The 57,671-nt window shown below is 40.1% G+C and carries 51 protein-coding genes, 4 tRNA genes, 1 pseudogene and 1 riboswitch (1 of these 57 only partly in view); of the genes and pseudogenes, 12 read left to right on the top strand and 44 right to left on the bottom strand.

Translation table 11 applies throughout. The features are described 5' to 3' along the window. From recJ to FC14_RS06915, 4 genes are all read right to left on the bottom strand, one after another. Positions 1–2,232, bottom strand: partial view of a single-stranded-DNA-specific exonuclease RecJ gene (recJ, locus tag FC14_RS06930; protein WP_082618716.1) — the 5' portion only. Its footprint begins 96 nt before the window's first position; only the first 2,232 of its 2,328 coding nucleotides appear in the window; the start codon lies at positions 2,230–2,232; the stop codon falls past the left edge of the window. A gap of 13 nt (positions 2,233–2,245) precedes the next feature. Next, the gene (locus tag FC14_RS06925) at positions 2,246–3,055 is read right to left on the bottom strand and encodes an SDR family NAD(P)-dependent oxidoreductase (RefSeq protein WP_056977011.1); all 810 of its coding nucleotides are present in this window, start codon (positions 3,053–3,055) and stop codon (positions 2,246–2,248) included. 17 nt (positions 3,056–3,072) lie between these two features. Further along, positions 3,073–4,011, bottom strand: coding sequence for a ribonuclease Z (gene rnz / locus FC14_RS06920; protein ID WP_056977010.1), 939 nt, complete (start codon positions 4,009–4,011; stop codon positions 3,073–3,075). Positions 4,012–4,213: 202 nt separating this feature from the next. Next, positions 4,214–4,654 (bottom strand): hypothetical protein, encoded by a 441-nt coding sequence (locus FC14_RS06915; RefSeq protein ID WP_056977009.1) that lies wholly within the window; start codon positions 4,652–4,654, stop codon positions 4,214–4,216. A 238-nt stretch (positions 4,655–4,892) separates the two neighbouring features. Here FC14_RS06915 and FC14_RS06910 point away from each other — a divergent pair, with 238 nt between their 5' ends. After that, a complete protein-coding gene (locus FC14_RS06910; protein ID WP_056977008.1) occupies positions 4,893–5,828 on the top strand; it encodes a diacylglycerol/lipid kinase family protein in 936 nt (311 codons plus the stop codon). A 64-nt stretch (positions 5,829–5,892) separates the two neighbouring features. Here the strand turns inward: FC14_RS06910 and FC14_RS06905 are convergent, their stop codons facing one another. Continuing rightward, positions 5,893–7,761 (bottom strand): acyltransferase family protein, encoded by a 1,869-nt coding sequence (locus FC14_RS06905; protein ID WP_056977007.1) that lies wholly within the window; start codon positions 7,759–7,761, stop codon positions 5,893–5,895. Between the two features lie 153 nt (positions 7,762–7,914). On the opposite strand from FC14_RS06905, the gene FC14_RS06900 reads away from it, so the two are divergent. Next, on the top strand, positions 7,915–8,208 hold the full coding sequence (locus FC14_RS06900) for a hypothetical protein (RefSeq protein WP_056977006.1): 294 nt from the start codon (positions 7,915–7,917) through the stop codon (positions 8,206–8,208). On the opposite strand, the gene FC14_RS06895 is transcribed toward FC14_RS06900, so the two are convergent. The 19 genes from FC14_RS06895 to FC14_RS06810 form a co-directional block, all read right to left on the bottom strand. Beyond that, positions 8,205–9,083: an alpha/beta hydrolase gene (locus tag FC14_RS06895; RefSeq protein WP_056977005.1), complete on the bottom strand. Its 879-nt coding sequence runs from the start codon at positions 9,081–9,083 to the stop codon at positions 8,205–8,207. The genes FC14_RS06900 and FC14_RS06895 overlap by 4 nt on opposite strands. A gap of 1 nt (position 9,084) precedes the next feature. After that, positions 9,085–10,362 carry a PTS transporter subunit EIIC gene (locus FC14_RS06890; protein ID WP_056977004.1) on the bottom strand — a complete coding sequence of 426 codons (1,278 nt, stop codon included), beginning with the start codon at positions 10,360–10,362 and terminating at the stop codon, positions 9,085–9,087. A gap of 130 nt (positions 10,363–10,492) precedes the next feature. Next, positions 10,493–11,743: a D-alanyl-lipoteichoic acid biosynthesis protein DltD gene (gene dltD / locus FC14_RS06885; RefSeq protein WP_056977003.1), complete on the bottom strand. Its 1,251-nt coding sequence runs from the start codon at positions 11,741–11,743 to the stop codon at positions 10,493–10,495. Further along, a complete protein-coding gene (dltC, locus tag FC14_RS06880; RefSeq protein WP_050611213.1) occupies positions 11,743–11,973 on the bottom strand; it encodes a D-alanine--poly(phosphoribitol) ligase subunit DltC in 231 nt (76 codons plus the stop codon). Before dltC ends, dltD begins: the two co-directional genes overlap by 1 nt. Positions 11,974–12,003: 30 nt before the next feature. Further along, entirely contained in the window at positions 12,004–13,200 is a 1,197-nt protein-coding gene (gene dltB, locus FC14_RS06875; protein ID WP_056977002.1) for a D-alanyl-lipoteichoic acid biosynthesis protein DltB, read from the bottom strand. Further along, entirely contained in the window at positions 13,200–14,711 is a 1,512-nt protein-coding gene (gene dltA, locus FC14_RS06870; RefSeq protein WP_056977001.1) for a D-alanine--poly(phosphoribitol) ligase subunit DltA, read from the bottom strand. The genes dltB and dltA overlap by 1 nt, the downstream gene beginning before the upstream one ends. A 14-nt stretch (positions 14,712–14,725) precedes the next feature. Further along, positions 14,726–14,872, bottom strand: coding sequence for a teichoic acid D-Ala incorporation-associated protein DltX (locus FC14_RS10390; RefSeq protein ID WP_156655767.1), 147 nt, complete (start codon positions 14,870–14,872; stop codon positions 14,726–14,728). A 168-nt stretch (positions 14,873–15,040) separates the two neighbouring features. Next, positions 15,041–16,903, bottom strand: coding sequence for a monovalent cation:proton antiporter family protein (locus FC14_RS06865; protein WP_056977000.1), 1,863 nt, complete (start codon positions 16,901–16,903; stop codon positions 15,041–15,043). A 150-nt stretch (positions 16,904–17,053) separates the two neighbouring features. Continuing rightward, a complete protein-coding gene (rny, locus tag FC14_RS06860) occupies positions 17,054–18,619 on the bottom strand; it encodes a ribonuclease Y (protein WP_056976999.1) in 1,566 nt (521 codons plus the stop codon). Between the two features lie 174 nt (positions 18,620–18,793). After that, on the bottom strand, positions 18,794–19,876 hold the full coding sequence (recA, locus tag FC14_RS06855; protein WP_056976998.1) for a recombinase RecA: 1,083 nt from the start codon (positions 19,874–19,876) through the stop codon (positions 18,794–18,796). 73 nt (positions 19,877–19,949) lie between these two features. After that, positions 19,950–21,200 (bottom strand): competence/damage-inducible protein A, encoded by a 1,251-nt coding sequence (locus tag FC14_RS06850; protein ID WP_056976997.1) that lies wholly within the window; start codon positions 21,198–21,200, stop codon positions 19,950–19,952. A 134-nt stretch (positions 21,201–21,334) separates the two neighbouring features. Next, complete coding sequence (pgsA, locus tag FC14_RS06845; RefSeq protein ID WP_056976996.1) at positions 21,335–21,928, bottom strand: CDP-diacylglycerol--glycerol-3-phosphate 3-phosphatidyltransferase; 594 nt, start codon at positions 21,926–21,928, stop codon at positions 21,335–21,337. Positions 21,929–21,943: 15 nt separating this feature from the next. Then, a complete protein-coding gene (locus FC14_RS06840) occupies positions 21,944–22,867 on the bottom strand; it encodes a helix-turn-helix domain-containing protein (RefSeq protein ID WP_056976995.1) in 924 nt (307 codons plus the stop codon). A 111-nt stretch (positions 22,868–22,978) separates the two neighbouring features. Then, positions 22,979–23,704 carry an elongation factor P 5-aminopentanone reductase gene (gene ymfI / locus FC14_RS06835; protein ID WP_056976994.1) on the bottom strand — a complete coding sequence of 242 codons (726 nt, stop codon included), beginning with the start codon at positions 23,702–23,704 and terminating at the stop codon, positions 22,979–22,981. A gap of 7 nt (positions 23,705–23,711) precedes the next feature. After that, positions 23,712–25,007 (bottom strand): EF-P 5-aminopentanol modification-associated protein YfmH, encoded by a 1,296-nt coding sequence (gene yfmH / locus FC14_RS06830; protein WP_056976993.1) that lies wholly within the window; start codon positions 25,005–25,007, stop codon positions 23,712–23,714. Further along, positions 25,007–26,269, bottom strand: a complete 1,263-nt coding sequence (yfmF, locus tag FC14_RS06825) for an EF-P 5-aminopentanol modification-associated protein YfmF (protein ID WP_056976992.1) — start codon at positions 26,267–26,269, stop codon at positions 25,007–25,009. The genes yfmH and yfmF overlap by 1 nt, the downstream gene beginning before the upstream one ends. 13 nt (positions 26,270–26,282) lie before the next feature. Then, positions 26,283–28,586 (bottom strand): DNA translocase FtsK, encoded by a 2,304-nt coding sequence (locus tag FC14_RS06820; protein WP_056976991.1) that lies wholly within the window; start codon positions 28,584–28,586, stop codon positions 26,283–26,285. Between the two features lie 118 nt (positions 28,587–28,704). Further along, on the bottom strand, positions 28,705–29,217 hold the full coding sequence (locus FC14_RS06815; RefSeq protein WP_050611226.1) for a tRNA (cytidine(34)-2'-O)-methyltransferase: 513 nt from the start codon (positions 29,215–29,217) through the stop codon (positions 28,705–28,707). A 188-nt stretch (positions 29,218–29,405) separates the two neighbouring features. Then, entirely contained in the window at positions 29,406–29,915 is a 510-nt protein-coding gene (locus tag FC14_RS06810; RefSeq protein ID WP_056976990.1) for an aminoacyl-tRNA deacylase, read from the bottom strand. A gap of 190 nt (positions 29,916–30,105) precedes the next feature. Here FC14_RS06810 and FC14_RS06805 point away from each other — a divergent pair, with 190 nt between their 5' ends. Next, on the top strand, positions 30,106–31,086 hold the full coding sequence (locus tag FC14_RS06805; RefSeq protein ID WP_056976989.1) for a GMP reductase: 981 nt from the start codon (positions 30,106–30,108) through the stop codon (positions 31,084–31,086). Positions 31,087–31,298: 212 nt separating this feature from the next. After that, positions 31,299–32,570: a cation:dicarboxylate symporter family transporter gene (locus FC14_RS06800; RefSeq protein ID WP_056976988.1), complete on the top strand. Its 1,272-nt coding sequence runs from the start codon at positions 31,299–31,301 to the stop codon at positions 32,568–32,570. Positions 32,571–32,623: 53 nt separating this feature from the next. On the opposite strand, the gene FC14_RS06795 is transcribed toward FC14_RS06800, so the two are convergent. Next, positions 32,624–32,974 carry a PTS glucitol/sorbitol transporter subunit IIA gene (locus FC14_RS06795; protein ID WP_056976987.1) on the bottom strand — a complete coding sequence of 117 codons (351 nt, stop codon included), beginning with the start codon at positions 32,972–32,974 and terminating at the stop codon, positions 32,624–32,626. A 154-nt stretch (positions 32,975–33,128) separates the two neighbouring features. Between FC14_RS06795 and FC14_RS06790 the strand changes: the two genes are divergently transcribed. The 4 genes from FC14_RS06790 (at position 33,129) to FC14_RS06775 (ending at position 35,771) form a co-directional block, all read left to right on the top strand. After that, a complete protein-coding gene (locus FC14_RS06790) occupies positions 33,129–34,142 on the top strand; it encodes a lactonase family protein (RefSeq protein WP_056976986.1) in 1,014 nt (337 codons plus the stop codon). 95 nt (positions 34,143–34,237) lie between these two features. After that, positions 34,238–34,282, top strand: a riboswitch (PreQ1 riboswitch). A 6-nt stretch (positions 34,283–34,288) separates the two neighbouring features. Then, positions 34,289–34,771 (top strand): QueT transporter family protein, encoded by a 483-nt coding sequence (locus FC14_RS06785; RefSeq protein ID WP_056976985.1) that lies wholly within the window; start codon positions 34,289–34,291, stop codon positions 34,769–34,771. A 12-nt stretch (positions 34,772–34,783) separates the two neighbouring features. Further along, positions 34,784–35,014, top strand: coding sequence for a DUF2829 domain-containing protein (locus FC14_RS06780; RefSeq protein WP_050611233.1), 231 nt, complete (start codon positions 34,784–34,786; stop codon positions 35,012–35,014). Further along, positions 35,010–35,771: a 3-oxoacyl-ACP reductase gene (locus FC14_RS06775; RefSeq protein WP_056977080.1), complete on the top strand. Its 762-nt coding sequence runs from the start codon at positions 35,010–35,012 to the stop codon at positions 35,769–35,771. The genes FC14_RS06780 and FC14_RS06775 overlap by 5 nt, the downstream gene beginning before the upstream one ends. Positions 35,772–35,839: 68 nt before the next feature. On the opposite strand, the gene mgtE is transcribed toward FC14_RS06775, so the two are convergent. The 4 genes from mgtE to yjbM are packed head-to-tail and all read right to left on the bottom strand — an operon-like array spanning position 35,840 to position 39,576. Beyond that, positions 35,840–37,204 (bottom strand): magnesium transporter, encoded by a 1,365-nt coding sequence (gene mgtE / locus FC14_RS06770; RefSeq protein ID WP_056976984.1) that lies wholly within the window; start codon positions 37,202–37,204, stop codon positions 35,840–35,842. 15 nt (positions 37,205–37,219) lie between these two features. Continuing rightward, the gene (locus tag FC14_RS06765) at positions 37,220–38,113 is read right to left on the bottom strand and encodes an RluA family pseudouridine synthase (RefSeq protein WP_056976983.1); all 894 of its coding nucleotides are present in this window, start codon (positions 38,111–38,113) and stop codon (positions 37,220–37,222) included. Next, on the bottom strand, positions 38,103–38,921 hold the full coding sequence (locus FC14_RS06760) for an NAD kinase (RefSeq protein WP_056976982.1): 819 nt from the start codon (positions 38,919–38,921) through the stop codon (positions 38,103–38,105). Before FC14_RS06760 ends, FC14_RS06765 begins: the two co-directional genes overlap by 11 nt. Before the next feature lie 13 nt (positions 38,922–38,934). Beyond that, positions 38,935–39,576: a GTP diphosphokinase gene (gene yjbM / locus FC14_RS06755; RefSeq protein WP_056976981.1), complete on the bottom strand. Its 642-nt coding sequence runs from the start codon at positions 39,574–39,576 to the stop codon at positions 38,935–38,937. Between the two features lie 164 nt (positions 39,577–39,740). Between yjbM and FC14_RS06750 the strand changes: the two genes are divergently transcribed. Further along, a complete protein-coding gene (locus FC14_RS06750; protein ID WP_235804522.1) occupies positions 39,741–40,379 on the top strand; it encodes a DsbA family protein in 639 nt (212 codons plus the stop codon). A gap of 49 nt (positions 40,380–40,428) precedes the next feature. Here FC14_RS06750 and pepF read toward each other — a convergent pair whose 3' ends face one another. The 4 genes from pepF to spxA all read right to left on the bottom strand — a co-directional run bounded on the left by pepF (position 40,429) and on the right by spxA (position 44,647). After that, positions 40,429–42,237, bottom strand: a complete 1,809-nt coding sequence (pepF, locus tag FC14_RS06745; RefSeq protein WP_056976979.1) for an oligoendopeptidase F — start codon at positions 42,235–42,237, stop codon at positions 40,429–40,431. Positions 42,238–42,280: 43 nt separating this feature from the next. After that, positions 42,281–43,198 (bottom strand): competence protein CoiA, encoded by a 918-nt coding sequence (locus FC14_RS06740; RefSeq protein WP_056976978.1) that lies wholly within the window; start codon positions 43,196–43,198, stop codon positions 42,281–42,283. A gap of 172 nt (positions 43,199–43,370) precedes the next feature. After that, positions 43,371–44,129 (bottom strand): adaptor protein MecA, encoded by a 759-nt coding sequence (locus FC14_RS06735; protein ID WP_056976977.1) that lies wholly within the window; start codon positions 44,127–44,129, stop codon positions 43,371–43,373. A 116-nt stretch (positions 44,130–44,245) separates the two neighbouring features. After that, complete coding sequence (spxA, locus tag FC14_RS06730; protein WP_056976976.1) at positions 44,246–44,647, bottom strand: transcriptional regulator SpxA; 402 nt, start codon at positions 44,645–44,647, stop codon at positions 44,246–44,248. A gap of 348 nt (positions 44,648–44,995) precedes the next feature. Between spxA and FC14_RS06725 the strand changes: the two are divergent. After that, positions 44,996–45,548: pseudogene (locus FC14_RS06725) on the top strand (M15 family metallopeptidase). A 145-nt stretch (positions 45,549–45,693) separates the two neighbouring features. Here FC14_RS06725 and cls read toward each other — a convergent pair. The 3 genes from cls to nrdD form a co-directional block, all read right to left on the bottom strand. Continuing rightward, entirely contained in the window at positions 45,694–47,238 is a 1,545-nt protein-coding gene (cls, locus tag FC14_RS06720) for a cardiolipin synthase (RefSeq protein WP_056977079.1), read from the bottom strand. 66 nt (positions 47,239–47,304) lie between these two features. Then, positions 47,305–47,907 carry an anaerobic ribonucleoside-triphosphate reductase activating protein gene (gene nrdG, locus FC14_RS06715; RefSeq protein ID WP_056977078.1) on the bottom strand — a complete coding sequence of 201 codons (603 nt, stop codon included), beginning with the start codon at positions 47,905–47,907 and terminating at the stop codon, positions 47,305–47,307. A gap of 14 nt (positions 47,908–47,921) precedes the next feature. Beyond that, the gene (gene nrdD, locus FC14_RS06710) at positions 47,922–50,081 is read right to left on the bottom strand and encodes an anaerobic ribonucleoside-triphosphate reductase (RefSeq protein WP_420890263.1); all 2,160 of its coding nucleotides are present in this window, start codon (positions 50,079–50,081) and stop codon (positions 47,922–47,924) included. Between the two features lie 213 nt (positions 50,082–50,294). Here nrdD and FC14_RS06705 point away from each other — a divergent pair, with 213 nt between their 5' ends. Further along, on the top strand, positions 50,295–50,858 hold the full coding sequence (locus tag FC14_RS06705) for a TIGR01440 family protein (protein ID WP_050612527.1): 564 nt from the start codon (positions 50,295–50,297) through the stop codon (positions 50,856–50,858). A gap of 71 nt (positions 50,859–50,929) precedes the next feature. Here FC14_RS06705 and FC14_RS06700 read toward each other — a convergent pair whose 3' ends face one another. The 4 genes from FC14_RS06700 to FC14_RS06685 form a co-directional block, all read right to left on the bottom strand. Continuing rightward, complete coding sequence (locus tag FC14_RS06700; RefSeq protein WP_056976975.1) at positions 50,930–52,231, bottom strand: ammonium transporter; 1,302 nt, start codon at positions 52,229–52,231, stop codon at positions 50,930–50,932. 210 nt (positions 52,232–52,441) lie between these two features. Continuing rightward, entirely contained in the window at positions 52,442–54,091 is a 1,650-nt protein-coding gene (locus FC14_RS06695; protein WP_056976974.1) for a phosphoenolpyruvate carboxykinase (ATP), read from the bottom strand. Positions 54,092–54,265: 174 nt separating this feature from the next. Continuing rightward, entirely contained in the window at positions 54,266–54,868 is a 603-nt protein-coding gene (locus FC14_RS06690; protein WP_056976973.1) for a nitroreductase family protein, read from the bottom strand. A gap of 164 nt (positions 54,869–55,032) precedes the next feature. Beyond that, entirely contained in the window at positions 55,033–56,058 is a 1,026-nt protein-coding gene (locus FC14_RS06685; protein WP_056976972.1) for a YeiH family protein, read from the bottom strand. 108 nt (positions 56,059–56,166) lie between these two features. Here FC14_RS06685 and FC14_RS06680 point away from each other — a divergent pair, with 108 nt between their 5' ends. Continuing rightward, positions 56,167–57,039, top strand: coding sequence for a LysR family transcriptional regulator (locus FC14_RS06680; RefSeq protein ID WP_056976971.1), 873 nt, complete (start codon positions 56,167–56,169; stop codon positions 57,037–57,039). 287 nt (positions 57,040–57,326) lie between these two features. Here the strand turns inward: FC14_RS06680 and FC14_RS06675 are convergent. The 4 genes from FC14_RS06675 to FC14_RS06660 form a co-directional block, all read right to left on the bottom strand. Then, positions 57,327–57,410: transfer RNA gene (locus FC14_RS06675), tRNA-Leu, on the bottom strand. A gap of 5 nt (positions 57,411–57,415) precedes the next feature. Next, positions 57,416–57,486, bottom strand: a tRNA-Cys gene (locus tag FC14_RS06670). A 19-nt stretch (positions 57,487–57,505) separates the two neighbouring features. Continuing rightward, positions 57,506–57,577: transfer RNA gene (locus tag FC14_RS06665), tRNA-Gln, on the bottom strand. A 16-nt stretch (positions 57,578–57,593) separates the two neighbouring features. Beyond that, a tRNA-Gln gene (locus FC14_RS06660) sits at positions 57,594–57,666 on the bottom strand. Positions 57,667–57,671 lie beyond the last annotated feature (5 nt).

Here is a 57,671-nt window from a genome sequence, read left to right as displayed (position 1 = left end):
GTAACACTCAGCATTTTCTAACGCTTGTGCTTTAACATTCGGCACGTAATTCATCAATCCATTTTCTATTTTAACAAATCCTAATTCAAAAAACACCTGTAAGATGAAAATCAACAGCTCCCTGCGAATTTTTAGGTAGTTGGCTAACTCATCTAACCGTTGATAAATTGCTACGTTTTTATGACTAGCACTAAAGCGGTAAACAAGGGCAAACTGCTCTCGCGTTGGTAGTCCTAGTAGATAAGCATTATCTTGTTGATAAAATAGCAAGTAAAGCTTAGCAAACTCTAGTCTAGGCAACAAGGCTTCTAACTGGGTTAACGACTGCGGACAATCTACTAAATATAGCTCCTGGGCTTGGTAGGCATCATCAATTTCAGCAGCCAGTAGCGCGTTAGCCCCACTAGGTAAGAGTGGCGTCACCTTTTCTTTTAACTTAGCATCAAAGAAGATGTAACTAGCAACCTTAGTAAATAAAGACTTGCGTAGCTTGTTAGTTCTTTGATCAATAATTACCCCCTGACTCTTGTCTTGGTCAAGTTCTAAATCCTTAATCATGATTTGAAGTGAGACTTGGTTGCGCCACTTATTTTCGCTTAGCGTACCAACGAAGCGCAAAGCCTCACTATGCGCCACGATTGTAGTTACAGCTTGGTTACCCAAACTAAAAGCCACCCCGCTAATGCTTGGGCCTGCTCCACTCCCGCTTAATTCTAAGCGCAAATGATTATTTTCCTTACCAATCGCCTTAGCTGCAAGCGAATCATAACCTGTAATTAAAAAGAGTGGTTCCTCATTTTCAGTTCCAAACGGAGCCAGGGATTGCAACTGTTGGTAAAATGTCGGGGTAATTTGTTCCAACTTTAGTTCAGCATCAATATGCAAGGGCTGCTTGGTTTGGGCCGTCAATCCTTGAGTCTTAGCCTCAGCATTTAACTGAACTTGCAATTTAGGTAAACTAGCTTCAGCTATCGTTAGACCACAGGCCATCTCATGCCCACCAAATTTATCTAACAAATCACGTTGGTGGTCTAAAGCCGCAAATAAATCGAAGCCAGCCACTGAACGGCCAGAACCTTTAGCCAGTCCAGCTTCATTAACACTTAAGACTAAACTTGGTTTACCCGTCTCTTCTACCAACCGACTCGCAACGATTCCCAACACACCTTCGTGCCACCCGCGCTCATAAACTAGGTTTATGGCATTAGTGTCGTTAGCTGCTACCTTAGCCAGTGCTTGCGCGGTAATCTGTTCCACTAGCTCTTGGCGTTGCTGGTTATAAGCTTGGCAACTAGCTGCCAGTTGGTTAGCGGCAGTTAGCTCTTCAGTTGTCAGAAGTTCCACTCCTAATTTAGCCTGCGCAATCCGTCCTAATGAATTCAAACGGGGCGCCAACTGAAAAGCTATTGTTTGTTCGGTTAGCTCTTCTGGATTTAATTGTGCCAACTCATAAAGCGACTTTAAACCTAGACGTGGATTAGTTCTTAAAACTTCTAAGCCATACCTAACTAATAAGCGATTTTCCTTAACCAAAGGAACTAAATCAGCCACTGTTCCTAGCGCAACCAAGTCAAGCATATCACTAGGAACCTCGTCTAACAGAGCAGTTGCAACCTTAAAAGCTACTCCCACTCCAGCTAACCCACCAAACGGGTAATTACCTTTAGGGTGCCTTGGGTGGACAAGCGCATAGGCTGCAGGTAAAGTTGGTGGCAATTCATGGTGATCAGTTACTACCACATCAACGCCCTGGCTATTGGCATAATCAATCGCCTCATGACCAGCGACCCCATTATCAACGGTCACAATGAGCTGGGCCCCCGCTTCTATTAAACGCTGATAGGCAGCTTTATTAGGACCGTATCCATCCTTAAATCTATCAGGCACATAGTAACTTACATCTGCACCTAATTGTTCTAAAGTAGAGTACATTACAGCCGTAGCGGTTATTCCATCAACATCGTAATCTCCATAAACGACTATCTTTTCTCCAGCAAACGCCGCCGTTTGGATTCGTTCGACTGCCTTATCAATATCATAAAGCAAAAACGCATCATTTAGCTCAGAATCACTAGGATGGATAAAATTTTCAATCGCGGTAGCCGTTTGATAGCCGCGACGATATAAAATCTGAACTAAAGTTGCATCTAGTTTTGTTTCAGCGGCCAACTTAGCTATCACATTTTTATCAAGCTCTGCTTCTATTTGCCATTCATATTTGGAAGTTAACAACCTATCACCCAACCTATTTCTTATTAAAAATTCCACCAGCTAAATAGTCACCTAAAGTAGGAAAGGCATTATATAGGTGACTAGCTATTTCCATACTATACGGTAGATTCACTTCACGCTTATTGGTACCGATTGTCCTAATAACCTTCTTAGCCACCATTTCCGGTTGCAATACAATTTTATCTATACTCTTAAGATAGTTACCGGTTTTATCGGCTTTCTCAAAAAATGCCGTTGCAATTGGCCCCGGGTTAACTGTCGTTACCATAATTCCCAGTGGTTTTAACTCCAGGCGAAGCGCATTGGAAAAACCTAAGACGGCAAATTTAGTAGCTGAATAAATAGTTGATTTAGGAGTTGCTATCTTGCCAGCCATGGATGCGATGTTAATAATCGCCCCCCGGTGTCTCTTAGCCATCCTAAGCGCAGTATATTTACTCAAATAAATTAAACCTAAAACATTAATCCGAAACATTGATTCAATCGTCTGTTCATCAATTTGCAGTAAGTTTTCCATTAAACCAAAGCCAGCATTGTTAATCAAAACATCAATCGGACCAACATTGGTCTCAACCTCTGCTAAAACTCTCTCAATTTGATTTGGGTCTGAAACATCTAAGGTATATGCAAATGCCAATCTCCCCGAAATCTGCCGACAATTAGCTACCACCTCTTGCAACTTATCTAGTCTCCGGGCACAGGCCACCACAATTGCGCCCTTGCTAGCTGCTTGATAGGCTAACTGTTCACCTAAGCCCCCGGAAGCCCCAGTAATTACTACTACCCTATTGCGGAGATTTTTTAACTCTTTATATCCAGCCATAATTCCACCTTCTTTACTTAACTTTTGGGAAACGGTACCTCAATCACATCGAAATCCTTGACAACTCTACTGTTAGCAAAGACGCTCTTTGCTTCTTGTTCTAATTGCTTAACAAGTGGGCCAACATACCGGGCAGAAATATGGGTTAATAGCAACTGTTTTACCCCTGCATTTTTGGCCACCTTGGCTGCCTGCAAAGAGGTTGAATGATAATAACTGCGGGCTAACTTTCCTTCACCCTTGCCAAAAGTACTCTCATGTACTAATACGTCTGCATCCTGGGCTAACTCACTGATACTTGCCGTTTGTCTGGTATCACCTAAAATGGTCACAATGCGGCCTTTTTTATCAGGACCAAGGTAATCTTTCCCATCCACGATTCGTCCATCATCAAGGGTGACAACCTGGCCAGCCTTCAACTGACCGTAAAGTGGGCCAGCCGGAATATTTGCTGCTTGTAACTTAGCAACCAGTAATTCACCCGGGTAATCCTTTTCTACAATCCGGTAACCCACGCTAGTAATCCGATGTTCCAGGTACTTAAAGGAAACGACAAACCTATCGTCTTCGTATAATACCCCTTCTTTGTCAAGTTCAACAAAGTTGATTTTATAAGATAATTTAGATTGTGAGATTTTCAAAGCACAATTAACAAATTCCTTAATGCCACGCGGACCATAGATTGTCAATGGCCCCATTTGGTCTCCACCTTGAAAAGACCGACTACTCAAAAAGCCTGGCAACCCAAAAACATGATCTCCATGTAAGTGGGTTATGAAAATCTTATCAATCTTCCGAGGCCGGATGTTAGTCCGTAAGATTTGGTGCTGGGTTCCTTCACCACAGTCAAATAACCAAATTGAGTTCCGTTCTTCTAATAATTTTAGCGCAATGCCTGTAACATTACGAAATTTAGCAGGCGATCCTGCCCCTGTTCCTAAAAATTCAAGTTCCATTGTCTAATTCCTATTCTAATTTACGCAAAGTAAATAATTCTTTATACGCTCAAGAGCGCAAACTATATCAATTTTATTCTAACATTTTTTCTCAATTAAGATAAAGGGCTTTTTACTTTTCCAAGTAAAAAGTCGTAGTTATAAAGAAAGTTGTCCTTCTTTATAACTACGACTTAACAATAATCGTGCTAGTAAGCTTTAATTAGTTTACAGCCACCTTGCTTTGGTCAAGCGCTATAGCTGCTTTTTGTGAAACTAACCCCAATTGTTCACTAGTGGCCTTTAAGCTAAGTTGCTCTTTCTTATTCAACTGACTGATTTGATCTTGATAGCTTGTTACTTCTTGGTTCAAATCAGTTACTTCAGCTTGTAATTCAGCAAGCTTTGACTTAGCATCAGCCTTTGACTTAGCATCTACTTCATTAGTTGCCTTAGCTGTCATCGCCTTTAAAGCTTCAGTCTTATTAGTTAATTCTTTCACTTTAGCTTGTAAACGTTTTTGTAAAATAGCCACATTTTCACTATTATTATTGGTTGTAGTTGTTTGCAAAAAGTCAGCAGCTACAGCCTTCTTGCCTAGAGTACCGAATGTTATTAATCCAAATCCTAAAAAACAACAGATAATAGTCTTTGTTATTTTCATAATTATGTACGATGTCCTTTTCTTAATTTGTATCTATTTCACATTAGCGATTAGAATCGTCAAGAATCATTTTAACTCTTATCCTTAATAAAGTAAATCCTTTTTTCGACAATCCTTCAATTAATTTAAACAAAAATAGCTAAACTTTAGACTTTATTTTTTCCTAATTTTTATGGTATTTTTTAATAATAGGTATTTTAATTGAAATTAACTTGAGTATTTAGAAAGAAGTGATGACATGTCGCCGCACTATCACTTTATCATTAACCCTGTTGCGGGAAGTGAACATGCTAAAATAGTTTGGCCAAAACTTAGACAGATTTTACAGACACGTAATATTTCTTACAGCTTTGATGAAAGTCGTTATCCCGGCCACACCGAAAAACTTTGTCGCCAATACGCCCTTAACCATCCCCAAGCTGTAATTGTTCTTTTAGGTGGAGACGGAACTTTACATGAAGCTGTCAACGGATTACATAAAGAAACCAAGGTTAGTGCAACCTTAGCCTATATTCCCTGTGGCTCTGGTAACGACTTTGCTAGGGGACTTTCCATTCCAGCCGACCCAGTTAAAGCTTTGGATAGAATCTTGGCGGCTAAAGCTCCGCGCCTGGTCGATATCGGCCATTACACAGAAAAATTCCGCAATGAATCAGCCTTTTTTACCAATAACATTGGCATTGGCTTTGACGCCCAAATTGTATACTTGACCAACCATTCTCCCCTTAAGAAATGGTTAAACAAATACCACCTCGGCTTTCTTTCCTATGCCGCCCTCTTTTTTAAGGCCTTAAAAAAGCAGCCCACCTTCAAATTAGAGGTAACCAGCCCTAAAGGTCACCAAGTTTTTGAACAAGCCTTTTTATGTACCACCACTAACCATCCTTATTTTGGTGGCGGGGTTAATTTAATGCCCACGGCCAAAATAAATGACGGTAAATTAGACTTGGTTGTTATCGAAAAAAAGCGAACTTGGCCTTTTTTAAGATTATTTTTATTAATGATTTTACCCGGCCATTTTCACATCTTTTCACGCCGAGTCCACCACCTCCAGGCTCCCAAGCTTAAGTTAGCCGTCTCTTCAGCCGAGCACGGTCAAGCCGATGGGGAAGAGATGGGGACTAAGCCATTTGAAATTAGCTTTTCCATCAACCAGCAAGCTTTCTTATACTAATGTAAATAACGACCGCCTGAAAACACATCTAGCGATATGCTTTCAAGCGGTCGTTATTAATTTATTACTTTAAAATCTTTCGCGCCACATAGTTAGCGTAATATGGCTGCCCCTTAACATTAGGGTGAACCTGATCATTATAGAACCATTCAGAGTGATTACGACTGTAATTATACCAATCTATGATTGTTAAGTTATGGTATTTTTTAGTAGCCTTAGTCAAAGCATTGTTTACCGTATTTTGCCAACTCTTAGTTGGAACGTAGACGTTAACCCAGTAAACCTGCCGGTCACCTAAAATAGCCATAATCTCTGCTAACTGGTTATCGTTAAAAGAACCATTTGTCCCTTCCACTAATAGGACTACGTTGGCTAACTTACCATTAGCGGCTAATGATTTCAAAACAGGAATTGTATCGTAGACTTGCCGCCCCACCTTACCATCCACATACATTTGGGGGAAGATTTCCGTTAGCTTAGCCGAAGTATCGGCCAAAACAGAATCACCAACCGCAGTAATTTGTAACGTTTGCGCTTTAGCCAACTGTTGCTTGGTTAAGCCCGTGGTCAGCTGGAAGTCCTTAGGAGACTGAGAAGTAGCAGCCTCATTAATATTTTTAGAGTCTTTAGTAGCTTTTTTAGTAGTTCCTATCTGCTTATTTTTTTGGGCTGCCTGCTTAGTGTTTTTAGCAATGGTTTCTTGGAGTTGTTTACTCTGCTCAGAGCCAGGATCTCTAGCCGGTAAAAACATTCCCACCACTGCCGTCACGATTACGATAACTGGCACTACCAACAGCCATTTTTCTTGAGACTGTTTGCGAAGCAAACCTTTTAAATCAACCCCCAAGCGCCGGTAATTATAACGCTGTAGCGGCCTTTCTATATAGCGATAAGATAAAGCACTAATCACTACAATCAACAAAATTTCAATCAGCGCATGGATAAGGGGATGGTTACCGACTGCAATCTTACTTTCGTAAAAAATCATTACCGGATATTGGTAGAGGTAAATTCCGTAAGAACGTTTTCCCAACCAAGTAAAGACCTTATTAGTAAACAAGCGGTTCATATCCGCCCCTGGATGAGCTACGGTTGCAATAAAAATCATCGCAACTAAAGAAAATAAAAACATTCCGCCCCTATAAATCGTAGCGCTTTGTGAATCCATCTTGAAAAAACAAGTTAAAATAATTGCTAAACTAATCAAGCCTACCACGTCAACCATCAAACTTAAGCGGCGATCAAGCTGCCGTTTTAAGGCGGTGCTTGGCCAGATAAAGGCTAAACTAGCCCCTAATAAAATAGAAAAAGTCCGGGTATCGGTTCCGTAGTAAAGCCGTGATGGGTCAATTCCATCATGGTAGATAAACGCCATAGCCAAGGCAGATACCCCAGCTAAAACAAATAGGATATCAAAAATCTTAACCCTCTTTTTAATAAAGGTTAAGGCTAGAATAATTAATAGCGGCCACAAAAAGTAAAACTGACCTTCAATCGATAAGGACCACAGGTGCGTAAATGGTGATTCGCCCCCAAACTTGTCAAAGTATGACTCGTGGTGAGCAATTTGAAACCAATTATAAACATAAAGAAAGTTACTAATCACTATCCCCTTAAGGTTAGTCAATAAATTTCGTTGAAAAACCGTGATGTAAGCCGCAGTCGTTAGCACCATCGTTACTAAAGCAGGATATAAGCGCCTTATTCTGCGGAGATAAAACGCCTTAACATCAATTTTGCCGTATTCATCCCACTCTTGTAAAAGTAGGTCAGTTATTAGGTAACCTGACACTACAAAAAAGATAGGCACCCCTAAGAAGCCACCTGGCATCGTAGCTGGCAAGATATGATAACAAATGACTCCGATTACCGCTAAAGTTCTAATTCCATCGAAACCTGTGATGTAACGGCTGTGCTTTAACCTTCTATTCATACTTTACGTGTTTGTGTAAAACACCTTCCCCCCTCTTATCAGGAATGACTCCCATTCATTATACTCATAAACTTCAACTTGGTTCAATAGCCTAACTAGAGTTAGGGCCACTTTTATTCTATAATTATTTCCAAAGGAAAGGAGCTGTTGCATTTGTTAGTCAAAGATTTTTTAACTGCCACTAAAGGCATCGATTACTCACGGGAATTGTTTTGGCAAGCTCCGACCAAGCAACTGATTCCGTTGGCAGAAATTATTGTTAACTCTGATAGCGTCTTACTTATAGCAGATGCCACCCTCCAGCTTCCTGCCTTAACACTACTGTCGGTTCATAATGACTTAGTCCAAATCTCCCAATCTCTACCTATACTTTTAAGAACCGCGACTAAGCCCAAGCTGCATTTTTACGGTTACCATCTCCAAAATAACCAACTAATCATTCGCTAATTACGGTTGTCGCTTTGATTAGGGCCAGGGTTAAGTTTTCCTTTTCCATCTAAAGTGTGTTTATCCAAGATATACTCTGTAATCAAGCTAACAATCTGCTTATTTTGTGGCAAACTAGAATGTTGCGCATCCACTCCAGTTACAGTTATCTCCGTAAAAGACTTGACTTGGTTTTGGTAAACATATTTACCAGCCTCCACACTATCTAGTGGAACCAAGCCATCAGATTCATAATTCTGAGTTCCGGCGACTGAATAAACAATTAAATTACTAGGTAGATTCACTTTATTTTTGATAAAACTAGCTAACATTTGTGTTTTGTTGGCCGTTGATTTTTCAGCGAAGTTAAACGGTGACCCAATCGTCATCAACTTTTTTATTTGAGCATCATCTTCATTAAAATACTTTTCTAAAAAGGCCGTGTAAACTAAGCCACCATTAGAATGACCGATTCCCTTAAAATTATTGAAATCATACCTGTTAGTCAAAGCCGTAAACGCCTTATTAAACATCTTAGCTTGTTTTAAAATGTTGTCATAGCCATCATGGTTATTTTCAAAGCCGACCACAATGAACGGCTCGTTATCTTTAGGGTTAATCTTACCTTGATAGGTAATTTTACCGCTATTCCAAACCTTGACCTTAAGTAGACTGTGCTTCTTAAAACTTTGCTTATTTATCAGTGAAACTAAACTATCAAAGCGATTTTCAGTAGCCGAACTGCCTGGAATCATGATAATCGGCGACAATTTTGAATTATGCCACTTGGTCAAATTAGCGACATTATCCTTAGTCCAAAAATAGGCAGGCCAGGCTAAGGCTAGAATTAATAAAAGTGAAAATAGTAAACTGGCAATATTCTTACGTCTCCGCACGTTAAATCCCCCCAGTCAATTTACAACTAACGGCATCTGCTACTTTTACAAACGGGATGTAAAGTAACACATCTATCCCCAAAAGTACTATTCCTAAAACTAGACTACTGATGCTGGCATTAGTCCCAATATAAGCCACCAGCACCCCAGGAGTCCCCACAGGAACAGGGTAGGTTAAAACTGTAATCAGCTGCCATTTGATGGCTAAACTAGCAATCAGCATGTTAAAACAAGGAGCTAGCACAAAAGGAAGCAGGTACAGGGGATTAAATAGCAGGGGCAGGCCAATCATTAACGGGCTATTAACGTTAAAGAAGACTGGCAAAAATGACCAGCGACTTACCCGCAAAGCCCGGTGACTATTGCTAACAAGACTAATTGCAATTAGGAGTGCTAAGGTGGCCCCAACTCCTCCAAACATTCCAAAGGACTGATATAAGGTTGTCACCGTGTATTTATAGGGAACATTGACTGCTGAACCATGACTTAAAGCATAGTTTAAATTATCCAAATACTTCTGATCACCATAAACAGTCCCGATGGTATTATAGGGCCCACTTAAACCTAACCAGTTTAAAAGGTTACTAATGATTCCTAACCCAACTACCGTCCCCACCCGGTCTTGATTATCAGCAAACGCTTCCATACCTGCAAAAAAATTGGTAACTGCATCTTGGCCGCTAAAAAAGGCCACCGCCAAATTAAATAATAGGCATAATAATAAGGCCAGCGTAATTACTGGTAAGGCTGCAAATGCACGAGCCAAGACGTCATCAGTCCGCTCAACTTGTCTAGCAGTTTTTTTACCTAATAAGTTAAATAAGTTGCCAACTAAACAACCTACTAGTAAGCCCAATAATAATCCCGGCGTCCCCAAGAGTGCCCAGTTAAAATTCAAGCGCCCAGTTCCATCAAGGGGCCTTATTACCAAAATCAAAAAGCAAACCAGGCCGGTCAACCCTGCCATTGCTCCATCCTTATGCAGGTATTTGGCCTGATAATTAGCAACTTGGTAGGCCGCTAACAAGGCACTAATTCCTAGCGTAAAAAAACTTAAATTCGTAAAAAAATAATAAATTTTCTCAAACGCCGGCACCTTATCACTCAACTGAAAAATACTATTCAAAAAACCTGTTTGGGAAAACACACTCTGCGCTAAAATTTGCATAAAACTTCCCAAAAGAACGAATGGAAAAATCATTACTAACGTACGACGGACAGCTTTTATTGTTGGTTGTTCCTTTTTTTGCGCCATCCAAGCTACCAATTTTGTTACCATAGCTACACCCTACTACATCAAATACAAGCTACTGAATAAATTATGTCCTAACTCGTAACAACATAGTCTTTCCTTTCTCAATTTAATTGCTAAAAAAGCCAACCAAGAAACCTTGGCTAGCTTCATTAATTTAATAATCCCCTTGCAGGTTTTGCCATTTTTGGCTATAGAAATAATCATTAATCCGATAACTTGGTGCAGGTTGCTTTTTAGTCAAGAAGGGCTTAACAGCTTGATCTAATTTCAACCAACCACGCCACCCCAAGTGAATCGTATCTTGCATAAAGTATTTTTCGCCCCCATCTTTAGATAAGTCAACAATATTGTTAAAACCTTGACTTTGAAGTTGGTACTTAATTTTATTATCAAATTGGGCTAACATCTTTAAAGATAAGCCCGTATACTGAGACCATTGTCTATTGACAGGGGGAATGACAAACAATACGTCCGTTTTATCTAAGGCAAACTGATTTAAAACTAATTCAAAATCACTATACTCAGGGGAGGCTAAGTAGTTAAACTTAGCTTGTCTACCCTTTAGCTGCCGATAATTATCCTTGAGCCGCTTATTCCAAAATCTATCACTGATGCGGAAAGGATTGTTGCCTGTCTTCTTTTCACCAATTTCCATCGCCAGTTTATCTAAGTGTTCAACAGAATACTCAGCCGGTAATTGTTTAGCAGCCTTGGCTAGTTTTTGGGTCCGCAAATTCATATGCAAACTGGAGAACAATTCGTCTTCCCTACTTAACTCATTATACTTTAGCTTAACATATGTCAGCTGACCTTTACTCAAAGCTTGCCCTTGAGCAATTGTATCCACGGCATGTGCGATTCTTTCATCCGAGTGAACAGATGGCATCATCAATAAGCGTTTAGCTGCGTGCCTATTCATCACAGTTGGCTTAGCTGTTTTCAACCAGGTAACTGCTTGCAAGTTTGAATAGTAATAAGAAAAGGCATTCTTATCAATTCCCTGTTTTGTAAACCATTGGGGGGAAATGATAAAGACAACTTTTTTATGGCTAATTTCTGAGTTAATTCCTTGCATTGCAAAAAAATGAGATAGGGACTGAGAACCTGCCGCTCCTAACAAGAATGGCCGGTAAGGGCGCTTATATTTAGCCGCTAGAACTGCGGGATGGAAGGGATCCATCCGTGACAATTCAGATGAGCCCATAAAGGCAACGTAATTCTCAGACAAAGCCGCCTGTTTAATTGCGTTCCCCTTGAAAATATTAGCACTTTGAGAAATTGCTGCTCCAGGCAAGACTTCTTGATTCACTTTTAACTTATAGGGAGTTACCAAGAAAAGCAATAACGCTACGATAGCAATTACTGCTGGTCCTAAGATTAGCCATAGTCTCTTTTTCAAACTCATTATTTCATAGCTTCTACTTTCGCAATAATTTTGTTAGGAGTGTCCCATTCACTACGTTCAAATTCAGAAACTGGCACTTGAATACCACATTGATTATCCAATTCGAGTAACATTTGAACTGTCCCCATTGAATCCAACAAGCCGTTGTCAAACAAATTAATGTCTAAATCTTGTTTTACTTCTTCGCTACCTGTTAAATCTACCAAAATATCTAAAACTGTATCTTTCATCTTAAATTACTTCCTTTGTTCAAAAATTAATTATTTAAAAAATAGTTTATCTAGAAAACCTGAGAAAATCAAAAAACTAAAACAAACAACGTTAAAGGTTACAAATATTCCGATATACTTAGTTAGCCAATTACTTGGAATATGTGCTTGGTGCTTCTTTTTAAACCGTAACCACATATCACAGATGATAATGGCGCTAGCATGAAATAACCCGTAAACGATATAATACCAAGTTAACCCATGCCAAAAACCCATTATTAAAAATAGGGTTAGGTAACCTAAATTGGTCAACGCAATCTTGCTTTTAACTAACTTCTTTTTCATCAAGAAAAAGACTAAGCGCATGTAGATATAATCCCTAAACCAAAATGACAAGGTCATGTGCCACCTATTCCAAAATTCTTTGATATTTTTGGAAATAAACGGCCGGTTAAAGTTCATCGGAGTTTCAATCCCCATTAGGTAGCTAGTCGCAACCGCAAAGAAGCTGTAACCCGCAAAATCAAAGAATAAATCCATTGAGTATACGTAGGTATAAGCGATTAGGTATTTAGAAAAGCCCCCGTGAATTAAAGCCAAGTGTGCTACTCGAGGTTCCAACACACTCCCAAAATAGTAGGCTAGTAAAAACTTATAGAGAAAGCCTAAAAACAAATACCACACTGCCTTTTCAAGCAACTGCAGGTACTTACTTTGGCTTGGAATTTGGCGATAATCTTTGATGAAGCGCCGGTAACGATCGATTGGACCGGAAGAAATAGTTGGGAAGAACAAAATAAAGTGTAACACTTCTAATAACTTTAATTCCTTAATTATTCCATCCCTAGTTTCCATAATCATTCCAACTACCTTAAAGGTTAGGTAACTGATTCCTAAAAAGCCCAAAAGCGAATTTCTCCCCGCCATTATCGCAGGCGTTACTTTAACAATTACCAAGGGGAGAATTGCCAAGCAAACAGTCAAAACAAAGACCCACGTCTGATTGTGTTTGCGGCGGTACTTTAGGTAGGCAAAAATTAATCCGACTTCAAAGAGTACATAAATTATCAGTGCCACTCCCTGCTGCCATTTATCGGCATCAAAGATTAAAAATAAGAATATTAGCGAAATTGCCGTTTCATATAGGCGCCACCTTTTGCCCAACAGCAGACCGACTACAATGGGAGCAAGCCCCAAGAGTAAGTAAACAAAATAAACTGGATTAGCATATGGTTGTAAGTTTGGCATTAGTTATTGACCTCTTGCATCAATGATTTGCGGTCAATCTTCCCATTCATGGTTAACGGTAATGAATCTACATACTTAAACCTTTGCGGAATCATGTAATTCAAAGTTGTCTCTGCTAATTCCTTTTTAATCGCTTGGGTTAGGGCTAATTCAGTTGGGTAGTCATTTTTTTCGGCAACCACGTAGGCAATTAATTGATTTACCTTATGGTCTTTATCATATTTAGGCACCGTGGTAGCTTGATTAATTAGAGATACCTTGTCTAAATGATGGTCAACTTCTTCTAACTCAATTCTAAAACCATGCATTTTAACCTGGAAGTCTAACCGCCCTTTATAAAAGAGAAGCCCTTGATCGTCGAACTGTCCTAAATCCCCCGTCCGATAGGCTGCTTTTCCTTGGTATTCAACAAAGGCATGAGCTGTCTTTTCTGGATTATTAAGATACCCCTTAGAAATCCCTGGCCCAAGCAATAAGATTTCTCCTGGTTGACCAACTTCAACAGGCTGCAAATCGTTATCCACTAACACGATTTCGCTTTCTCTTTTAACATAACCGATAGGTAGGCGCCCATAGTTATCTAAAATTTCCCGGGAAATTTCAACCGCACTAATTGCCACCGTTGCTTCCGTTGGACCATAAGTATTATAAATCTTAGCCGCAGGGAAGCGTTGCTTCAACATTGCCGCTGTCTTGTGGGTCAACTCTTCTCCACAAAATAGGAATGTCTTCAGTGCAGGTAAATGTTCTTGGTCAAAGGTTGGTTGCATTAAGCAAATATCCATGAAGGAGGGAGTTGAAACCCAGGCGTCCAATGATAATTTGGGCAAGGCCGCAAATAATTCCTTAAAATTATCGGTTATTTGGCGAGGTAAGACTGCTAACTTACCACCCATGCTTAAGCTTGGATAGATACTCATTACCGATAAGTCGAAGGAATATGGAGCCTGCGCAAGAAAAGTTGCTCCTGACTCCAAGCCAAAATCCAATTGCATCCACTTCACAAAACTTGCCAAGTTATCATGACTTATTTGAACCCCTTTAGGTAAACCAGTCGTCCCCGAAGTGAAGATAATGTAGAAATTTTCTGCCCCACTTACGTAATGGTCCTTAGCAATCGGCGCTACCATCTGCTCTAAGATTCCTGCTAGTTCGGTTGGTTCAATTACAGGAATCTCCACTGTCAATTCAACTTCTTCCGCCTTCACACAAGCAACAGGTTGGGCAATTTGATTGATGATTTCTAGTCGTTCCTTAGGTGAATGTGAATCTACCGGAATATAAGCATGGCCCGCCTTAACACATCCCAAGAAAGTAGCTAACGTGGCAAATTCTTGCCCACCATAAACCATAATGGGACCAGCGCTCAAGTTCATTGTTAGTAACTTATGCGCCACTGCATCAGAGGCTTGTTTTAATTGTTGGTAAGTATATTCTTGCCCTAAGTAATCGTAAGCTAAGCGTGTAGGTTCATTTTGAGCCCACAAATCTATTTGCTCAATTAAATTCATAATCTGACTCCTCTTTAAAATTCATTATAAATAAAGTGTGGTTGATTAATTCCACTGTAACTGTACAAATAAATTAAGCCTAACAAAATAACAAAATAAAAAATAGTACGCATAATAAAGTTAAAGACTGAATTATGCCATAGTTTTTTTAATTCTTGCATTAAAATGCTCCTTTGCATTAAAGCTTCATTTACTCTTTTTAGGATAAAACTATTACAAAGGCATTACAATAAACAAACTTTAAACTCTTTTTAACGAATATTTACGTTCTGCGGTAACTAATAAAAAAGCTCCCCGTAAAAAATGTTTACGGGGAACTTCTCAAAACCTTATTCGTTTAGTTTTTCTAAGGTAGCTCTAACCTGACTCACTAATTCCCGGCTACCAGAAAAGACAATGTGATCTCCCAATTGAATGCGCGTAGAACCATGAGGCGCGATTGATTTATGATTGCGGAAAATCCGACTGATAGTGATTTCTTCGATAAATGGTAACTTATAAAGTTCTAATCCATCAAATTTAGCATTATTAACCGTTAATTCATACAGACGGGCATCCCCGCTAGTCAAAATCTGCATAATGGATGGAGATTCTATCATTGATCTCATCATACCAACCCTGGTATCAAAGCTACTGTAGTATTCTATCCCTTGTTTTTCACATTCAGCTTCCTGCTGGGAGTTAATTACTGGATCTGGATTGTCTAGGCGTGCAATTACTCGCTCTACCCCATATTCCTTAGCCGCCAAAGCAAGTTGGTAGTTAATGTCAAAATTAACGTGACCTAAGACTAAAATATCCGTATCAAAAGCGCCACTTGCAATCGCGGTTGCTTTGTCCATCCTAGTCAATAAGTGCACATTAGCCTCAGAATCGTAAGTAGTATAATTCTTCTGACTATCTGTATATAAATCTACCTCATACCAACTTTGGGTTAACTGTTGGGCTGCAGAAATCGTCACTAAGTTAGCCCCAATAAAGTGCACCTTGGTCTTTTTCTTATCTGTTGGCTCAGGACGATAAAGTTTGTTGAATAGTAAGGGACTAATGATGCATGTTAGTAAGCCAGCCAGTAAGAACGCGCCTGATTGTTGCGCAGTTACTACCTTCAATTCCTCAGCTACGGTTAAAGTTGCTAACACCAAGGTGATGGTTGTGCTAGCTAAAAACGAGCCCGCCAGTGCATTTTTAGAACTAAAGTATTTTCTTAAAGCTAGGTAAGCTGGTAGTTTGGCCAACACATAAGCTAAAAAGAAGAGCGGAATCAGTACTAAGGTAGTTGGCGAGGTTAGTAGGGCCGGAATGTCTAATTTCACTCCCGTCATAATAAAGAAGAAGGGAATTAAAAAACCATACCCGATTGAATCTAACCTTTGTTCCGTATCCTCAGCAGGTTGTAACAACTTAAAAACAATTCCTGCCACAAAGGCCCCGAGGATATTTTCAGCTCCCACCTTTTCGGCCATCCACACTAACATAATAATCACAAAAATCGCCAACCTAATGTCTAACTGGGTGGTCGATTTATTAATGGTGTCAAAAAAGGTAAAGAATGACCGAAATTTCCTAAATAAGAAGGCCGCCACAATGAAGAGAATTGAAATCAACCAAATACTAGCGCCATCCCCCGCTACCAAGGACGAATAAAGGGTTAGCAATAGCATAGGCACGACTTCTCCCAAAACGGCAAACAATAAGATTGCTTGGCCAAAGGGGCGACTAAGTAATTCATTTTCTTTCAATAACGAAATAACAATTCCTAAAGAAACCGTCATGAATAAGATTGTAGCTAACCCAATATCACTAAATAAACCGGTAACATGGAATACCAAGGCCAAAATTACGGCTGTAACCGTAGCCAATATATATGCACCCACTGCTGCCTTTAGCGGTGAAACCGTTGGTTCTTGGTTAGCCTTTTTCTTAGCCAGTGGTGTTTGCGGACCAGCACTTTTCTTAAATAAGCTAAAATCTATTTCCATCCCACTAAGAAACATCAATAATAATACCCCAAAGGTCGAGGCATATGACAGTAATGGTCCCGTATGGACGATATCAAGTGCACTTTTACCTAAAATAATCCCGACGATAATTTCTGCCACCGAGGTAGGTAAAATGCCAATTTTAAATCGTGACAAAATCATTGGCGTTGCAAAGGCCGCCAAGGTCACTAATACCAAGGAAAAATCCATAATTAAAAGTCCTTTCTCTCGTTTCAAATTAAGTCCATTTTATACTAGCTTGAGTTAGTGGGCAAATATTTCAGCCTATTTCCCGGGAAATAACTTTAGCTATAAATCAAAAAGCCGTAATTTTGCCAAAGCGCAAAATTACAGCTCTTTTTATTTCGCATATTCAATCGCCCTTGTTTCGCGAATAACAGTCACTTTAATGTGGCCTGGATATTCAAGCTCATTTTCAATCTTTTCCTTGATTTCCCGAGCTAACAATGTAGCCTGTAAATCACTGATTTCATTAGGTTTAACAATTACGCGGACTTCACGCCCTGCTTGAATAGCATAACTCTTTTGGACTCCGTTAAATTCATTAGAAATATTTTCCAATTTTTCTAAACGGTGAATATAATTTTCCAAAGATTCACTCCGTGCACCAGGACGTGCAGCTGAAATTGCATCTGCAGCTGCTACTAGCACAGCAATTACTGACTCTGGTTCAACATCTCCGTGATGCGAAGCAATCGTATTAATTACTGTCTTACTTTCCTGGTACTTCTTGGTTAATTCAACCCCAATTTCCACGTGTGAGCCATCAACTTCATGATCCACCGCTTTACCAATATCGTGTAATAATCCCGCTCTTTTCGCCATTGTAACATCTTCGCCTAGTTCGGCTGCTAACACACCAGCAATCTTAGCCACTTCAACAGAGTGGTCTAAAACATTTTGCCCATAACTAGTCCTATAATTCAAGCGCCCAACAGTCTTAATCAAATCAGGGTGCATTGAATGCAAGCCTAAGTCAAAAATAGCTGTTTCACCCTTCTCCCGAATCTTGGCATCCATTTCTTTAGTGGATTTCTCTACCATCTCTTCGATACGGGCAGGATGAATACGTCCGTCTTGAATTAATTTCTCCAAGGTCATCTTAGCTATTTCACGTCTGACAGGGTCAAACCCACTTAAAACAACTGCTTCCGGTGTATCATCAATGATTAGGTCAATTCCCGTTAAGGTTTCTAAAGTCCGAATATTTCGACCTTCACGCCCGATAATCCGGCCCTTCATTTCCTCATTAGGTAAGTTAACCACAGAAACCGTCGTTTCAGAAACCATATCTGCGGCCGAACGTTGAATTGCCTGGGAAATTAAATCCTTAGCAATTCTATCAGCCTTAGCTTGTGCTTCTGCTTCACTGTCCTTAACCATTACTGCTAGGTCATGACTAAGCTTTTCACGTGTATCCTTAATTATAAGTTCCTTTGCCTGGTCTTGGGTCAGTTCAGCCACTTCTTCGAGTTTAGTTTGCTGTTGCTCTACTAACAAATCTACTTTATTGCGCTTGGCAACTATTTTTTGTTGTTCAACATCTAATTGCTTTTCTCGTTTACTAATTACATTTTCACGTTTCTCAAGGCCATTATCCTTACGATCCAATAATTCTTCTCTTTGTAATAAACGATTTTCTTGTCTTTGAATCTCTGAACGACGTTCTTTTAATTCACTCTCTACTTCACTGCGATACCGGTGACTTTCTTCTTTAGCCTCCAATATCACTTCCTTCTTTTCAGCATCCGCCTCTTTACGTGCTTGTGCTAAAATTCCAGCTGCGGTTTGAGTAGCTTGATCAAGTTTTTCCTCATAGTGCCGCTTTCGATACCAAATTCCGCCAGCAAAACCAAGTAACAACGTTATAATAGCGACGGCGGGGATTACAATAATAGAACTCAAAATTTGCACCTCCGACGTCAATTAATGTTTACAACTAATTATATTTGTTTGATTATACACACAAGAATATTTTAATGTTTTTAACGGGCCAATGTCAACATAAATAAGTTCATACCTTGTTTTTGTCGCAAAAAAATATAGTAGAAACAGCTAGGTTCCTACTATATCCTTCATTTATTTCTTATCTTTGGCCGTCTTTTCCTTAGCATCCGGCTTGTCTTGCTTATCGCCAAGTTTCAATTCTAATTGTGCCTTTTCATCGGCATCAGCAATCCCATATGCCTTTCTAACTTTGAGATAAATCTCATTCATCATTTCTGCATGTTCTAAGAGGTACTTCTTAGCATTTTCACGACCTTGACCAATTCGTTCCTCGCCATAAGAGAACCAAGACCCACTCTTATTGATGATGTCTTTTTCGACGGCCATGTCAATTAATTCACCAGTCTTGGAGATGCCTTCCCCATACATAATGTCAACTTCGGCAATTCTGAATGGAGGCGCAACCTTATTTTTGACAACCTTTATCTTAACCCGGTTCCCAATAATTTCAGAACCATCCTTAATTTGTTCAGCCCGTCTTACCTCTAGACGAATAGTGGAATAAAATTTTAAAGCCCTTCCCCCTGGAGTTGTTTCAGGGTTACCAAACATAATCCCCACTTTCTCACGAATTTGGTTAATAAACAAGGCGATGGTCTTAGTTTTATTGATAGTCCCGGATAGCTTGCGCAATGCTTGCGACATTAATCGTGCTTGCAGCCCTACGTGGGAATCACCCATTTCACCCTCAATTTCGGCCCGAGGTACCAAGGCAGCTACTGAGTCAACTACCACAATGTCAATTGCACCGGAAGAAACCAAGGCATCGGCAATTTCTAGCCCTTGTTCCCCCGTATCTGGTTGTGATAACAAGAGTTGATCAATATCTACCCCTAGAGCAGTTGCATAAGCTGGGTCAAGTGCGTTTTCAGCATCAATATAAGCGGCAGTCCCACCATTTTTTTGAACTTCAGCCACCGCGTGCAAGGCTACCGTTGTTTTACCAGAACTTTCAGGCCCATAAATTTCAACAATTCTTCCTCGAGGATAACCACCGACTCCTAAGGCTTCATCCAAGGCTAAAGAACCACTAGATACAGTTGAAATTTGCGTATCAGCTTTTTCACCCATTCGCATAATTGAACCCTTACCGAAATTCTTCTCTATTTTCTTTAAAGCTACATCTAACGCAGCTTTTCTTTCATCAGCTACCACAAAGATACCTCCTTAGCTCAATCTTTTCTTTAATCATACATTAGTTTGGTAACAAATTGCAAGTATAAAAGAACTAATTTTCGCTTAGCAATTCTTTTCTGACTAAATCTAAGGCAGTCAGCACAGCTCTTGCTTGTACATACTTTCTCTGCCTTGGGAAATGGAATTTTTGGGCATAACCGTCTTTATTTCGGTAAGCAATTCCAATCCAAACGGTCCCCACTGGTTGCCCCTCTAAGCTATCAGGACCAGCTACCCCAGTCAAACTAACCCCCACATCGGCTCCTAGCTTTTGTTTAGCTTGCTCAGCCATTAAAATCGCAGTCTGTTCACTAACGCTCCCATGCTTATCAATGACCTCCGCTGGAATAGCTAATAATTTTTCCTTAGCATAGTTTGCATAGGTGACAAAGCCTCCCATAAAGGCTTGCGAAGCACCGGGAATACTTGTTAGCGCCGCTTGAAGTTGACCACCTGTTAGACTTTCTGCCGCTGTTATGGTTAGGTGTTTTTCCCTTAACTTAGTCATTACAACTTGAGCTAAGCTATTATCGTCGCCATAGCCATATAAATATTGACCACAGCGCTTAGCAATTTTACTTTCTAGCCCATCAAGTAAGGCCTGCGCTTCTTGTTCGTTTTTAGCACTGGCCGTTAACCGCAAGGTAACCTCATTATCCTTAGCATAGGGTGCTATCGTTGGGTTAGTTTGATTTTCAATTAAATCATCCAACTGGCTAGCTAATTGTGACTCCCCAATACCAAAGAAGCGCAACACCCTTGAACTTAAAATTTGGTCTTGCCGGTAAGCTTGTTTTAGCAAGGGTAAGGCAACCTTAAACAGCATTGGTCTTAACTCACTTGGCGGTCCCGGTAGCAACATAAAATCAGGTCCCTGCTCAGCTTGATAAAAGTCACCCACGGCTAGCCCCGTCTCATTTGCAAGTGGCTTTGAACCTTCGATATAAAGGGCCTGCAAGCGATTGTTAGCCGTCATCTTGCGCTGACTAATTTCAAAGTGACGTTTAATCTTAAGCATGGCCGCTTCATCTTCAACTAACTGCTTACCTAAATAAGCTGCAACAACTTGCTTAGTCAAATCGTCTTTAGTTGGTCCCAAGCCCCCAGTAAGGATCACCAGGTCACTTCGTTTAGCCGCCAAATCAATCGCAGCTCTCATCCTGACTTCATTATCACCGACTACCGTTTGGTAATAAACATCTATCCCCAAGTCAGCTAAAACCTGACCGACTAACCTTGTATTAGTATCGACAATTTGGCCTAATAATATTTCTGTTCCTACTGCAATTATTTCTGCATGCATTTTATCACTTCACTTACTATTAATTAACATTACTATAACACATAAGTCTATTTTCTTCTCTATATTTAATATACGCAAAAAAGAGCTAATTAATTTAAAAAAGTCGAGAAAAATTAATTTCTCGACCATAATTATTACTTGCCACTCTTAAATGAATCGGCAAAGACAAACCGGGCATTGTAAAAATAATCACACCCTGAGTAAACCGTAAAGAATAAGCAGATATATAAAAGTACCTGTCCGATTGGGAAGCCAATATTTGCAAACAAGACGTTATTTAAGAATAAAAAGATGATTGCAAACATTTGGGTAAAGGTTTTAATCTTTCCTGGCATCGCAGCCGCCATTACCTGCCCATCGTTTTCTACCACAATTAAGCGCAAACCAGTAACTGCTAATTCCCGGCAAACAATGATAGCTGCCACCCATGAAGGAACTTTACCCATTTCTACCAAAATAATAAATGCTGTCATTACTAACATTTTATCGGCCAAAGGATCGGCAAATTTACCAAAATTAGAGACAAGGTGGTGTCTTCTAGCAATTTGTCCATCTGCAAAGTCTGTAATTGACGCCACCGCAAAAATGATTGCCCCCAATAATTGGGTAACCGGGATTGGCGTTCCCAAAGCGTTAACCTGCCCCCAATTTAGCGGTAACAATAGCACCAACATAAAAATTGGAATCAAGATAATACGCATAATCGTTAACTTATTTGGTAAGTTCATTTTTTTCTCCCCTTACTAGTCCTTGACGTTAATTACAATTGTCCGAACGGTAGTGGTTGCATCTTCCTTTAGGAAATTGAACTTCTGTCCGTTAATCGTGATAGTGGTTGCTTTGGAATTACCTAAATTAAATGTTATTGACTCAGTTCCAGTTGGCAAAGTCACAGTGTGCGAAGCACCTGAAGACAGGGTTCCTTGCCATTGTTGGCTTCCATTAGCACTAACCGCCATCCAAGCAGTTGCATCTGCTCCAAGTTTAATGGTTGTCTTAGCCTTTGAACCTGTTAACTCATAAGTAAAGGTTGACGCATCAACTTGAGTGCTAGTGATTTTTTGCTTAGAGCTAGTTTTTTTGCTAGTCTTTTTAGTTGACTTAGCCTTCTTAGTAGCAACCTCAGTCTTCTTTTCGCTATTTACACTCTTTTCACTACTTGCCTTTTTGGTACTGCTTGCTTTTTTAGTAGTTGAACTAACATCTGAAGAAACAGACACCTTAGAACTGCTACTATCAATCTGTGCATCAGCCTTTTTATTATTAAGGGTAACAAAGTAAATTGACCCGACAATAGCAACTACAACGACCACAATAATAATTGTTGGCAAATAAGTATAGAGTGTTTCAAATTTGCTTGGGGCTTTATTACTTTCCGTTAATTTACGCTTTTTAGTCCTTGAATCCACAACTTCTTCAGGAGTTGCTTCTTTATCTTTACCAGTTTGCTCAGCCAGTTGTAACAATAATTCCTTAGAATCCAAATCAACTGCCTCAGCGTACTGCTTAACAAACGCACGGACATAAAACTCCCCTGGAAGAGCAGCAAAATTATCCTCTTCAATGGCAATCAAATACCGTTTTTGAATTTTTGTATTTTGTTGTAAGTCATCTAAGGTTAAGCCCTTATCTGAACGAGCATCTTTTAAAGTTTGTCCAATACTCATTTAACCACGCCTCATTGCTTTCTATTAAAAATATAAAATAAGTTCCACAAGCTAGTATAGCATAGCTTGAATTATTTTTTTAGCAACTACCAAAGAATTTTAAACTTTTCCTTACTTTAGCCAGCCACCACTAACATAAATAGTTTGTCCTGTAAGATAACCTGCCTTTTGAGCCAATAACGCTGACACCCAATAGCTGATTTCTGTTGGGGCAGCAAAACGACCAGTAGGAATTTCTGCACTGACACTGTCCTTATCAGCTTTTGAAAAGACTTGGTTCATTTGCGTATCAACCGCTCCGGGGGCTACTACATTGACTGTAATTCCCAAAGACGCAACCTCTTTGCTATACGCTAAGGCAAAAGCAGAAAGCGCCCCTTTAACCGTACTGTACGCAACTTCCATCGCGCTTCCTGCTCCTCCATAAACAGAACCGATAAAAACAATCCGCCCCTGCCCACTACGAGCAAGTTTTTCTTCAAGTTTTTGCAATAACAGTAGCGGGGTTTGAACTTGCATCTGCCATAAAGTCGCCAGTTGTTCGGCCTTCAAGTCATGAAACAAGCCATAATAGGTTGTCCCCTGGGTAAAAATTACTGCATCCAAAGAAAAAATATTAGTGGTAATTTGTTCCAAGTGGTGACTATCACATAAATCATAATGGATACTCAAAAAATCCTGCTTGGGATATTCGGCCTGTAATCTTCCTTGGAGGTTCATCAACTTAGTTTCATTTTGATAATAATGGAGGTACAAGGACCAACCCTTCTTAGCCAAATCATAAGCGATATTTTGGCCAATACCGCCAGAAGCCCCTAAAATCAACGCCCACTTCACTTAATAATCATCCTTTCGGTAAAATTTGGAAAACACTAATTGCCTCCGGTTTTATGAATGACTTAGCCACCGCAATTATATCCTCTAAAGTCAGTTCCTCAATCACTGGCACAAGTTCAAAAACGGTTGCCCCTTCAAAGAGGTTCGCTGAATAACGATTAGCAATTGCTTCCAGCGAATTCATCGCTTGAATGTAACGCCCGATAAATTCCCGTTGAGCTAATTCAAATTCAGCTTGGCGGTTACTTAAAGAACCGACTGCATTCTCGGCAATTTCGATAATGGCATTGCTTAAAGCTTGGGGTTGGTCACTATCGCCACTAATCACCGCAAAATGAAAGCCGCGTTCAAATGTAAATTCATAGCCAAAGCTATCATCCAGGATTCCCTCTTGATATAGTTTTAAATACTCTGGCGCTGACTCACTGTACAAAAGGTATAACAATAATTCTACAGCTAGCTTGTACTTAAGCCCAGCTTTAGTGGTGCTAACTTCGTCCAAACCTTTTATTCCGACCATCGTTTTAGGTCGATTTACATTTAATTCCAACATCCTATACGGAATAATGTCACTTCCACTTGAATCAACTTCTAGTTTAGGGCGCTTAATTTCTTGGGGGGCGGGGAATTGTTTTTGAGCCTGGTTAGCCTCGATTGTCGCTAAGATTTCATAGATATCAAAATTTCCCACTAAGAATAAGGACATATTTTGGGGCTGATAAAAAGTTTGATAACAAGTATATAAATCCTCAGTTGTTATTTGACCAATCGATTCAACGCTCCCAGCAATATCTATGCTTAAGGCTGTGTTAGGATACAGATTCCCTATCATCCCAAAATATAAACGCCAACTAGGGTCATCATCGTACATCTTAATTTCTTCAGCAATGATGCCTTTTTCCTTGGCCACCGTTTGCTCTGAAAAATATGGCTGTTGCACAAAATCTAGTAAAATTTCGACGCATTTTTTAACATTATTTGTTGCCGAAAACAAATAACTTGTCTTAGTAAAGCTGGTAAAGGCATTAGCCTCCGCTCCATATTTACCAAATAATTCAAAGGCATCGTAGTCTTCTTTTTCAAATAATTTATGCTCTAAAAAATGTGCAATTCCATCGGGAACCTTGACAAACTCAGTACCTTTTGCTGGAACAAAGGTATTATCAAGTGAACCATAATTAGCCGTCATCACCCCATATGTTTTGTGGAAGTCATTTTTAGGCAAAAGATTTACTTGTAATCCATTTTGTAAAGTTACCCGGTATAAGGTTTCCCCAAATTGTTGGTATTCTATCTTTTCCATTAATTAATCTGCCCCTTTAAAAAATAACTAACCTCAAGCTTAGCCAAGGCTGCTACCGCTTGAACATCTGCCACACTCACGGCCATAATTGCCGCTTTCCACTCACTAGCTGTTACCTTACTTTGGCTAAGCTGATCCATTGTAGCTTGAATCAAGGCCGTTGCTTGGGAATCTTGTCTAATTTCATAGTCAGTTATCAATTCCTGCTTAATATTAGCTAGTAGCTGAGCTTCAACATCCCCGGCCACTAACACAGCTAACTGTTGTTCAATTAGATCCAGCACTTGCTGTTTTTTGTCCGCCTGAATCCCGGTTTGAACAAATAACACCTGCCTTAAGCTATCAAAACTACTATTAGCATAATAAGCCAAGCTAGCCTTTTCTCTTACATTTGTAAATAATTTTGATAAGGCCGAACCACCAAATAATGCGTTAAATACCAAGGCCGCATAATGATACTTGCCCCGATATTCCACCGGAAAATGGTACGCTAAGTCTAACTTGGATTGATTCAAATCCTGTTGTTCTTCGTAAGCCACTAGTTTATTCCTAGCTGTCTGCTTGTAGGTCAGTTGATACTTCCCTACCGTTCGGGGAGTAAACTTTAACTGTGCTATTGCAGCTAGCACCTCATCGCTAGCAAAATCACCAGATAAGGTAATAATGACTTCATCATGAGCTAACATTTCTTGGTAGTAAGCATAACACTCTGCCGCCGTTAAAGCCGCCAAATTCTCCTTATCACCATAAGGCGGAACCTGGTGGACCGGATCTTCAAAGTAAGCCTGCTGCAATTTTTGAAGTGCATAAGCTTGCTTATCGTCTTTTATTGACTCTAGGTAGGCAATTAGATTTTTCTGTTGCAAAGTAAACATCGTCTGGTCAAAAGCTTGGTTAGTTACCAACGGGTTGAAGATTAATTCTTGCAAAAAATTAATCGCTTCAGTTAGCAACTGTTGCTTTTCTTTAAGATAATGATCATTAACCACCCGCATTTCAAAATTCACTAGGTGTAGGTTGCCCCGGCGGTTAACACTAGTTCCAAATGTCGCCCCGTAAAGAAAGGCTAATTGATCAGAAATTGCCTTTTGGTTAGGATACTTTTGACTACTTACCTCTAACATATTGGCAATCAAGGTCCGTAAAGCCACCGTCTTTTTAGAAACAGCAGCTGTTGCAAATGTTAGGTTAATTCTACTAGTTTTAAACTGTTTGCTAGCAATAAAATCTAGGGTTACCCCCGGTACTATTTGTACTTGCAAAGCTCTTTTCCCCCTAATTATCTTCTTGTTTTGGTAAAAATACTTTCCGCGGCTTACTTCCTTCTTGTGGGCCAATCATTCCCGCAGCCGCTAACTGATCAACAATTCTAGCTGCGCGATTATAACCAATCTTGAAGCGCCGTTGCAATAATGAAATACTACATTTTTGTTCTTGGCTAATAAATTCTAGCACCTGTTGAAAGAGCTCATCTTGTTCGTCCTTACCATTTACTCCTTCAGCCAGCTCATCATCGCTAACTTCTAGACTAGTATCATAACTAACTTCTTGCTGTTGTTTGACAAATTCGACTACTCGTTCAACATCTTGATCCGAAATATAAGCCCCTTGAACTCGAGTTGGTTTATTGCTCCCCATTGGAGCAAATAACATGTCCCCACGACCAAGTAACTTTTCTGCACCATACTGGTCGATAATCGTCCGCGAATCCGTCCCCGATGAAACTGCAAAGGCCATTCTTGACGGCACGTTTGCCTTAATTAAGCCGGTAATAACGTCTACCGAAGGCCGTTGGGTTGCTAAAATCATATGGATTCCTGCTGCCCGCGCCATCTGAGCTAGTCGGACAATCGCATCTTCAACCTCATTTGAGGCTGTCATCATCAAATCGGATAACTCATCAACAATAATTACAATGTAAGGCATCGGTTGACTATCACTTTCAACTCCATCGGCCTTTTGCCGTTGAATCATCTCATTGTAACCAGTGATATTTCTTTGGCCAGTATCGGCAAAGCATTCATAACGTCTTTCCATTTCACTAACCAATTTTTGTAAAGCTCCGGCTGCTTTTTTAGGGTTAGTCACCACCGGAATCAAGAGGTGGGCAATATCGTTATATACTCCCAACTCTACTTTCTTAGGGTCTACCAATACTAACCTAACTTGGTCAGGAGTACAGTTCATTAATAAACTGGTAATAATGCCGTTGATAGCCACTGACTTCCCACTCCCAGTTGAACCAGCAATCAGCAAATGGGGCATCTTGGCTAAATCGGCTGTAACTAGATTGCCAGAAATGTCCCGCCCCAACGGAACTTCCAATGGCTTTTTGGGGTTCCGCTTTTGAGCAGAAATGATACTCTTAAAGGAAACCGTTGCTACGTTTTGATTAGGGACTTCAATTCCCACGAGCGATTTTCCTGGAATCGGTGCTTCAATCCGTAAATCTTTAGCAGCTAAGGCTAAGGCTAAGTCATCACTTAAGTTAACAATCTTAGATACCTTGACCCCAATGGCTGGGTGTAACTCATACTTGGTAACGGCTGGTCCTAGGATGGCATTTACCACCTTAGCATCCACCCCAAAGCTGGCCAAGGTTTCTTCTAAGATTTTCTTATTCTTTTGCATGGCTTTACGTTCACTGGACTGGTCAGTTGCACCAACTTCACTCAATAGTGAATAATCAGGTAATTTGTAGTTAGGATTGATTCGATTTTCCACCGTAAATTCACTTGGACTCTCTTCTTTAACGCTTGGCGTAGGGGCTTCATCCCAAACTGACACCTCTTCGACTTCATCTGTCACTACCGGCTTAGGCTTAGTTGCCACCGGCTTTTCTAATTCTGCTGCAACTATCTTTGATTCTTTTAATTGTTCTTGGTCAGGTTGCTTTGCTTTTAAAGTAGGCAGGGTTGCTTTTTCCAAGCTAGGCTTAGCTTTAAGCACCAGTTCCTTGCCAAAATTTCCTACTATTCCTAACCCTTGTAAAATTAGGTAACCCAACTTACCTACCGTAGCCACAACCTGTGTAAATGAAACTTTAAAAAGTAGGCACAAGCCCCAAACCCCTACTAAGCCACTGAGAATATAGGTCCCCAACTGGGCAATTAAAAAGTAGGTTAAACTATATAAACTTGCCCCTAAAATTCCACCACCAACGGAACTTCCTAAACTAGCGTCAATAATGTCTGCTTGTAAGTATTGCCAAGTAACACTAATAAAATGGGCATGGATATCAAGTTTTCCAAAAAAATAGGCAGTTAGAGCCAATAAAGCGGCCCCATACACCAAGCTAGCGCCTAACCACAAATTATACTTTAACTTAGGCTGTTTATTAAAAATAACGAGGTAAGCCCCCAAAATTATCAACAAACCCAAGCCCAATTGATAGCTATCCCCAACAAAAATCCGGATAAAATTGCCCATCAAAGTGCCAACGTACCCCAAATTAAACAGACCGATAATTCCTAAAAAGATAAAACATAAACCACTGACTTGAAGTGATAGTTCTATTTTTAGCTTTGTTTTCTTGCTCTTTTTACGCCTAGGGTGTGGCTTTCTACGTGCTTTAGCCATTACTAACGCTCCTTTCTTCTTAAAAAATTATACCATACCTTATTAAAAGTGAGTTTTGCTAATAAAAAGGCGAGCGCAACCTCTGAAAGATTCTTCTTAGGTCAGCTCGCCTTTAAGTCTATTTTAACTTATCGTTTTCGTAAGTGTGTGTGCGCTCCAACTTAGGAAAGCCCTGCTGTCTTAAAACTTCATAGATAACGATTGCTGCGGTATTAGACAAATTTAGGGCCCGAATGTTAGCGTCATTTTGTGGGATTCTGATACACTTCTCGGGATTTTGCCGCATAAAAGGTTCTGGCAAGCCTGTGGTCTCCTTACCAAACAAGAAGTAATGATCAGCTTCGGTATCTTGATAATCTACATCCGTATAATCTTTATTGGCAAACTTAGATACAATGTACAACTTACTTAAATCTGGAATAGTTTCCAAAAAAGCAGGTAAGTTTTTATGGTAGGTTACTTCCACCTTATCCCAGTAATCTAGTCCTGCGCGCTTAAGGTGTTTATCATCCGTTGAAAAACCCAAGGGCTCAATTAAATGCAGGTGCGTGTTGGTGCCGGCACACGTCCGCGCAATATTACCAGTATTAGCCGGCATTAGTGGTTCAAATAATGCAATGTGATTAGTCATTAATCCTAATTCCTTCCTAAAAGCATAAAAAAAAGCGTAACCATTCGGTGTGGGCACGGCGAACAGCTACGTTAATGAAGTACAATTACTTAGCAACTAACGGTTTCCCGATAATTACTAACAACCGATTTCTTGAAAATATCTTAACACTATCTTTTACATTTGGCAAGGTTTTTTCAAAAAATTACTTACTCTGCAACCCGAATATATTCACCTGCAACTAACTTTACTAGGTCAGTTTGCTTTAAGAGGACGGACCGTCCAATCTTACCGGCGGAAACAGCAATCTTTTCAAAAACTTTAATCCGTTCGTCAAAATAAATTGGAAAGCCTTTTCTAATCTTAATTCCGATGGGGGTATTTTCCCCGTGAACATAGCCTGTAATATTGATAAGATTTTTATTATCCGCTAAATGTACCTGCTTTTTATTTAACTGCTGGGCAACCAACTTTAAATCTAGTTCATATTCCAATGGCAAACAGACTACCAGGTAATCTTTAGGATCTTTATTAGCCTGTAAAACTATCGTCTTTAGAATACTTTTAGGGTCCACCCCCATTGTGGCGGCCTCTGCGAGGGCATCTTTTCCTTTATTAATCCAGTCAAAATGTGTTTCAACATACTCGATGTGATGTTGGTCTAAAATGCGCTCATCGTTGGTTTTCTTTAACTTAGCTTTCTTTGCCATCTTCTTCATCTCACTTACTTTAAGTTCTTTACCAATTGTAAGTTTTTATTATTCTAACGTCAAATAACGAACATTATCTGAGATAGTAAGTTTTATCACTTGACTTAGCTCTATCATTTCAGTATTATTACATTGTTTGTGAGAATTCATCACTTCCAATAACGAACATTTAGTTCATAACAGAAAGGCGCGATCTTTTATGCCACCAGTATTTGATTACGAAGATATTCAATTAATCCCTAATAAATGTATTGTTAAGAGTCGGTCCGAAGTAGACACTAGAGTCAAATTTGGCCCTATGACCTTTAACATCCCGGTAGTTCCCGCTAACATGCAGACTATCATTGATGAAAAATTAGCGATTTGGTTAGCCCAAAATGGTTACTTCTATATTATGCACCGTTTTGATGAAGACGACCGCCTTGACTTTGTGAAACGGATGCATAGCCTTGGCCTATTTGCTTCTATTTCCGTCGGAGTTAAACCAAAAGAATATCAACTAATTGATGACTTAGCTGCCCAAAACCTAGTGCCTGAGTATATCACAATTGATATTGCACACGGTCATGCCCAAACTGTCATCGACATGCTTAAATATATCAAGCAGAAACTTTCTGGCGTCTTTCTAATCGCCGGTAATGTTGGTACTCCTGAAGGGGTGCGTGAACTCGAAAACGCTGGTGCCGATGCAACTAAAGTCGGAATTGGACCTGGTAAGGCATGCATTACCAAGATTAAAACCGGCTTTGGGACTGGTGGTTGGCAACTTGCAGCCGTCCGCCTCTGCGCTAAAGCTGCAAGTAAACCGATTATCGCTGACGGTGGTATCAGAACTAACGGTGACATTGCCAAGTCAGTTAGGTTTGGAGCTTCCATGTGCATGATTGGCTCTTTATTTGCCGGCCACGATGAAACTCCTGGAGAAATTATCGAAGAAGATGGCAAGAAATATAAGGTCTACTTTGGATCTGCTTCCCAATACCAAAAGGGAGAATATAAAAACGTTGAAGGTAAAAAGCTCTTACTTCCTTATAAAGGTCACATTGTCGATACCCTCCGTGAAATGCATGAAGATTTACAATCATCCATTTCCTACGCTGGTGGCAAAACCCTAGCCGCCCTCCGTAAAGTTGATTACGTCATTGTTAAAAACTCAATTTTTAATGGCGACCGTTACTAAAAACTAATCTCAGCCCCCATTTGCTATCATAGCTGAATGGGGGCTTGTTATTATTAGCGAACTTCAAACTTCCATCCTTCTTAAATACGCCTTAAACCCTAACTTTTTTTCTAAAATTTAACTATTAACCTTTAAAAAAGCAACATTTAGTGAAATGTGCTTTATTTTGTGGTAAATTATAAGTTGGTATTTATTAATTGGAGGGAAAGAGAATGAAACGCATTAAATCTTGGCGTCTTTCATTAGGATGGCAAATCCTATTAGGGCTTGTTATTGGGATTATTTTAGGCGCCTGCTTTTATGAAAACATTAAATTTATTACCTTCGCCACTAATTTAGGTGATGCATTTATCAACCTAATTTCGATGGTGGTGCTCCCCATCGTGATGTCTAGCTTAATTGTTGGAATTGCTAACATGGGTGACTTACGCAAACTAGGACGAATTGGGGTTAAAACCCTAATTTATTTTGAAATCCTCTCAACCATTGCTTTTATTATTGGGATGGTAATTTCTAACTTAGCTCACTTGGGGTCTATGGTCGATTTAAATCAACTAACTAAAACAGATATTTCAACCTATTTAAAAACTGCTAAGACCACCCACGCTAACCTTGGGTCCGTCTTGATGTCAATTATTCCCACTAATATTTTTGCTTCCCTGGGCAATAACGACATGCTTCCCGTAGTTTTCTTCTCATCAATTTTTGGATTAGGCCTTGCTTCCATTGGCGAAAAAGGTCAGGTCGTCATTGATTTTCTAAACGCAGTTTCAGCAACAATGTTTAAAATTACTGGTTGGGTTATGCACGTTGCTCCTTTTGGGGTAGCCGGCTTGATTGGGGCAACTGTAGCGAAATTAGGCTTAGCTTCCCTTAAGCCACTAAGCCTCTTCATCTTAATGGCCTATGCAACCATGATTTTCTTCATTTTAGTTATTTTAGGAATTACTTCCCGCTTGTTTGGCTTTAAAATTACCGAGCAATTATTAGTGGTTAAAGACGAATTAATCCTGGCCTTTACCACTGCTAGTTCTGAGGTTACTTTACCTAGACTAATGGATAAGTCAGTTAAACTTGGAGTCGATCAGTCAATCGGGGCCTTCGTTATCCCGACTGGTTACACCTTTAACCTAGATGGTTCGGCAATCTACCAAGGGTTAGCCGTGATTTTCGTTGCCCAAGCCTATCATATCAACCTTAGCTTAAGTCAACAATTAACCTTGTTATTTGTGCTAATGTTGACTTCTAAGGGGATGGCCGGAACACCAGGGGCATCTTTTGTCGTCCTTTTAGCTACGGTCGGAACAGTCGGTATCCCTACTTCAGGAATCGCCTTAATTGCTGGAATTGACCGACTTGTAGACATGGGCCGGACTGTCGTTAACGTTATCGGTAATATGACTGCTACCTTGGTAATCGGTAAATCAGAAAATGAATTTAACCAAGAAACTCATGACCGCTACGTCGCTAGTTTTAAAAAATAACCATTGGTATTAAAAAAGCTTGAAATCAATGATTTCAAGCTTTTTTCTTGCTCTTAGCCAAAAGTAATTTCCATTCCCAATTCCAAATCAGGTAATTCTTGGGGTTCTAGGTAAACCGCGTTATGTTGGGGACTGTCAGGAACAGCCTTGAATTGTAAGACCGTATGGCCAATTTCCAATAGATTACTTGCTACCATATCACCTAAATAAGTAATCTTATAGGCTTTAGAACCGATTACCACTTGCTTACCTACCGCCAAATCGTAGTCCTTTGGGCCCTCAAATTCTTGAATGACCGAGACCGCCCGTAATTCCTTACTAGCGCTGGCGTCAAATAAAATCAACATCTGATCTTTTTCATCGACGGCTTTAGGACCAATGTAGGTTATCTTACTCTTAATCATCTTATCCACCTCAACTTTTTATTTCCCTTCTATTTTACAATAAAATTCATCTTCCTTACACCTTTAAGACTTGTACCAACAAATATTAAAAACCGCTGTCATTTATGCTATACTATTAGTGTTGACAATTCAATTCGAAAGGTGTGTTATTTCTATGCAAGAACCTGTTTTATTCGGAACTTATACCAAAAAAAGTAGTCACGGTATCTACCGGGCTTTCCTAGATACTGAAACCAAGACACTATCCAAACCCGAACTTTTTTTAGAGGTTCAAAACCCTACCTACCTCACCTTAAGTCCCCAAAAGACCTTACTTACCATTTCAAGCCAGGAAACTTTGGGTGGAATCTCTAGCTACAATGCTACTAACCAAGCCTTGTATAATGAAGTCTTATTTGACGGCCCTAACCCATGTTACGTTTCCCTAGACGAAGACCGCCAATTAGTGTACAGCGCCAACTACCATAAGGGGGAAATTCTTAGTTACCAACTAGCTGCCGACCAAACGCTAACCTTAGCGGACAGGGTTGTCAAAACCGGCAGTGGTCCCTTACCCGAACAGACTGCCGCCCACATGCATTACAGTGATTTAACTCCTGATAAACGCTTAGTTGCCATTGATCTAGGGGCAGACACTGTTTATACCTTCGACGTTGATTCTACTGGAAAATTAACGGAAGTGGCTGCCCTTAAAGTCCCTGCCGGCTTTGGACCACGCCACCTAGTCTTCGCCCCTAATAAACAATATGCCTACTTAGTTGGTGAACTTAGCAGCCAGGTAGCTACTCTTCGTTACCATGATGATGGCCACTTTGACTATCTAGGTGCACTTAAGACCATCCCCGCGGACTGGACAGAACATAACGGCGCTGCCGCTATCCGGTGCTCACAAGACGGTAAGTTTGTTTACGTTTCTAACCGGGGTCACAACTCCCTGGCAGTTTTCACAGTTCAAGCAGACCACAGCCTAACCCTAAGTCAGTTAATTTCAACTGCCGGTGAATTTCCGCGGGATTTTGCCCTCGACCCTAGTGAACACTTTGTCGTAGTCGCTAACCAAAACACCGATAATGCTAGCCTATACGAACGTGATACTACCACTGGGCAACTAACCTTACTTCAAGCAGATATCGCTTTACCAGAAGGCGTCTGTGTTTGCTTCGAATAAAAGTAACTTCCAAAAAGTCCTAGCTTCAAAAGTTAGGGCTTTTTTCTACTTGCTTAGAGAATATTTATTTGCTATGATAATAGCCGTTATTTACTAACACAGTGGTTCGCAATTATCCCACTAAAAAAAACTAAGGAGCGTTTTTCATGAAAAAACTTACATTATCTGATTTAGTAAAAGCCGGTGTAGTGGCGGCTATTTACGTAGCCCTCACCTTGGTTAACCCTTTAAGCTACGGGGCTGTACAATTTAGAATTTCCGAATTTCTAAATAACCTTGCCCCCTTCAACAAGCGTTATGTTTGGGCCTTAACCATCGGCTGTATCATCGCCAACCTCAACTCACCATTGGGCGTTTATGACGTTATCTTCGGTTCACTTGGAACATTAGTTATGACTGGGCTTAGCTACTTCTTAGCTAAAAAAGTCAAGTCAGTTCCTGCTAAATTAGCTATTACCGTCATCATCTCTACCCTCATGAGTTGGAGTGTGGCTTTAGAACTTTACCTGTTAACCGATGCTCCCTTCTGGTTTACTTATCTCACCGTTGCTTTAGGTGAATTTGGAGCTTGTTTACTAGGAGCAGTTATCGTTTGGATTTTAAATACTAGAATTGATTTAAGTAAGTAAACGGAGGCTTTTATGACATTTGAAGAAGTTTTACCCCAACTAAAGGCGGGTAAAAAAGCCGTTAGGACCAAAGGCTGGTCCGGCTTTGAAGAATATATTTTTGTAGTTAGCGCTGATACTTATCAAGGCCAAGCAGTTAATCCTTATCTTATGATTAAGACTAAGGAAGAACCTAGTCTCTCCCAGTACATGCCTACTTCGTGTGACGTCTTGGCTGATGATTGGGAGCTAGTCAATGATTAACTCTTATCCCGACCTGACTAAAAAGGTGGTAATCATTACTGGAGTGGCCTCTGGCATCGGTTATGCCCAGGCCAAAGCCTTTCTTACTAACGGCTGCCAAGTTTTCGGGCTGGATAAACAGACCACTGCCAAGATTACTGAGTTAACGGCAACTTTTGGCAATAATTTTTCTTTTAGTCAAGTTGACGTCAAAGAAGAAGACCAGCTAGAAAAGTTCGTTAAGTTAGCCCAAGCTAAGTGCTCACGGATTGATATCTTGTTAAATACCGCCGGAATTTTAGATGGCTACTGCCCTAGCTTAGAAACCCCGCTAGCTTTTTTTGATGAAGTGATTGCAACCAACCTCCGGTCTGTCTTCATCTTAACTAACCTAGTCTTACCCCAAATGTTAAGCCAAAAACACGGGGTAATTATTAATATGGCTTCAATTGCTGGTTTAGTAGCTGGCGGTGGTGGGGCAGCTTATACCACCGTTAAACACGGGATTATTGGCTACACTAAACAATTAACCTATGACTATGCTTCAGTCGGGATTCGCGCAAACTGCATCGCTCCCGGAGCAATTAACACCCCGATGAATGCCGCTGACTTCGCAGGTGATGGGGCTATGGCTAAAGAAGTTGCCGCCTCAACCCCTGCCAAGCGTTGGGCTAACCCTGAAGAAGTCGCCAACCTTAGCCTCTTTTTAGCTAGCCAGTCTGCCGACTATATTCACGGCAGCGTACTTCCAATCGATGGTGGTTGGTTAGTGAAATAACCACAATAACGCCCGCAAACTCACATTTACTCGTAAGTTTGCGGGCATTATTTTTGCCTATTTTTAGTTTAAACCATCCATTTCAAAAATACCTGGACTAAGCCAAAGTATAATATCACGGACGAAACGTCACTGACGGTGGCAATCAAAGCCCCAGGAACCACGGAAGAATCAATCCCAATCCGATCCAAGCCCCACGGAACTAGACAGCCCAACAAATTAGCAGTAGCAATCGACAACATCAAGGCTAGGCCTAGCACTAAGCCTAAAAGGTAGTTATGTTGCCACCAACCAGCAATTAGAGCAAAAACTAAACCGGAAGCTAGCCCCACTAGGAGTCCTGCCCAAACCTCGGCCAAAATTAGCTTTCCAAAGCTTTCTGACTCGTCTTCCTTATTGGTTAACCTTCTAGCGGCCACAGCTAAACTCTGGGTCCCAGCATTACCAGCTGCCCCCATAATCATGGCGATGAAAATAATCAAGGTACTGTCATCTTGAATCAGAGCTTGATAATGTTCAATCACGACAGCCGTAGCCAAGCCTAAAATCAAAAGCCCCAAAGACCAAGGCAACCTACTCCAAGCCGCCCTAAAGGGATTAGCCGGTGTATTTTCAACATCGACTCCCGCAAAGCCAGAGTAATCTTCTGCCGATTCCTCATCAATGACATCAATGATATCATCGACGTTAATAATCCCAATCAAGGTGTCGTCAAAATCGGTTACGGGCAAGGCTAAGAAATTATAATCCCGAATAGTTTGGGCAACTTCAGCTTGGTCTTCATTAACCCTAACGGACATAACGGGAGTATTCATGAGGTCACTGATTAAAACGTCGTCATCATTAGTCAACAAATCACGTAAGGTCAAGACCCCTTGGAGTTTATTTTCGTCTTCAATCACATAAATATAGTAGATGGTTTCAGCATCTAAAGCTTCTTTTTTTACAACCTGCAAAGCCGAACGGACCGTTTGGTTGGCGGTGATAGCTACGTATTCAGTAGACATAATGGCCCCAGCCGTCTTATCTTCATAATGTAACATCTCGCGAATCTCATTAGCAGCTTCTTGAGGCACATGATGTAGGTATTCATTTAAATCCTGTGGGTCCGCATAAGCTAAAATATCTACGGCGTTATCCGTATACATTTCATAAATAACTTCCCCTGCATACTTCAAGGGCATCTCTTTGAAATAACCAACCACATCTTGGGGCTCTTCTTCAATCGCATTAAACATGTCCCCAACTTCTTCAGGGGTTAAATAGCGATACAGCCTCGCACGTTGAGTCTTATCTAGGTCTACAAAAATTTGTGCTTGCTCATAAACGTGTAAATCTAAATAAGCCTCCCGAAAGGCTGTCGCTTTTTGCTTGGTTAATAGTGCCTTAATCTCTGTTTCTCTATCATGTGTTGTCATATTTGTTTCAACCATGATGTTATCCCTCTTTTATCTGTTTTTTTCAATATAACCTTGCATATCTGCCGGCAATTCGCTAACAAATCGTAGCTGTTTTTCCAAGAAAGGGTGATAAAAACTTAACTGCTGACAATGCAAGGCTTGGCGCTGAAGCGGCAGCTCTATATTCCCACCATACAATTCATCACCAACCAATGGGTGCCCCAAATACTGACTATGCACCCTAATCTGGTGTGTTCTACCAGTATGTAACTTAACCTGGCACAAGGTGGCTTTTCCTAAGCGGTGTATAACTTCAAAGTCCGTTAACGCCGCCTTACCATCGGCGGCTACTCCCCGTTTCATTGTACTGGTTGCCAAGCGTGCAATTGGCTGGTTAACCTCTAACTTAGTCCAAGTAACTGATCCTGTCAAAAGCGCCCAGTAACGTTTATCAATTTCATGCTGACGTAGCTGTTGGTCTAATAAAGCATGTGCTAAGCGGTGCTTGGCAAATAAGACCAAACCAGATGTATCCCGATCTAACCTAGTAGCCACGTGGGGAATAATCCCTTGATATCCTCGCAAGTCATAATAACCAGCAACTCGATTGACCAATGAATCTACCGGATGCAACCGCGAAGGAATAGTCGCCACCCGGGCAGGTTTATCTATTACCAAAAAATCTCGATCCTCATAGATAATCTTTAAGGGGACATAGGATTTAGCTAGACTTTGCTTGCGATTTTTTTCGACCGGTAACCGTAGCCAAACTTGATCGTTCGGGTAAAGTTTATCCACAATTCGGCCGGATTTGCCATTAACTTCCACTTGCCCATTATCATTACGGATGGTTGCTAGCAAGCGACGCGATAATCCTTTTTGTTTTAAAAACGTCTTTAGCTTTATCGGGGCTTGTTCTTGGTAAGTCCACTTAATCTCCATACTCGTCACCTATAAATGCCTCTTGGACTCGGTGCCAAAAATGAGTGTGGCGGTACTTCGCAAACTTAATTCGTTCCTTGGCAATCTTATACCTTATTTGGCGGATATTATGATCATGGTAGCTGTTAGAATCGACGGTCAACAATAAATCCTGCTTATTTTCTCGACTAGCCATTGGTTTTAAAGTAATCCAATCATTCGACGCAATAATCATCGGCGAGCTTAAGGTACGAAAGACCTTATTATTGATGGAACTAATTTCTGCAATTTGCATTACTTCCATATCAGGATGAACTACCGCTCCCCCGACAGATTTATTATACCCCGTCGACCCAGTCGGTGTAGAAATACATAGACCGTCTCCTCGGAACCGTTCAAATAATTCGCCCCCAATATAGACGTCGGTGACCATCGTCGAACTAGCACGCTTTAAGGTTGATTCATTTAAGGCTAAAAAACGTTGCGGTCTATCTTGATTATTATAGTGAACCAACACGTCCAATAACGGGTAAGATACCGATTGCCGATTATCGGACTGTAAACTGATAACTAAGTCATCAATTTCATCATCGCGCCAATCAGTATAAAAACCTAAATGCCCCGTATGGACCCCTACAAACCGGATTGTTTCCAATTGCTGGCGATAATGATAAAAGGCAGATAGCAAGGTCCCATCTCCACCAATAGTTACCACTACTTCTGGAGTAACCTCATCAATTATAAAATGCCGTTCTTGAAATTTTCTAGTTAACTTTTGTTTCACAGCTTGGGTTTTCCGCCCCATATTGGCAAAAATTGCGACTCTCATTTTTCAACCCCTATTATTTATCGTCTTCTACTTTTGGTTTTTGTTTCGTCTGAAATAAAACTTGGGCCTCTTTAATTTCTTCTCTAATATCAGACATTTCCTTGTCTAACATGAAGGCAGCTTCTGCAGAACGTCGCAAGCGCTCTGCTAGCTCTGGCGGAAATGCCCCTTGATATTTGTAATTTAGGTAATGTTCAATCGTTGCCCAAAAATTCATCGCTAAAGTTCTAATTTGGATTTCCGCTTTAACAACCCTTTGTCCGTCCAATCTCTGAATAGGATAGGAGATTACAATATGGTACGAACGGTAGCCACTTGCCTTTTGATTAGCGATATAATCTCTTTCCTCGAGCACTTGCATATCATAACGCTGTTTCAAAAGCTCTACTACTAGGTAAATATCTTCAACAAATTGGCACATCACCCTGACACCAGCAATATCTTCCATATCCTCTTCCAAGCGGTCAAGGCGAATATTGCGCCGTTGCATTTTTTCAACGATACTAGCAATGGGCTTAACTCGTCCAGTTACAAATTCAATCGGTGAATGTTGTCCTCGTTGTCGATATTGATTTCGTAATTGACGTAGCTTTAATTTCAATTCAGCGACGGTCTGTTCATATGGTTCTAAAAATTGTTGCCAATCTTCAATCATAGGACATCCCACCTTTCTGTACCTATCTAGTTTAACACAATTCCTAGCATAATTGATTACTTAGCTTTTTAAGGGCAAAAAAATTGCAAAAATCATTTATTTTGTTAAAGTATAAGTAGAATTAAACTAACGGTATTAGTTTGGAGGTATTGATTGTGTTAGAAATGTATCTGTTTATTAACCCGCTTGGGGCAGTGTGCTACCAAGCAGAACAAGATATTTTAACCCTGGTGGCACGATCAGATAAACAAATTAACTTTAGGTTCATCCCACTCCTAACCCTCAAAACGGTTACTAGTGTTATGAAGACTCACCACATTCCCCTAGGCGATTTAGAACAAAGAAATAAGCTTGCCAAGGAATTGTATCAAGCTGCGCTCGACTGTAAAGCTGCGCTGTTCCAGGGCAAGAAGAAAGGCCGAGCTTTTTTACTGTACATCCAACAAGCCTTCTTAAATTCACCAACTAGCTATAACGAAGCCTTAGCCCTTAGTGCTGCTAAGGCCTGTAAACTAGATGTCGATATGTTTCTCGAGGACCGTCAATCAGAGTTTACGGAACACCAATTTCAACAAGACCAACAGCTAGCTGCTAAAATGAACGTCACAGATCACCCTACCTTGGTTTTATATAACTTGGAAGGCTTTGATTGTGGGGTAGCAGTCACAGGCTGCGATTCCTTTGATGTCCTTGAAAGTATTATCCATGGCAACATCCCCCGGGAGTTAATCTTAGAACATCAAACTCGCCAAAGACTGCACCCTCTTAAGAATCAAAAAAAATCTAACCTACCTCCTTGTTAACTAAATAGCGAGCCCTTACTTTACTAGTAAGAGCTCGCTATTTATTATGCTATTTGAGTAATAAACCCTCTAATTGATTCAACCGCTTTTCAAATACTTTAAACGCCTCTTGCAGGTAGGCACTTTCTTCCATATTTACCCCAGCTTGTTTCATAACTTCAAGTGGGTAGTTAGAACTACCCGCTTGAAGATAGTCTAGGTAAGCAGTTAACTTAGCTGGGTCTTTGCTTAAAATATTTTGGGAAAGGGTTGTTGCCGCCGCAAATCCCGTCGCATATTGATAAACATAGAAATTATAGTAAAAATGAGGAATCCGGGCCCATTCATAGGCAATTTGCTGGTCATTAACCACGGCCGAACCATAATAATGTTGGTTTAATTTACCATAATAATCGGCTAACTTTTCGGCTGTTAATGCCTGGCCACTAGCCTCTTGTTCATGTAGCCATAACTCAAATTGGGCAAACTGAGCTTGTCTAAACACGGTTCCCTTAAACCCATCTAAATAATGATTTAAAACGTAAGCCTGTACTTGCGGATCTTTTTGCGTCTCCAACAAATATTGGGTTAGCAAGTTCTCGTTAGTAGTTGAGGCAATTTCTGCTAAAAAGATGGGATAATCTCCGTACTGATAAGGTTGGTTATGCGTTGTAAGGTAAGTGTGCATACTGTGACCCATTTCATGTACAAGTGTAAATAAATTATCTAAATTATCTTGCCAGTTTAATAAAATATACGGTGCAGTATCATATACCCCGGAAGAGTAAGCTCCACTTCGCTTACCCTCATTTTCAACCACATCAATCCACCGACTAGCATAGGCTTCTTTCACGTGTTCTAAATAGTCGTCACCAAGTACCGCTAGCGCCTTTAAACTTTCTTGCTTAGCTTCCTCGTAGGTATAAGCTAAGTTGGCTTTACCTGTAAGGGGAGTATACAAATCATACATATGCAATTCGGTTAGGCCTAAGACCTTTTTTCTCAATTCAACATATCGGTGTAACAATGGTAGGTGTTGTTCAACCTGTTCCAGTAAAGTGGTGTATACTTTAACCGGAATGGAATTACTTGCCAAGGCCCGTTCTTGGGCTGAATTATAACCACGTAATTTAGCTTCAAAATTATGCATCCGCACGTGGGTAGCTAATGTAGTGGCCAGGGTGTGTCTAAATTGATGATAGACTAGGTAAAGCTTTTCAAAGGCCTCTTTTCTTACTTCCCGGTTTACGGATTCTAATAATTTTCCATAAAGTCCCTGTGATAGTTGAACTTTATTCCCCGCTTCATCACTAACTTGCGCAAACTTAAAGTCGGCATTGTTTAGTACCCCAAAAATATTTTCGGGCGCTCCTAAAATATCACTAGCTCCCGCTAACAAGGCTTCTTCCTTGTCACTTAAAATATGGGCTTTTTTAGCTAATAGCACCTCCAATAAATGTTGATACTGCTGTAACTTAGGCTCAGCCTGTAAGTAAGTTGCAACCGTTTCTTCGGATAAGGCCAGCAATTCTGGTTCAAACCAAGCTATCTTAGCGGAGACTTCCGCCACTAACTTTTGAACCCGTGTGAATAACGCTTGATATTCAGCGTTTTTAGTATCTTGATCATTTTTCATGCTAGCATAGACATAGATTTTCTCCAAGGCACGGTCTAAGTCTAACCACGCTTCTAAAGCTGTCAATAACGTTTGGGCACTTTGTCCTACTTGGCCTTGATAGGTTAAGAAAGTTATTACTTGTTGCTCTAACTCCGTAACAGCGGCATCAAATTCACCACTATTTGCAAAAATCAACTCTAAATCCCAAGTTAATTCTACGGGAACTTCTTTTCTTTGGGGTAATTTTTTTACCTCAGTCATCCAATCACTTCCTTAGTAATAATTAGCTTCATTTTAGCAAAAGCTAGGTTAATTGCAAGCCGCCGCTAGCAAGGTGGGGGTTTATTCTAACGAAAGGAAGCAAATATAAACTATCTTTTAACACTGCTTGGGTATCCTGGTAATCTAATAGCTGAAAGCTCCTAAGTACCAATAAGAGCTTACGATAAAGGGGCGGGTGGTAGCTATCTATAAAAATTTGTTTAGGCAAATCAGCTAGTGTTAACCCCTTGGTATAACAGTAAGCCCGCAGACTCGCTAGGGATTTACTGCCATAATATATTTGTTGTTGAAACTTGTATTCTTGGGTCATAATCTGTTTAGCTGTTAACGGATAATAACAAATTTCGTGCCGTGCATGCAAAAATGCTATTAGTTCTTGAAATGAGTAAGCATAGTGGCGCAAATATTTTAGTGGCAAAAAATCGGCTTGCTGAATAGCATAGTCAATTTCAAAGCGCTTGCGTGCAATGTCTAAAAAAAGCAGATAAAAGCCCAAGTTAGGCGCCCAGTGCATAAACATTGCATTTTGTTGAGTTAAGCGCCCCTTTAAAAAATAGCGCTTACCTAAAATCCAAATATAAGCTAACCTCCCTTGCTTATAGCCCCTGGAGCGGTAGACCAACTTTTGAAATGAGATAGGGGCACATTGATATTCAAATGCAACTAGACCGCAACCAGCTTTTTGTCCCAAAATATCAGGTCGTTGATGCAACTCACTCTGGTAAGCCTCGTATTGAACCTGCCAGCCGGCCTGCTTTAGCTCGTGATAAATAAATTTCTTACCTTCCAAATGTTCGTCGCTTTCTCCTTCACTAAATAGCTGGCAACCATGCCTAGGGTGAGCAAAGTGGGCAACCTTTTTTAACCCTCGCTTTAAAATTAACTTTTCATGACAGCCTGGGACAATAATAGCTATGGTTCTTTTGAGCTTGATTGGCACTTACTAAAAGTTTTGCCTCGGTTTGCGCATACAACATAAAAAACACCTCCTACTTTTATAGTTCGCAAAAAAAGTAGGAATTAATCTTTTTTTCGTTATTCTTAAGATAATCTTAAACATACTAAAAGCAGGCCTGCTAACCCTAGCAGACCTGCTTTGAACTTAGTAGACTTTAACCAAAGTAACCGCGCGCAATTTCTAAAGCATTTCTTTTCATAATTAATCGTGCCCGCTCCTGGATTACAGCAGCAGAAAAAGAAACAACTTCTCCGTACTCATAGGCAATCGCTAAAATATCTTTGATTTCATTTTCATTGACTTGATCAACAAAAAAGATTAACTCTAAATAATATTTATCGTCATACTTATACAAGTTAGATGCAACCCCATCTACATCTAGTTCCTTGACTAGTTGGATGAAGTCTTCAAAATTGGCAAACGATACTAAGTAACGCTTTTGCATGTTACTTTGATCATCTAAGTAATCCGACTTAGCTTGCAAGCGTTTAGTTTCACTATCATTGGCAGTCAACATCTTACTCTCACTCTTTTCTAAGGCAGCACCTAACTGCTTTCGGATAAAATCCGTGATATCATCCGCATCGCCTAAGTCATTAATATCTACCTGTTGAACCCGTTTGCCTTTTTTTTCCAATTCTTTAAGTGGAGAAAATGGTTCTTCATCACTATCTGGATCCATTTTGGTGATAAATAATTCCAAGCCATTAAGGTTAGGCATTAGCTGAAAAGTCACCGCGTCAGTTTCACGAAATTCATGCTCCGTATCTACCTCATCTAAGATACTATAAAAAAAGCTTTCTATTTCCTTTTGGTTTCCAAGTAAGTCAAGGACGGTTATCCCACGTTCGGTTAAATCATCGTTTTCAAGCGATACTTTAATCGTATTCTCGTTGATTTTCTCCATTTCCATTAGTGGTCACCCCTTCTCTCAAAACTAATCAGTAAAAAAAGTTAAATACTGATACTCCCCTTTATCATAGCAGAAAAGCGTAAAAAAAACCACCCATTGATATGGGTGGTTGCTCTTTAATAGAATCCTGCCAATTCCTGTGCTTTTCGTAATTCCAGCGCCCGCACTTCTCGTGGTAAGAAACGCCGAATTTCATCTTCATTGTAACCCACTTGTAGGCGTTTATCATCCATGATGATAGGCCGCTTTAAAATGCCAGGGTTATTCTGAATCAACTCAAACAAATCTTTTAATGGGAGTTCATCAATTTCAACGTGTAAATCTTGATAAATTTTAGACCGTTTAGAAATAATTTCTTCCGTTCCATCTTCGGTCATTTGCAAAATTTGTTTAATTTCGTTAACCGTTAGCGGTTTGGAAAAGATATTTCTCTCAGTAAAAGGAATATCGTGTTCTTTTAACCAAGCGCGTGCTTTACGGCACGATGTACAACTTGGTGATGTGTATAGTGTAACCATAAAAATCGCTCCTTTACAGTTAAAACCTAACCTTTTATCGACAATCTTTTCTACACGTCTTATTATACATCAAATTTCAAAAAATTAATACCTTCTCCCTAAAAAAATTTATGGCTTGTTGAATGTTTTTTTGACTATAAATCTGTAAATCATTATTATATCAAGTCTTAAACTAATTGACCGGCTAATGTTTCCTTGCGGGGTTTTTCACAAAAACTTATTTAATCAATAGCAAAAGTGTATATTTTACACAATTTTAACTAATTGGTTAAAGTTACACTTGTTAAGTTTGCTGGCTACCTTGTAAAATATTTATATAATAAAGAAAACGTTTTAGAAGGAAAATATATGCAGACACAGTTATCTGACTTTGTTAACTTACAAACACTCACTGAAGACCTAATCATCGAATTAGCCTATGCTACCCCTAATAATTTCACCGGCCAAGTGGTATATGATTTTACTACCGCCATCGCCCGGAGGGGTTCTGTCCAAAAATTAGCTGAAGCTAGCAAAATTTTGAAAAAGCAGGGTTATCGCATCAAGGTCTGGGATGCTTACCGTCCAGTCTCCGCCCAATTAAAGCTCTTCGAGATTTATCCAGATCCCACCTTTGTTGCTAAGCCCAACCCCAACTTCAGCCACCAAAAAGGTGTTACCTTTGACGTTACTTTAACTGACTTAGCAGGTAAAGAACTAGTAATGCCAACAGCTTTTGACGACTAAAGATAAACGATCTTCTAAGCACCTCTGGAGTCCTGAAGCATTAGCTAATTACAACCTCCTCAATGATGCCATGACCCAAGCAGGCTTCATTGGTTATCCTAACGAGTGGTGGGATTTCCGTGATAGCCAAATGGATGAATACGGCCCCTTAAGCGCTAACCCTAACGATTACTAATCCGTATAAAGATTAAAATAACCCCAACTTAAAAACGCTAGAAACCAAGCACTTGATTTCTAGCATTTTTTGCTCTTTCCTATAGTTCTATTCTGAATCCTGATTTCTATTAATCTGCCATTATTAAAGCAGCACTACTGACTAATTACAATAAAGGCGCAATCGTTTTAGTCAACGCACCAACCACCTTGGTTGTCACCGGCTCTTGTTGGAGGCTTGCCAATGTAACTGGGGTTGACTTGGCCTTAGTTTCCTCAAAATCAGCGGCAATCGCTGGAATGCAATCCGTCTTATACATAAAGGCTGCACATTCAAAGTGGTGGTATAAACTACGATAATCGAGGTTAATTGTTCCCACCACCGCTTTTTTATCATCGGCCACAAAAACCTTAGCGTGAACAAAGCCGGGGGTGTAAAGATATATCTTAACCCCCGCTTGTAACAGCTGCTTGAAGTGCGTTTTGGCTAAAGCATATGGGATAGGTTTATCTGGAATTCCCGGCAAAATCAACTCAACATCCACCCCGCGTTCAGCCGCAAAGGTCAAGGCCCGCTCCATTTTACCATCTAGAATTAAGTAAGGGGTCATAATGTGAACGTAGTTATGCGCCCGATTTAAAATGTCCATGTAGACATTTTCAGCAACCTTTTCTTCCTCTAGGGGAAAATCTGCATACGGAATCACGTAGCCACTCGTTTTGGCTGGCACTTTACTTTCAACTTCTAGGTACTTAGAAAAATCCACTTCTTTTTCGGTAATATTCCACATCTGCAAGAATAACTGGGTGAAGGTCTTAACCGCCTTTCCTTCAAGCATAATTGCGGTATCTTTCCAATGACCAAAACGTTCTAGTTCGTTGATATATTCATCAGCCAGGTTAACTCCACCCGTAAAGGCAACCTGTCCATCGATTACTAAAATTTTACGGTGATCCCGGTAATTATAGTAAGTAGAAACAAAGGGGTGAATAGGTGAAAACATCTTGGCTTTTATACCCAATTTAGCTAACCGTTGCGGGTAATCAACACTCAAGGTGGTAAACTCACACATCCCGTCATACATTACCCGAACTTCTACCCCCTCTTTAACCTTTTGGGCTAGAATTGCTAGAATTTCACCCCACATCTTTCCTTCAGCAATAATGAAATATTCCAAAAAGATAAACCGCTTGGCTTGCCGTAACTGGTGAAGCATTTCCTTAAACTTCGCTTCTCCGATTGGAAAATAAGTCACCTTCGTATCTTGATAAACAGGAAAATTATCATTAGTTCTTTGCAAATACTTGGCTAAACCGTAAGTATCAGCGTCTTCTAACTTCAGTTTTTTCAACGCTAAATTGTCCTCGGTTAGACTGTGCTTACTTTCGGCAACCAGCTGCCTAATTCGTTTACGTAATGCCCGGTGCCCGATATCACTTTGCGTATACATAAGTAATACCGAGCCAAATAAAGGGACTACCGCTATTAGTAATAGCCACGTTGTTTTAGCACTGGGATCAATCTTGCTGTTGACTAAATATAGCATCATTATAAAATCAAAAACTACTACTGCCACCGTATAGTGGGGAAATTCTTGACTAAACCACTTGAATAAACTAAAAATCCATACCAACTGTAACAGTAACAACAAAACTACTAGCCCTAAGCGACTAAATAAAATGCGACCAAGCCCGTTTTTTTGCTTAGTCAGCAACTGAATTTCATGTTCCTTCACTACACTCACCTCTACTTATATTTTAGCCTAAATATAAGTGGATTAAAATTCCGCTTGCCATAAAATTGGCTGCCGGGCTTTAAGCGAGGCTGGTACAGCAATTATTCGTTGGTTCGCAGACCCCCGGAACTGTAGGGTTAAATCTTTTTGCGCTTCCAAAAAACGACCGTCAACCAAAACATCTAGGTAACTCAAAAGCTCTAGTTTATCGGCAGATTCTTTTTGCAACTCTTCCCAGGTGTAACCACTCCAAGACCAAATATCCTTTTGGTGTCCGTATTCAGCCCGGACCCTCTTCACCAATTGAAGGCAAACTTGTGTGTTTAAGAAAGGCTCTCCTCCCAATAAAGTAAGCCCTTGAACATAAGACTGGCCTAAGTCGGCAATAATTTGGTCTTCTAAGGCCTTGGTATAGTCATAGCCGTAGTTAAAATTTTGGGCCACCTTGTTATAACAACCAGGACAGGAAAACTTGCAGCCACTAACATACAAGCTACACCTTACTCCTTCACCATCAACAAAGTTAAACGGCTTGTAGTCTGCAATTTTTTGCTGACTTAAATTACTTGCCAACCACTCTTTAGGCTCCGGATTGCGCGGCAATCTAGGGGCTTTAGCTCTAGCCTGTAAGTCTTTGCACTTCATTTTCACTTCAATCACTATTCTTCCCTCATTTCAGGACTTAAGTTTTTAGCCCGTGATGCAATTTCGACATGGCGACCGTGAACCATTGGCCGTTGCAAAGGATTACCTAGGTAACCACAAGTCCGCTTGACACAATCACAAGTTTTAGGGTCATGGTTGCCACAAGTTGGACACTCAAACCCCCGTGCGGTTGCCTTAAATTCCCCTTCAAAGCCACACTTATAACAACGGTCTATTGGCGTGTTGGTCCCTAAGTATCCGACCTTGTCATAAGCAAAGTCCCAAACAGCTTCCAACGCCTTAGGATTTTGTTTTAAGTTAGGATACTCACAATAGTGAATAAAGCCCCCGGCTGCATAGCGAGGATAGTCCATTTCAAAGGTTAACTTTTCAAATGGGCTTGGATGTTTTCTGACGTCATAGTGGAAACTATTAGTGTAGTATTCCTTATCCGTCACATCCTTAACCTTGCCAAACTTTTGCAAGTCTAGGCGACAAAAACGATCAGTTAGTGACTCACTTGGAGTTGAATAAACACTATAATGATAACCGGATTCCTTTGACCATTGCTTGCAGGCCTGGGCTAAGCGTCTTACAATTTCAACCGTAAAATCATGTGCTACTTGGTTATGCTCCCAGTTAGGGCCATAAAAAGTAGTCGCAACTTCATACAAACCAATATATCCTAGCGAAACCGTGGCCCGTTCGTTTTTAAACAACTCTGATACTGACTGATTAGGTTTAAGCCGCTTTCCAAATGCCCCATATTGATATAAAATCGGAGCATTTTCCGGTTTAGCATCTAAGGTCCGTTTTACCTTAAAGGCTAATGCCTCCTTAGCAAGTGCGACCTTTTCTGCGAAAATCTGCCAAAAAAATTCTTGGTCTCCTTTAGCAAACAAGGCAATCCGCGGAAGGTTAATGGTTACCACTCCTAAGTTCATCCGCCCTGAGTTGACCTCTTTTCCATTTTCATCGTGCCAGCCTTGTAGAAACGACCGACATCCCATTGGCGCCTTAAAACTGCCAGTAATTTCCTTAATTTTGTCATACATTAAAACGTCTGGATACATCCGCTTCGTAGCACATTTAACGGCTAGTTCCTTAATATCATAATTAGGTTCCCCGGACTTTAAATTAAGTCCCGCCTTAATTGTAAAAACTAATTTAGGAAAAATAGCGGTCCGTTTTTCCCGACCCAAACCAGCAATTCTAATCTTCAGAATAGATTTTTGAATTTCTCGTGCTATCCAAGAGGTCCCCAAACCAAAGCCAAGGGTCGTAAAAGGAGTTTGTCCCTGTGAGGAAAAGAGCGTATTAATCTCGTACTCTAGCCCTTGCATCGCATCATAGATATCTTTTTTGGTCCGTTTTCTCGCAAATTCAATTTGCTTTGCTTCAGTGCTGATATATTCCTTAGCTTCAGCTAAATGTTTTTGATAATTCTTTTTAGCAAATGGTTCTAAAACCTCATCGACTCTATCAGCAGAGCAACCCCCATACTGACTAGACGCAACGTTAGCGATAATTTGTGCCATTTGCGCTGTGGCAGTTTGAATCGAATGCGGGCTTTCAACCTCCGCATTCCCAATCTTAAAACCGTTGGTTAACATTTCTTTAAAGTCAATTAAACAACAGTTAGTCATTGGACTTAACGGCGTATAGTCCAAGTCATGGTAATGAATATCACCACGCAAATGAGCCTTGGCTACGTGTTCGGGCATCATCTTTAAGCCTAATGTCTTTCCCACCGTTCCGGCAGTCAAATCTCTTTGTGTATTAAAAACCCGACTGTCCTTATTAGCATTTTCATGCACTAAGCGGGGATCATTAGCTTGCAATTTCTCTAGCCGCACCTTGGGGTCAGTCGCCTCTTGCCACTTCACTTGCCGTTCTTGGTAGACCTGATCGTACTTGGCTACTTCATCGTCAAAGCCATTTTCAAGTAAGACCTGCCTAAAAATCGCCCTCATTTGCTTAGCAGTTACAACCTCTTCAATCCCTAAGGCTTGGAACATTTGACTTAATAAGAAATTTTGGTCTGCCTTTAATCCCAAAACATCCAATAAATATTCCAACTTATACAACATGAAGGGCATTTCTTCACCATCACACTTAATAAATTTGGTTGGCAAAATTAAACCTGTAACCACTTTCTTTGTTTGTACTTCCATGATTATCATCCCTTCAATCAATCAAAACTTATTTCTCCAAAAAATAATTACCACAGTATATTCTATACCACCAGACTAACAAACACAATATATTGTGTAAATAAAATAAAAATCGCACAATATATTGTATAAAATTATTACCGCAATATTTTATACATTCTGCTTGATTAAGGTTATAATGGGGAATAAGTAAGTAGGAAAGAAGGTCTTTTGATGACACTTGACTTAGAAAAAATCAAAACCCAAGTCCAGACCGGTTTAAAAGAATTGCTGGCTCAAGCTAACCTTGAAGCCGGGGACATTTTTGTACTAGGCTGCAGCACTAGTGAAATTCAAGGAGAACATATCGGTAAGGACTCTAATATTGAAGTTGGACGTACCGTAATTGCTGCCCTCCTTGAAATCTTGCGTCCCTTACAAATTAACTTAGCAGTTCAAGGCTGTGAGCACTTAAACCGCGCTCTAGTGGTTGAAAAAGCGGTTGCTAAAGAAAACCAGCTTGAAATAGTCACCGTCTACCCATCACTTCATGCAGGTGGGGCCGGTCAAATCGCTGCCTTTGAACAATTTACAGATCCAGTTGAAGTAGAACATATTACCGCCAAAGCTGGCATGGATATAGGCGACACTTCCATTGGCATGCACGTTAAATTCGTGCAAATCCCGGTTAGAACCTCTGTTAAAGAAGTCGGGGCAGCCCACACCACTTACTTGCGCTCCCGGCCTAAATTAATTGGAGGCAAACGAGCTAAGTACGAATGGAATCCGTTTAATTAATCGCAACAAAAAGAAGTCTGTAATTCTTACTACCAAGAACCACAGACTTCTTTTTTGCGATTAGCCTAAATTTAATTGTACTTGTTAGTCAAACGTTCAAGTTGCCCCCTAAACTCGTGAGGGTAACGCTCAATCGTATGCTGCTCATCTACCAAGTAGTCTGCACGTTCCCCGTGCTCGCTTCTATCTAAGCCAACCAATTCTTCTTCTTGACTTACCCGCATCCTAATTATTAACCTTAAAGTTGGAATTAACAGCAAGCACATCAGGCTAACAAACCCAATGGTTACTAACGTCCCTAAAAGCTGCACACCTAACAAGTGCCAACCTCCACCATAACATAAGCCATTCTCACTAATGGTCGGGTTAACGGTCTTAGTTGCAAATACTCCCGTTAAAACGGAGCCAACGATTCCCGACACACCGTGACACCCAAACGCATCTAGCGGATCATCAAAACTAAGTTTGGGTTTCACATAGGTAACAAATACAAAGCTGACTAGGCTACATAAAAAGCCAATCAAAACAGCACCAACGCTAGTTACATACCCCGCTGCAGGTGTAATACCAACTAGACCACACAAAGCCCCTGTACAAACTCCAACTAAACTCGGCTTACCACTTAGATAGATATCCAATCCCATCCAAGTAAGCATCGCAAATGCCGCTGCAACCGTCGTGACTAAAAAAGCGTTAACCGCTAGGCCATTGATTCCTAAAGCAGAACCGGCATTAAAACCATACCAGCCAATCCAAAGAATGGCGGTTCCACATAAAACCCACGGCAAATTATAGTGGCTAGTCTCTTTTTTTAGCCGTTTGCCAAGAAAAAGAGATAATAATAAGGCGGTAATGCCGGCGTTAATGTGGACCACAGTCCCCCCAGCAAAATCTAGCACCCCTAAGTTAGCTAAAATTCCCTTTGGAGACCAAACCATGTGAACTAGGGGATAATAAATTAATATCGACCAACCAACAATAAATGCCAGTAGGTAATTAAATCTCATCCGACCTACGATTGCCCCCACAAATAAAGCGGGCGTAATCAAAGCAAACATCATTTGAAAACTTAAGTAGGTACCGGTATCTAGACCTTGTTTAGGCAAAGTTACCTTACTTAAATCCAAACCACTTAAAAATGGATGTTGCAGTTTACCAACAATTCCAAACAGATTGCCAGTAAAACTTAAATCATACCCAAAAGCTATGTAAATGATAACCGCTAACCCACAAATAATAAACACAGATAACATTGTGTTAACAACATTTTTCTTAGAAACTAAACCACCATAAAAGAAGGCCAAACCCGGAGTCATAAAGAACACTAAAATCGTCGAAATAATAATAAATGTCGTATTGGCTTCGTTTAACATCGCAACCACTCCTCTCTTATGTCAGGAATTATAACTTAGTTTTAATTTTTTACTACTAAAAATTAGGTTTGTTAATACTTTTTTAATATTTAAGTCGCTAATATTCGGGTTTTAAGTCGCTATATCTCGGTTTTATGTTATTAAAAGTTACACAAAAAGGGTATCTCTATCAATCAACTTAGATAGAGATACCCCTTACTAACTTTTACTTTAAGCTAACGCTTGTAACAAACGCTCTAATTCAGTTAAAATCTCTGCTGGTAAGGTATCAGTAGGATGTGCTTCGTTATAAGCCTTGACCCAATCACGTCTAATTTCTAAGCGAGTCTTCAACTTCAACAAGTAATCTTGGTCAGTAAAATCAACTGGATAACCTTCGATTGGCAGGTAGGATAAATCTTCTAACTTACCAAACTGTTGCCAACCTTCTTGTTCGTTAACAACCGCTTCTAAAACGCCTAGCGTTACTTCTTTATTAATATCAATTCCATTAAAGGCAGCGGTATTAACAATGTAACAAGCCACGTTACGTTTAGCAAATAGCTCTTTAAAATCATGATAGTCTTCTGAAAGTGAATAAGCCCTAAACGGATCCGCGAATGGTTCAATTACTAAGGCATTTTTATCCGCAGCACCAACTACATTTTCGGCGTTAGAACGTTTAGTAGCCAGCGTAACCCCAAAAGTCGCCGCTGCAGTTGGATTTTCTAGCCTTACAATCGGTGGTAAACTATCATCCTTCATAATCCAAAAGATAGCGTCCATCGGACTAGCCTCTTTATCAACCCGATTTAGAGATGAGTAGCGCGACTTAATGGTCCGCCCATTACCATTCCGCAAATCTTCTGTGACTAATACCTTTTTGCCTTCCTTGTTAAGCGTTACCCCGACATTCATTAACGTCGTGAAGTAAGTCGTTTCCCTGGTACCAGGTAGGTAATCATTAGTTTTGTCAAAGTATGCTGGTTCTAGTGCTACTGACGAACCGTCTTGACGTGAAATTACAAATGCATCATCATGCAAGACGGTAATATCATACTTACCGCCATGCTTGGCATGAGTTAGCGTTGATTTACCTGAACCGGATAAGCCATAAAAAGCAAAAACTTTATCAGGCTTGTCCTTGAAGTGAAAGGCCTTAGCCCCACCGTGACAGGCTGTATAACCATTACGGTGGGCGGTTGCCCATGCTAAGGTTAGCGTTCCCTTCTTAAATTCTCCAAAGTAACGTAACCCTAAAACAGCAGCCACATTGTGCTTAGCATCAATAATTACCAAGCCATTAGGATACTTGTCATCTTGCCATTCTGGGTCTGCATACAGATAGATATCCCCTTCTGGATACTGTTTTGAATTAGCATATAGTTCTTGATACTCTTCGTTAATTGCTTGGAAATTAAGTAGATACGACAAGAGGTTCATCTCAAAGCCAACTGGAACTGCTAAATGAGCTTTAAGCATAAAGTCCTTATCTAGTCCCACCACCACTTGGGTTTTATAGAATTTACGCTTGGAACCCTCGTAGAGTGCATCCCGCAAAACCTTAATTAGCTCTTCAGAGTCTTCCTTAGGGTCACCTATTAAATGACGTGCAGCTGCGGTTCTCCCTACGACGGCCCCATGATTATCTACCAGCATTTTAGCGTCTGCCGGCAAACCTAATTCAGTTGTATGTATAATTGGCAAATCTGTTACAATTGTCGTTGGATTAGCAGCGGCTAATTTATAAGCAGTCGTCACATCATTGACAGCAACCATATTATTAGCATAAAAGGCTGTCTCAACAGTCGTTCTAACTTGTGAAAAAATCGGGTTAGCTTTTCTAATTTCCGTTTCAGCAAAACATCCTTGCGTACTCATCACAACCACTCCTAACTTTTACAGTCTTAATATAAAACGTTTTCAATTATTATTTTACCACATTTTATCGAAATTTTTATATTTAAACTAAAAAAGATCCTAAGAATATTTCTTAGGACCTTCTTATTTCCGGTCAAATACCGGTAAAAAACTTATTTAATTAAAGCCGCACTATTATTCTTCAACGCGGAAGCGGTCTTCATCTGCCATGAATTCTTTTTCACCAGCAGGGGCTTCAATAGAACCAAATGGCATTTGGGCGCGTAACTTCCAGTTAGCAGGAATATTAAATTCCTTAGCGATCATTTCATCGATTAATGGGTTGTAGTGTTGTAATGACGCACCAACGCCTTCGTTAGCCAAGGCAACCCAAACTGCTTGTTGAGCCCCACCAATAGCTTGTTCTGACCAATCTTGGAAGTTAGCAGCGTACAATGGGAAGTTTTCTTCTAAATTCTTAACAACATCTGTATCTGTGAAGTAAAGAATAGTTCCAAAACCTGCTCTGAAAGTAGCAATCTTTTCTTGAGTCTTCTTGAAAGCTTCTTCGTTAGGTACTTCAGATTCAAGCCGTTTTTCAACGATATCCCAAACCTTGTTTGACTTATCACCAAATAAAATTACGGCCCGAACAGTTTGGCTATTAAAGGCTGTTGGTGAGTGCTTAATTGCATCCTTGATTACTGTTGCTAATTCGGCTGGACTTTGCTTAACATCTTCACCTAAAGCATAAATTGAACGACGCTTCTTTAAATCATTAATAACTGAATTTGACATTTTATCTCTCCTCTGTATCTGTCTTTTCTTAACTATGTTTTTATTATAACACTTATTTTTAGTAAGTAAATATATTTTTCATACTTTTTGTAATTTTTTTACAGAAGCTTAAAAATAGCCGGTCCTTTCACGGAGAAAAAACCGACTATTTATACTAGATTAGCTTAAAAAAACAGTTTACTTACAATCGTTACTAACACTAAAAGTGCAGTCGAACTAATAAAAGCTGCCGCAAAAACACTGCGCCCTCTTTGAGCAATAACTCTAAAGTTAACGCTCATCCCTAAAGCTGCCATTGCCATTCCCAAAAATAGGTACGCAGCTTGAACTAAGAAATCAAGCATAGCTTGGTTAAATGGCAAAAATGTTCCTGCCACACTCGCTAAAATGAAGCCTCCCATGAACCATGGAATTGGGAGTTTCTTTTTGGCTTGGCTCTGATTAGTAACCTTACTTGTCTTTTGATACCAAATTCCAACAATTAAAGCCACAGGCGCCAATAATAAGACCCGTGATAATTTCATCAGTAAGGCAGCCTGCAAACTTACAGAACCACCTGCACCACCAGTAGCAACCGCGTGAGCAATTTCATGTAAAGAGCCTCCCGCTACCGTCCCAAACTGAGTTGCATCCAAGCCCAGTAGTGGCTTTAAGAAAATTTCAACTAGGGTGAAAAAGGTTCCCATTACGCAGACCACAGCCACTGCTAAAACTTCGTTTTCTCGTTTCCGTTCAGCAGATAAATCCGAGTCCTCTAACTGTGGTGAAACCCCCATAACGGCTGCAGCACCACAAATTCCGCATCCACAGGCTGTCAGTAAAGCTAGTTCCTTTTCAGCCCCAAATTTATGACAGAGATAATAGGTTAAACAGATTGTAAAAGTTACTATCACTATTGCTAAGGTGATTGTCTTAACCCCAGCGTTAATTAAGGTCATCAAGTTTAACTTAAATCCCAACAAGATAATCCCTAATCGCAAAAATTTATTTGAGATAAAGCCTATCCCGCCTTTAGTCTCTGCCACCACCTTAGGGCTAACTTGTAAGAACATTCCTAACAATAACGAAATTACCAGAGCACCTATTAGACTGAGGTAAGGTAATTTGGATAAAAACAAGCCCCCTAATGAACAAATCAAGGTGGTTAAAATTGCCAACCAAAAACTCTTAGTTTTAACTAATTGCGCCATCATTTTCCTCCTCATTTTAATTACTAAAATAATCTTAACAGAAAAATTGTATAAGTAAAAATAATGAATTAAGATATATACATAAGTAAAAATTATGGAAGTGTGAAAATGTTAGAACAAAAATACCTTACTTTTATTAAAGTGGCACAGCTAGGCTCTTATACAAAGGCGGCTAAACAACTCTTTATCAGCCAACCAGCCGTTTCACAACAACTTACTAGTTTGGAAAATGAATTAGGTGTTAAATTATTTACTTACCACAACCGCCAGTTAAAATTAACTTGCGAAGGGGAAAAACTACTCACTTATGTCCAGTCATTAAAGGTTCAGACTGATAAATTCGTCACTAACCTGCACCATCCTAGCAGCTTGCAAACTAGCTTAGCCATCGCCACAACTATGTCACTTGCAAATGAAATTACCCCTAATATTATCGCTAAGATTCAAGCAAATAATACCTTTACAAAGCTTAACTGTAAAATTGCTAATACTAAACTCTGTCTTGAGTCAGTTCAAGCAGGTAAAGTTGATTTTGCCCTAATAGAAGGCAATTTTCCCAAGGAAAAATTTTCCAGTCACATTATTACTGAAGAAAAATTTATCCCCGTCTGTTCACCCCTGCTTGGTCTTAACGCTAAGCAAACGTACCGCTTCAGTGATTTACTTGACTATCCCATCATTTATCGCGAAGCAGGATCAGGTTCATATAATATTTTCAAGACCATTTTAGCTTCCCGCAACATTACTCCCAGTGACTTTAAATTTAACTACCAAGTTGGAAGTCCCACCGCCATTAAGGCATTGCTCTTAAAGGGATTAGGAATCAGTTTTATCTATCAAACTGTTGCTAAACAAGAATTAGCTACTAAGCAGTTAATCCCACTTAAAATTGAAAACCTGAATATTACCCATCCAATTTATCTCGTTTATAGTAAAAACTCTTATTTTGCCAAAGATTACTTAAATATCCTAGGTCTATAGCTAAAAATAGCATTCAGCCATTTCACTGACTGAATGCTATTTAGTTTGCTGTTCCTTTAGCATCTTTCTCTACTCCGTCCGTTATTAAAAATGTCACCAGTTACTACTAGCAATTATCTGTGGACAACTTTTTGGACAACTATTTTTTCAAGAATACGAAGCCAGTCAAAATAAGCAGATTGCAAATAAATTGCAAATACTTCACGATTTCTAACTGTTTTTAACTGTAACTGCAAAGAAAAAAGCCCGATTTCTCGGACTTTACTGTTTCTAACGGTTTCTAAAAATACCGGTGATCGGGGTCGAACCGATACGTCCCAAGGGACACTAGATTTTGAGTCTAGCGCGTCTGCCAATTCCGCCACACCGGCATAAAAGGCGGTAACCGGATTTGAACCGGTGATAAAGGTTTTGCAGACCTCTGCCTTACCACTTGGCTATACCGCCATAAATAACCAATAAAATACTGGGGTAGCTGGATTCGAACCAGCGCATGACGGTACCAAAAACCGTTGCCTTACCGCTTGGCTATACCCCAAACATACTATAATTCATATTAGGTAGTTGGATTCGAACCAACATATATGGAGTCAAAGTCCATTGCCTTACCAGTTGGCTATACCAAATATGAA

It is taken from the genome of Ligilactobacillus agilis DSM 20509, from assembly GCF_001436215.1.
Taxonomy (GTDB): domain Bacteria; phylum Bacillota; class Bacilli; order Lactobacillales; family Lactobacillaceae; genus Ligilactobacillus; species Ligilactobacillus agilis.
The sequence above is the reverse complement of the archived record's forward strand: the minus strand, read 5'-3'. Positions and strand labels throughout refer to the sequence as shown.

What these genes read in the sequence shown, in the direction of transcription:
- FC14_RS06925 (WP_056977011.1), bottom strand. Translation starts at nt 3,055, where the DNA reads ATGGCTGGATATAAAGAGTTAAAAAATCTCCGCAATAGGGTAGTAGTA.
- rnz (WP_056977010.1), bottom strand. Translation starts at nt 4,011, where the DNA reads ATGGAACTTGAATTTTTAGGAACAGGGGCAGGATCGCCTGCTAAATTT.
- FC14_RS06915 (WP_056977009.1), bottom strand. Translation starts at nt 4,654, where the DNA reads ATGAAAATAACAAAGACTATTATCTGTTGTTTTTTAGGATTTGGATTA.
- FC14_RS06910 (WP_056977008.1), top strand. Translation starts at nt 4,893, where the DNA reads ATGTCGCCGCACTATCACTTTATCATTAACCCTGTTGCGGGAAGTGAA.
- FC14_RS06905 (WP_056977007.1), bottom strand. Translation starts at nt 7,761, where the DNA reads ATGAATAGAAGGTTAAAGCACAGCCGTTACATCACAGGTTTCGATGGA.
- FC14_RS06890 (WP_056977004.1), bottom strand. Translation starts at nt 10,362, where the DNA reads ATGGTAACAAAATTGGTAGCTTGGATGGCGCAAAAAAAGGAACAACCA.
- dltD (WP_056977003.1), bottom strand. Translation starts at nt 11,743, where the DNA reads ATGAGTTTGAAAAAGAGACTATGGCTAATCTTAGGACCAGCAGTAATT.
- dltC (WP_050611213.1), bottom strand. Translation starts at nt 11,973, where the DNA reads ATGAAAGATACAGTTTTAGATATTTTGGTAGATTTAACAGGTAGCGAA.
- dltB (WP_056977002.1), bottom strand. Translation starts at nt 13,200, where the DNA reads ATGCCAAACTTACAACCATATGCTAATCCAGTTTATTTTGTTTACTTA.
- dltA (WP_056977001.1), bottom strand. Translation starts at nt 14,711, where the DNA reads ATGAATTTAATTGAGCAAATAGATTTGTGGGCTCAAAATGAACCTACA.
- FC14_RS10390 (WP_156655767.1), bottom strand. Translation starts at nt 14,872, where the DNA reads ATGCAAGAATTAAAAAAACTATGGCATAATTCAGTCTTTAACTTTATT.
- FC14_RS06865 (WP_056977000.1), bottom strand. Translation starts at nt 16,903, where the DNA reads ATGGATTTTTCCTTGGTATTAGTGACCTTGGCGGCCTTTGCAACGCCA.
- FC14_RS06850 (WP_056976997.1), bottom strand. Translation starts at nt 21,200, where the DNA reads ATGCATGCAGAAATAATTGCAGTAGGAACAGAAATATTATTAGGCCAA.
- pgsA (WP_056976996.1), bottom strand. Translation starts at nt 21,928, where the DNA reads ATGAACTTACCAAATAAGTTAACGATTATGCGTATTATCTTGATTCCA.
- FC14_RS06840 (WP_056976995.1), bottom strand. Translation starts at nt 22,867, where the DNA reads ATGAGTATTGGACAAACTTTAAAAGATGCTCGTTCAGATAAGGGCTTA.
- yfmH (WP_056976993.1), bottom strand. Translation starts at nt 25,007, where the DNA reads ATGGAAAAGATAGAATACCAACAATTTGGGGAAACCTTATACCGGGTA.
- FC14_RS06820 (WP_056976991.1), bottom strand. Translation starts at nt 28,586, where the DNA reads ATGGCTAAAGCACGTAGAAAGCCACACCCTAGGCGTAAAAAGAGCAAG.
- FC14_RS06815 (WP_050611226.1), bottom strand. Translation starts at nt 29,217, where the DNA reads ATGACTAATCACATTGCATTATTTGAACCACTAATGCCGGCTAATACT.
- FC14_RS06810 (WP_056976990.1), bottom strand. Translation starts at nt 29,915, where the DNA reads ATGAAGAAGATGGCAAAGAAAGCTAAGTTAAAGAAAACCAACGATGAG.
- FC14_RS06805 (WP_056976989.1), top strand. Translation starts at nt 30,106, where the DNA reads ATGCCACCAGTATTTGATTACGAAGATATTCAATTAATCCCTAATAAA.
- FC14_RS06800 (WP_056976988.1), top strand. Translation starts at nt 31,299, where the DNA reads ATGAAACGCATTAAATCTTGGCGTCTTTCATTAGGATGGCAAATCCTA.
- FC14_RS06795 (WP_056976987.1), bottom strand. Translation starts at nt 32,974, where the DNA reads ATGATTAAGAGTAAGATAACCTACATTGGTCCTAAAGCCGTCGATGAA.
- FC14_RS06790 (WP_056976986.1), top strand. Translation starts at nt 33,129, where the DNA reads ATGCAAGAACCTGTTTTATTCGGAACTTATACCAAAAAAAGTAGTCAC.
- FC14_RS06785 (WP_056976985.1), top strand. Translation starts at nt 34,289, where the DNA reads ATGAAAAAACTTACATTATCTGATTTAGTAAAAGCCGGTGTAGTGGCG.
- FC14_RS06780 (WP_050611233.1), top strand. Translation starts at nt 34,784, where the DNA reads ATGACATTTGAAGAAGTTTTACCCCAACTAAAGGCGGGTAAAAAAGCC.
- mgtE (WP_056976984.1), bottom strand. Translation starts at nt 37,204, where the DNA reads ATGGTTGAAACAAATATGACAACACATGATAGAGAAACAGAGATTAAG.
- FC14_RS06765 (WP_056976983.1), bottom strand. Translation starts at nt 38,113, where the DNA reads ATGGAGATTAAGTGGACTTACCAAGAACAAGCCCCGATAAAGCTAAAG.
- FC14_RS06760 (WP_056976982.1), bottom strand. Translation starts at nt 38,921, where the DNA reads ATGAGAGTCGCAATTTTTGCCAATATGGGGCGGAAAACCCAAGCTGTG.
- yjbM (WP_056976981.1), bottom strand. Translation starts at nt 39,576, where the DNA reads ATGATTGAAGATTGGCAACAATTTTTAGAACCATATGAACAGACCGTC.
- FC14_RS06750 (WP_235804522.1), top strand. Translation starts at nt 39,741, where the DNA reads ATGTATCTGTTTATTAACCCGCTTGGGGCAGTGTGCTACCAAGCAGAA.
- pepF (WP_056976979.1), bottom strand. Translation starts at nt 42,237, where the DNA reads ATGACTGAGGTAAAAAAATTACCCCAAAGAAAAGAAGTTCCCGTAGAA.
- FC14_RS06735 (WP_056976977.1), bottom strand. Translation starts at nt 44,129, where the DNA reads ATGGAAATGGAGAAAATCAACGAGAATACGATTAAAGTATCGCTTGAA.
- spxA (WP_056976976.1), bottom strand. Translation starts at nt 44,647, where the DNA reads ATGGTTACACTATACACATCACCAAGTTGTACATCGTGCCGTAAAGCA.
- nrdG (WP_056977078.1), bottom strand. Translation starts at nt 47,907, where the DNA reads ATGAAGTGCAAAGACTTACAGGCTAGAGCTAAAGCCCCTAGATTGCCG.
- nrdD (WP_420890263.1), bottom strand. Translation starts at nt 50,081, where the DNA reads ATGGAAGTACAAACAAAGAAAGTGGTTACAGGTTTAATTTTGCCAACC.
- FC14_RS06705 (WP_050612527.1), top strand. Translation starts at nt 50,295, where the DNA reads ATGACACTTGACTTAGAAAAAATCAAAACCCAAGTCCAGACCGGTTTA.
- FC14_RS06700 (WP_056976975.1), bottom strand. Translation starts at nt 52,231, where the DNA reads ATGTTAAACGAAGCCAATACGACATTTATTATTATTTCGACGATTTTA.
- FC14_RS06695 (WP_056976974.1), bottom strand. Translation starts at nt 54,091, where the DNA reads ATGAGTACGCAAGGATGTTTTGCTGAAACGGAAATTAGAAAAGCTAAC.
- FC14_RS06690 (WP_056976973.1), bottom strand. Translation starts at nt 54,868, where the DNA reads ATGTCAAATTCAGTTATTAATGATTTAAAGAAGCGTCGTTCAATTTAT.
- FC14_RS06685 (WP_056976972.1), bottom strand. Translation starts at nt 56,058, where the DNA reads ATGGCGCAATTAGTTAAAACTAAGAGTTTTTGGTTGGCAATTTTAACC.
- FC14_RS06680 (WP_056976971.1), top strand. Translation starts at nt 56,167, where the DNA reads ATGTTAGAACAAAAATACCTTACTTTTATTAAAGTGGCACAGCTAGGC.